Source organism: Gloeomargarita sp., assembly GCF_053491055.1.
Genome location: NZ_JBRCEP010000021.1, coordinates 1 through 51,806, shown reverse-complemented (window position 1 = coordinate 51,806; position 51,806 = coordinate 1). Strand labels below are relative to the sequence as shown.

Annotated in this window: 46 protein-coding genes, 2 tRNA genes and 1 pseudogene; 23 read left to right on the top strand and 26 right to left on the bottom strand. The window is 55.1% G+C overall.

Annotated elements, in window-relative coordinates; genetic code table 11:
* The 6 genes from cmr4 to ACWISF_RS02265 form a co-directional block, all read right to left on the bottom strand.
* Window positions 1–716: type III-B CRISPR module RAMP protein Cmr4 (gene cmr4 / locus ACWISF_RS02290; protein ID WP_448379972.1), on the bottom strand; the 716-nt coding region annotated here is incomplete at its 3' end.
* On the bottom strand, window positions 716–1,849 hold the full coding sequence (locus ACWISF_RS02285) for a type III-B CRISPR module-associated Cmr3 family protein (RefSeq protein WP_448379971.1): 1,134 nt from the start codon (window positions 1,847–1,849) through the stop codon (window positions 716–718). The genes ACWISF_RS02285 and cmr4, both read right to left, overlap by 1 nt.
* 85 nt (window positions 1,850–1,934) lie before the next feature.
* Window positions 1,935–4,931 carry a type III-B CRISPR-associated protein Cas10/Cmr2 gene (gene cas10 / locus ACWISF_RS02280; RefSeq protein WP_448379970.1) on the bottom strand — a complete coding sequence of 999 codons (2,997 nt, stop codon included), beginning with the start codon at window positions 4,929–4,931 and terminating at the stop codon, window positions 1,935–1,937.
* A 29-nt stretch (window positions 4,932–4,960) separates the two neighbouring features.
* The gene (gene csx2 / locus ACWISF_RS02275) at window positions 4,961–6,091 is read right to left on the bottom strand and encodes a TIGR02221 family CRISPR-associated protein (protein ID WP_448379969.1); all 1,131 of its coding nucleotides are present in this window, start codon (window positions 6,089–6,091) and stop codon (window positions 4,961–4,963) included.
* Window positions 6,092–6,251: 160 nt separating this feature from the next.
* A complete protein-coding gene (locus ACWISF_RS02270) occupies window positions 6,252–7,592 on the bottom strand; it encodes a TIGR03985 family CRISPR-associated protein (RefSeq protein ID WP_448379968.1) in 1,341 nt (446 codons plus the stop codon).
* The gene (locus ACWISF_RS02265; RefSeq protein ID WP_448379967.1) at window positions 7,592–8,698 is read right to left on the bottom strand and encodes a putative CRISPR-associated protein; all 1,107 of its coding nucleotides are present in this window, start codon (window positions 8,696–8,698) and stop codon (window positions 7,592–7,594) included. Before ACWISF_RS02265 ends, ACWISF_RS02270 begins: the two co-directional genes overlap by 1 nt.
* 111 nt (window positions 8,699–8,809) lie before the next feature.
* Between ACWISF_RS02265 and crn3 the strand changes: the two genes are divergently transcribed.
* From crn3 to ACWISF_RS02250, 3 genes are all read left to right on the top strand, one after another.
* Window positions 8,810–9,706, top strand: a complete 897-nt coding sequence (gene crn3 / locus ACWISF_RS02260) for a CRISPR-associated ring nuclease Crn3/Csx3 (RefSeq protein WP_448379966.1) — start codon at window positions 8,810–8,812, stop codon at window positions 9,704–9,706.
* A gap of 61 nt (window positions 9,707–9,767) precedes the next feature.
* A complete protein-coding gene (locus ACWISF_RS02255) occupies window positions 9,768–10,706 on the top strand; it encodes a LabA-like NYN domain-containing protein (protein ID WP_448379965.1) in 939 nt (312 codons plus the stop codon).
* Between the two features lie 2 nt (window positions 10,707–10,708).
* Complete coding sequence (locus ACWISF_RS02250; protein ID WP_448379964.1) at window positions 10,709–11,296, top strand: HD domain-containing protein; 588 nt, start codon at window positions 10,709–10,711, stop codon at window positions 11,294–11,296.
* A 43-nt stretch (window positions 11,297–11,339) separates the two neighbouring features.
* Here ACWISF_RS02250 and ACWISF_RS02245 read toward each other — a convergent pair whose 3' ends face one another.
* Genes ACWISF_RS02245 through ACWISF_RS02225 form a run of 5 tightly spaced genes read right to left on the bottom strand, consistent with a single transcriptional unit; the run spans window position 11,340 to window position 15,595 of the window.
* Entirely contained in the window at window positions 11,340–12,188 is an 849-nt protein-coding gene (locus tag ACWISF_RS02245; RefSeq protein WP_448379963.1) for a tetratricopeptide repeat protein, read from the bottom strand.
* 56 nt (window positions 12,189–12,244) lie between these two features.
* Entirely contained in the window at window positions 12,245–13,243 is a 999-nt protein-coding gene (gene pheS / locus ACWISF_RS02240) for a phenylalanine--tRNA ligase subunit alpha (RefSeq protein WP_448379962.1), read from the bottom strand.
* 15 nt (window positions 13,244–13,258) lie between these two features.
* Complete coding sequence (locus ACWISF_RS02235; RefSeq protein WP_448379961.1) at window positions 13,259–14,362, bottom strand: hypothetical protein; 1,104 nt, start codon at window positions 14,360–14,362, stop codon at window positions 13,259–13,261.
* A 6-nt stretch (window positions 14,363–14,368) separates the two neighbouring features.
* On the bottom strand, window positions 14,369–14,593 hold the full coding sequence (locus ACWISF_RS02230) for an indolepyruvate ferredoxin oxidoreductase subunit alpha (protein ID WP_448379960.1): 225 nt from the start codon (window positions 14,591–14,593) through the stop codon (window positions 14,369–14,371).
* Between the two features lie 60 nt (window positions 14,594–14,653).
* Window positions 14,654–15,595 (bottom strand): serine hydrolase, encoded by a 942-nt coding sequence (locus ACWISF_RS02225; RefSeq protein WP_448379959.1) that lies wholly within the window; start codon window positions 15,593–15,595, stop codon window positions 14,654–14,656.
* A 50-nt stretch (window positions 15,596–15,645) separates the two neighbouring features.
* On the opposite strand from ACWISF_RS02225, the gene ACWISF_RS02220 reads away from it, so the two are divergent.
* On the top strand, window positions 15,646–16,089 hold the full coding sequence (locus ACWISF_RS02220) for a DUF2752 domain-containing protein (RefSeq protein WP_448379958.1): 444 nt from the start codon (window positions 15,646–15,648) through the stop codon (window positions 16,087–16,089).
* Between the two features lie 56 nt (window positions 16,090–16,145).
* Window positions 16,146–17,537, top strand: a complete 1,392-nt coding sequence (gene secD / locus ACWISF_RS02215) for a protein translocase subunit SecD (protein ID WP_448379957.1) — start codon at window positions 16,146–16,148, stop codon at window positions 17,535–17,537.
* Between the two features lie 6 nt (window positions 17,538–17,543).
* On the opposite strand, the gene ACWISF_RS02210 is transcribed toward secD, so the two are convergent.
* The 4 genes from ACWISF_RS02210 to ACWISF_RS02195 are packed head-to-tail and all read right to left on the bottom strand — an operon-like array spanning window position 17,544 to window position 20,120.
* Window positions 17,544–18,098 (bottom strand): VOC family protein, encoded by a 555-nt coding sequence (locus ACWISF_RS02210; protein WP_448379956.1) that lies wholly within the window; start codon window positions 18,096–18,098, stop codon window positions 17,544–17,546.
* On the bottom strand, window positions 18,098–18,868 hold the full coding sequence (locus ACWISF_RS02205) for a helix-turn-helix domain-containing protein (RefSeq protein WP_448379955.1): 771 nt from the start codon (window positions 18,866–18,868) through the stop codon (window positions 18,098–18,100). Before ACWISF_RS02205 ends, ACWISF_RS02210 begins: the two co-directional genes overlap by 1 nt.
* 37 nt (window positions 18,869–18,905) lie before the next feature.
* Window positions 18,906–19,676 (bottom strand): pseudouridine synthase, encoded by a 771-nt coding sequence (locus ACWISF_RS02200; protein ID WP_448379954.1) that lies wholly within the window; start codon window positions 19,674–19,676, stop codon window positions 18,906–18,908.
* 3 nt (window positions 19,677–19,679) lie between these two features.
* A complete protein-coding gene (locus tag ACWISF_RS02195) occupies window positions 19,680–20,120 on the bottom strand; it encodes a peroxiredoxin (RefSeq protein ID WP_448379953.1) in 441 nt (146 codons plus the stop codon).
* Window positions 20,121–20,301: 181 nt separating this feature from the next.
* On the opposite strand from ACWISF_RS02195, the gene ACWISF_RS02190 reads away from it, so the two are divergent.
* The 4 genes and pseudogenes from ACWISF_RS02190 (at window position 20,302) to ACWISF_RS02175 (ending at window position 27,112) form a co-directional block, all read left to right on the top strand.
* On the top strand, window positions 20,302–20,784 hold the full coding sequence (locus tag ACWISF_RS02190; protein WP_448379976.1) for a tRNA (cytidine(34)-2'-O)-methyltransferase: 483 nt from the start codon (window positions 20,302–20,304) through the stop codon (window positions 20,782–20,784).
* Between the two features lie 1,243 nt (window positions 20,785–22,027).
* Window positions 22,028–22,465 (top strand): annotated as a pseudogene (locus ACWISF_RS02185) (M23 family metallopeptidase); the annotation flags it as partial.
* A 305-nt stretch (window positions 22,466–22,770) separates the two neighbouring features.
* Window positions 22,771–24,177 (top strand): folate/biopterin family MFS transporter, encoded by a 1,407-nt coding sequence (locus tag ACWISF_RS02180; protein WP_448379952.1) that lies wholly within the window; start codon window positions 22,771–22,773, stop codon window positions 24,175–24,177.
* 703 nt (window positions 24,178–24,880) lie between these two features.
* A complete protein-coding gene (locus tag ACWISF_RS02175; RefSeq protein WP_448379951.1) occupies window positions 24,881–27,112 on the top strand; it encodes a heavy metal translocating P-type ATPase in 2,232 nt (743 codons plus the stop codon).
* Here ACWISF_RS02175 and ACWISF_RS02170 read toward each other — a convergent pair.
* Window positions 27,109–27,732 carry a DUF1997 domain-containing protein gene (locus ACWISF_RS02170; protein WP_448379950.1) on the bottom strand — a complete coding sequence of 208 codons (624 nt, stop codon included), beginning with the start codon at window positions 27,730–27,732 and terminating at the stop codon, window positions 27,109–27,111. The genes ACWISF_RS02175 and ACWISF_RS02170 overlap by 4 nt on opposite strands.
* Before the next feature lie 23 nt (window positions 27,733–27,755).
* Between ACWISF_RS02170 and ACWISF_RS02165 the strand changes: the two genes are divergently transcribed.
* Window positions 27,756–28,343: a ribonuclease HII gene (locus tag ACWISF_RS02165; RefSeq protein ID WP_448379949.1), complete on the top strand. Its 588-nt coding sequence runs from the start codon at window positions 27,756–27,758 to the stop codon at window positions 28,341–28,343.
* Here ACWISF_RS02165 and ACWISF_RS02160 read toward each other — a convergent pair.
* A complete protein-coding gene (locus ACWISF_RS02160) occupies window positions 28,322–28,897 on the bottom strand; it encodes a DUF1997 domain-containing protein (protein WP_448379948.1) in 576 nt (191 codons plus the stop codon). The genes ACWISF_RS02165 and ACWISF_RS02160 overlap by 22 nt on opposite strands.
* Before the next feature lie 55 nt (window positions 28,898–28,952).
* Here ACWISF_RS02160 and pheA point away from each other — a divergent pair, with 55 nt between their 5' ends.
* The 8 genes from pheA (at window position 28,953) to ACWISF_RS02120 (ending at window position 37,477) form a co-directional block, all read left to right on the top strand.
* The gene (gene pheA / locus ACWISF_RS02155) at window positions 28,953–29,801 is read left to right on the top strand and encodes a prephenate dehydratase (RefSeq protein ID WP_448379947.1); all 849 of its coding nucleotides are present in this window, start codon (window positions 28,953–28,955) and stop codon (window positions 29,799–29,801) included.
* Window positions 29,802–29,846: 45 nt separating this feature from the next.
* Window positions 29,847–31,460 carry a mechanosensitive ion channel family protein gene (locus tag ACWISF_RS02150; RefSeq protein ID WP_448379946.1) on the top strand — a complete coding sequence of 538 codons (1,614 nt, stop codon included), beginning with the start codon at window positions 29,847–29,849 and terminating at the stop codon, window positions 31,458–31,460.
* Window positions 31,461–31,463: 3 nt separating this feature from the next.
* Window positions 31,464–32,111, top strand: coding sequence for a uracil-DNA glycosylase (locus ACWISF_RS02145; protein ID WP_448379945.1), 648 nt, complete (start codon window positions 31,464–31,466; stop codon window positions 32,109–32,111).
* 4 nt (window positions 32,112–32,115) lie between these two features.
* Window positions 32,116–32,598 carry an MEKHLA domain-containing protein gene (locus ACWISF_RS02140; protein ID WP_448379944.1) on the top strand — a complete coding sequence of 161 codons (483 nt, stop codon included), beginning with the start codon at window positions 32,116–32,118 and terminating at the stop codon, window positions 32,596–32,598.
* Window positions 32,599–32,634: 36 nt separating this feature from the next.
* Window positions 32,635–33,606: a hypothetical protein gene (locus tag ACWISF_RS02135; protein ID WP_448379943.1), complete on the top strand. Its 972-nt coding sequence runs from the start codon at window positions 32,635–32,637 to the stop codon at window positions 33,604–33,606.
* A gap of 8 nt (window positions 33,607–33,614) precedes the next feature.
* On the top strand, window positions 33,615–34,595 hold the full coding sequence (locus ACWISF_RS02130; RefSeq protein WP_448379942.1) for a hypothetical protein: 981 nt from the start codon (window positions 33,615–33,617) through the stop codon (window positions 34,593–34,595).
* A gap of 60 nt (window positions 34,596–34,655) precedes the next feature.
* Window positions 34,656–36,482, top strand: coding sequence for an NAD(P)H-quinone oxidoreductase subunit F (locus ACWISF_RS02125; RefSeq protein ID WP_448379941.1), 1,827 nt, complete (start codon window positions 34,656–34,658; stop codon window positions 36,480–36,482).
* 95 nt (window positions 36,483–36,577) lie between these two features.
* Window positions 36,578–37,477 (top strand): DNA adenine methylase, encoded by a 900-nt coding sequence (locus tag ACWISF_RS02120; protein ID WP_448379940.1) that lies wholly within the window; start codon window positions 36,578–36,580, stop codon window positions 37,475–37,477.
* A gap of 84 nt (window positions 37,478–37,561) precedes the next feature.
* On the opposite strand, the gene zwf is transcribed toward ACWISF_RS02120, so the two are convergent.
* The gene (gene zwf, locus ACWISF_RS02115; RefSeq protein WP_448379939.1) at window positions 37,562–39,094 is read right to left on the bottom strand and encodes a glucose-6-phosphate dehydrogenase; all 1,533 of its coding nucleotides are present in this window, start codon (window positions 39,092–39,094) and stop codon (window positions 37,562–37,564) included.
* A gap of 125 nt (window positions 39,095–39,219) precedes the next feature.
* Here zwf and ACWISF_RS02110 point away from each other — a divergent pair, with 125 nt between their 5' ends.
* Window positions 39,220–39,990: a hypothetical protein gene (locus tag ACWISF_RS02110; protein ID WP_448379938.1), complete on the top strand. Its 771-nt coding sequence runs from the start codon at window positions 39,220–39,222 to the stop codon at window positions 39,988–39,990.
* Here ACWISF_RS02110 and ACWISF_RS02105 read toward each other — a convergent pair.
* The 5 genes from ACWISF_RS02105 to acsF form a co-directional block, all read right to left on the bottom strand.
* A complete protein-coding gene (locus tag ACWISF_RS02105) occupies window positions 39,979–40,767 on the bottom strand; it encodes a hypothetical protein (RefSeq protein WP_448379937.1) in 789 nt (262 codons plus the stop codon). The genes ACWISF_RS02110 and ACWISF_RS02105 overlap by 12 nt on opposite strands.
* Window positions 40,748–41,956 carry a nickel pincer cofactor biosynthesis protein LarC gene (gene larC / locus ACWISF_RS02100; protein WP_448379975.1) on the bottom strand — a complete coding sequence of 403 codons (1,209 nt, stop codon included), beginning with the start codon at window positions 41,954–41,956 and terminating at the stop codon, window positions 40,748–40,750. Before larC ends, ACWISF_RS02105 begins: the two co-directional genes overlap by 20 nt.
* Window positions 41,956–42,654 carry a bifunctional demethylmenaquinone methyltransferase/2-methoxy-6-polyprenyl-1,4-benzoquinol methylase UbiE gene (gene ubiE / locus ACWISF_RS02095; protein WP_448379936.1) on the bottom strand — a complete coding sequence of 233 codons (699 nt, stop codon included), beginning with the start codon at window positions 42,652–42,654 and terminating at the stop codon, window positions 41,956–41,958. The genes larC and ubiE overlap by 1 nt, the downstream gene beginning before the upstream one ends.
* 6 nt (window positions 42,655–42,660) lie before the next feature.
* Complete coding sequence (locus ACWISF_RS02090; RefSeq protein ID WP_448379935.1) at window positions 42,661–43,383, bottom strand: PspA/IM30 family protein; 723 nt, start codon at window positions 43,381–43,383, stop codon at window positions 42,661–42,663.
* A 75-nt stretch (window positions 43,384–43,458) separates the two neighbouring features.
* A complete protein-coding gene (acsF, locus tag ACWISF_RS02085) occupies window positions 43,459–44,535 on the bottom strand; it encodes a magnesium-protoporphyrin IX monomethyl ester (oxidative) cyclase (protein WP_448379974.1) in 1,077 nt (358 codons plus the stop codon).
* A 131-nt stretch (window positions 44,536–44,666) separates the two neighbouring features.
* Here acsF and ACWISF_RS02080 point away from each other — a divergent pair, with 131 nt between their 5' ends.
* Complete coding sequence (locus tag ACWISF_RS02080) at window positions 44,667–45,188, top strand: thioredoxin domain-containing protein (protein ID WP_448379934.1); 522 nt, start codon at window positions 44,667–44,669, stop codon at window positions 45,186–45,188.
* On the opposite strand, the gene ACWISF_RS02075 is transcribed toward ACWISF_RS02080, so the two are convergent.
* On the bottom strand, window positions 45,185–45,925 hold the full coding sequence (locus ACWISF_RS02075) for an ABC transporter ATP-binding protein (protein WP_448379933.1): 741 nt from the start codon (window positions 45,923–45,925) through the stop codon (window positions 45,185–45,187). The genes ACWISF_RS02080 and ACWISF_RS02075 overlap by 4 nt on opposite strands.
* A gap of 96 nt (window positions 45,926–46,021) precedes the next feature.
* On the opposite strand from ACWISF_RS02075, the gene ACWISF_RS02070 reads away from it, so the two are divergent.
* A tRNA-Val gene (locus ACWISF_RS02070) sits at window positions 46,022–46,093 on the top strand.
* 362 nt (window positions 46,094–46,455) lie between these two features.
* Here the strand turns inward: ACWISF_RS02070 and ACWISF_RS02065 are convergent.
* Window positions 46,456–46,528 (bottom strand) — tRNA-Trp (locus ACWISF_RS02065).
* Between the two features lie 233 nt (window positions 46,529–46,761).
* On the opposite strand from ACWISF_RS02065, the gene ACWISF_RS02060 reads away from it, so the two are divergent.
* Complete coding sequence (locus ACWISF_RS02060; protein ID WP_448379932.1) at window positions 46,762–47,760, top strand: saccharopine dehydrogenase-like oxidoreductase; 999 nt, start codon at window positions 46,762–46,764, stop codon at window positions 47,758–47,760.
* Between the two features lie 5 nt (window positions 47,761–47,765).
* Here ACWISF_RS02060 and topA read toward each other — a convergent pair whose 3' ends face one another.
* Window positions 47,766–50,393, bottom strand: coding sequence for a type I DNA topoisomerase (gene topA / locus ACWISF_RS02055; protein ID WP_448379931.1), 2,628 nt, complete (start codon window positions 50,391–50,393; stop codon window positions 47,766–47,768).
* A gap of 693 nt (window positions 50,394–51,086) precedes the next feature.
* On the opposite strand from topA, the gene rimI reads away from it, so the two are divergent.
* Window positions 51,087–51,584, top strand: coding sequence for a ribosomal protein S18-alanine N-acetyltransferase (rimI, locus tag ACWISF_RS02050; protein WP_448379973.1), 498 nt, complete (start codon window positions 51,087–51,089; stop codon window positions 51,582–51,584).
* Window positions 51,585–51,806: the final 222 nt, after the last annotated feature.

The window sequence follows — 51,806 nt, the reverse complement described above, 5'->3', positions numbered from 1 at the left end:
CCAATTTGCAGAAGCTGGTTATCCTGCAGAAGCTTCCGAAATTGCTCCACTGCTTTTTGGGAACTGCCATTGGCTTGGGCTGTTACCCCCCAGGTAAAGTACATCAAGCTATCGGGGGGAATGGCCTCTTCGTAGCGAAAGCCTCCTTCTACAACTTTGTGCTCGCTGAGCTTAACTTTCACCTGCCGCCACAGGCTCATTTGAATAAGGGTGGCACAGTGCTGATCCGGCAAGACGATGACGCGGGTGATGCTGGAAGACTTGACAAAGTCTTGCCAGTTGGCCCACTTTTTCAGGCCATTTTTCAGGATGGCATCCTTGAGATAGATGGGCCGGTTTGTCTCCAAGTTGGTGCTATAGGGATCCGGCACCTGCAACTGCTGGCCACTTAGCCGCAGCCAGCGCTTGAGCAAGAGGGGGCAGCTAATCCAGACTACGCCGTGGCTGAGGGAAGCCACCGGCACCCACAAGAGGGATCCATCCCCAATCCAAATGGAGCCTTGGGTAAGCTGATCCCCTTCCCCAATTTCGTTGCCAAAGAGCTCGAACTTTAACTCTTTCTGGGCCACGCTGGCCCGCAATTTGCCGCGGATGGTGCTGGAAGGAATGTAGGGCAAGTTGGTGTGGGCTTCGCGGGCAATGCCCAAGAGGTTGCCTTCTTGGGTGGTGCCGCCGGTGTGCAATGGCGAGAGCAAGGTTAAATACACAATCTCCATCATTGAATCTCCTGAAATGGATTGGCCAACCAAAGCATTTCACTGTATCCCAGTTGCCGCCACCGATGTACTGGATTGGGCATACCATTGACTATTTCATTATCCTGCATCAAGGAAGTAGGGTATTCCAAGTAGTACACACTCCCTGGCGGTGCCGCAAATACTTGGGGTGCAGGTAAACTAAATATTTCTTGTTGTGTATTATTGAAGGCGCGCGTCCGACCATTGATTGGAATGGGTTTATCGGTAGCTACGCTGACCAATGGTCCTGGTAAAGCATTAGCATTGCCAGGATATACTAATTTCCACTCCCAAGGCCAAGCACGACACATAGAAACTCCATTAGTTTTACGAACAAATGCACCGGGGGTAACCAGATAGGCCAGGCATCTTTTTTGACTTTGAAAATTAGCTTGAGAAATCTTCTGTAATTCCTGCCACTGCCTAGCAATTTCTAAACAGGGGTTTACCAATACCTGATGTCCCTCTCCACCCAAACGTAGGTGTGTTCCTTCCGGTAAATTTAGAGGATGCCAGGTACGGGTTTGTTCATCCTGTATTTCTAGGGAAACAGCCAAACTCCATCCCCACTTGAGCCGGATAGAAATTTCTACAAAATAACCCCCCTCCTCTTTGACTTGCCGTTTTCCTACATGAAGGGTATTGTGAGGACGAACTTCTCTGTAAAAAGGTTCAAGAACCCCCTCACCTATAGATTCTTGTTCTCCCTTCAACAATTTAAGTATCTGGGTCGAAGAGAAATAGGTCGTACCTTGATCCTTGGTCGATCCGCTAGCATGATCCCGGCTGATCAAAGGTGCAGGTCGAGTCTGATCCCACTGGCATTTTCCATAGCTATCTTCCTTCGGCAACCAGGGAATCGGTACCATTGGAAAACCTTTATGAAGATGCAGGGGTTTAGGAAAATACAGTTGCTCGTCAAAGCACAAAAATGGACCCCGGATACGTAAGGTAACTCGTTCTTGTAAGTAGGTTTGAATCGCACCACTAATTACATGACCTGTAGGTGGAAAACGTCCACTCGCCCAAGCCCTCTCACCGGGAGTAAACGGCTTTGCATCCCGAAACATCAGGACATCAAGGGGTGTCAACGTGTACCACAAGCTAGCCATAAATCTCCTTGCAAATCACAGTTAGGCACAAAGGATGAAAGTAGTAGAAGAGAACATTTAATCACATGATAATTGCACAAAGCTGTCACCTCCCAAGTTTAATATAGCGGTTGCGCAAGTTAAAAGCAGCCAATTTTAACCAATTTTGAATTTGCCTGTCTCGTTGCCATGCTTGGGTATAATCCCAGAGGTGCTCCAGGAATGCACCGAGCTTTTGGCAGAAATCATCCTTTGCGTCTTTGTTGCCTTGAAATATATCCCGCCGTTCACAAAAAGTAATAACCCAACTTGAGATAGCCGCTTGTGTCGGGGCAGGATGTTGCTCCCATGTTTGTGCAGCTTGTTCAAACAGAGAACCTTCCTCCTCCTCTAAATTATATCTCTTCCAGTCAAAGTCTAAAATGTCTTTCCATTTATCAAATGTCTCAAATTTACTCGTAGCCTGTAGCTGATTACCATTGGCATAAAGTACCCGCACCTGCACGGCATCTTTTTTATTGCCCCGCTCGTCTATATGTTGCTTGGCTTGTTTTTCTGCTTCCCAAAGATTCTCTAAAGCAATCGCCAATGGTACGGATTGATGCGCAATCACAACACCAAAACTGATGGTTGCTGTTGAACCCATTGTGAATAAGGGACGCTTACTCAACCCCTTGGGCAATGTTGACTTATTCCATTGCCAGTAATTGCCCCGATTCTCGAATTCTCCCGCAGGGTCATTCTGTCCGCGAAAACACTGACGAATGTCCCACAACCACTCATCCCATTCCCATAAATTAGTGTAAGCTAAAACGTCATCCCCACCGCCATAAATCAAACGACCTGCATAACGTTGTTCCGTCAAATAAGGCACAAGTTGATTGGAAAAATCCAATAGCGCCCGGCTCAAAGCACTGTGGGTAGATGGCCCCATGCGTTTCTTTATTTCTTGATCTTTAACAAACTCACTAAATTGAGATCGAACCTCTTTAAGTTCTTGGGCATCACGCACATGACCAATTTGTTGTTCATACCCATCAGCCAGATTTTTTAGGGGTGTGGGCAAGTAGTCATAGTATCGCTTCATTTTTTTACCCTTGAGCCAATCGCCCATACCATCGCCATCTCCTGCTGCTAGCACATACCAATTTGACGGGTTGACGCCGGGATAAAACTTCTTCAAAATTTGATTAATTTCGTACTGATACTTCCTTCCATCATCCGCAACCTTATCCCTAGGAGCATCTTCTACTAACCAACCAGCATTTAACAAACGGGGGTGATACTGAAATTCTTGCTGATTTTCATCGGCCCAAGGAATTCCCCATTTATTGCACATATCCTGAATAACCTCATTGACCCAGGGATGCTGTTGTTGAATCGCTCTACAAGCACGTTCAAAATGTTCCCTCTCTCTGGGTCCATGCGTTTTAAGGTAACCGGCGACACCACCAGTTAAATCGGGATAGGACGCAGCAATTTTCTCCTCTCCACAACCAGGAAAAAGCTCTGGCAAAATTTTATGTAGAACCCGCTTTACAGTTTCAGTAGCATTGAGCTGTTCTCGGCCATCAAAAAGTCCTGCACTTCGCGCCCACAGACGCTTGCTTTCTCCCTCCGTAAGCCGTTGATTTCTCGTAGAGGGATGCACTACCGAGCCGATACCAGAGATGGTACTACGAGGACCAAAAGCTACAGGTAGCTGCCAATCACGAGCATTCTTACAGGCGGCTTGTACCTTGCGGGTTTCATCCACCACTGCTGCCCACCAAGAACCGATATTCACGCCAGGCTTATGTTGCCGACGTTCTTTAGTCTTAGGATCAATGAAACTCGCACGCAAAAATGCCAGCTCTTGATCCACAAATAATCGCTGTTTATCAGTCAAGTGATAGGTTTGATTCTGGGCCCTTACCCATTGATCCTCATCAATCGACTTTTGAGAACGTAGAATGCCTGTATCTTTCAATGAACAGTCAGGATGACCCAAGGGAACTGCCGCCCAGTAATGTTGCCATTGATGTTCTAGCCAACCTTGCCACGTTAGGTCATACTCATCTAGGTCACGCATCCAGTGTCGCTCCGTTTGTAAAAATCTAAGTACCTTTTCAGCTAAATGTAACCACTCTTCCCGTAACGTTTGCTGAGCCATCTGCATAGCGGCTTTAACTTTGTCCTTTGGCAACAATACCATGATCACATTCGGAAACCCCGCTGTTAGCAATTTTTCCGCCAATGGTTTTTCAACCCAGTCTGCAAAATCTGAGTATTTTTCTAATAACCAATAATCAATCAGAGGTTGAGCATATAAACTGGGATAAAGTAAGCAGTCCGGCCCGTATTTCAGGGCTAATTTCCAACAAATTTTAGCTGATAGGTAATGCAATAACCAAGACCCGGCCCAGAAGTCCCGCATTTTACGACTAGCTTTGATAATTTCTTGGATCGGGCTAAAGGTAAATGTAGCCAGATAGGGACGGGTTTTCTGTGGCTCCGTATATCCTGCTAAACATCCCGCCAGCGCCGAGGTAATACTTGCATGACTCCAAATGGAGGCATCCGGTAAACGAGTTTCCGCAGGCATGAGCATCAAACTATCATCATTAAACTTTCGACAGATTGCCTCTGGGAAGCATCGCCAGAACCACCAAAATACTTTTTGAAAATCGTCAGATGCTTTAATCGAATCAGGAATAACTGACTCTTCGCAGTCTCGTAAATACTCTGCTCGGTTCCCAGCTATCTGTAAGCTGTAATGCTCATCATCTTGCAATTCCCAGAAAATTGTCTCCGCTGATAATAAATGAGTGATTTCCAGTCCGGTGCCAAGCGTCAAACCCCGGTCAATAGTTTGGTAATCAATGGCAACAGGCAAATTGCCAATAGCTGAGCGGTCACTGGCAGATGCAATCAAATCCGCATCACCAATATATTTCTGATAATCAGAAGCACCATCCGATTTGGGAGAAACCCAATCCTGCATAACCTGTAATAACGGCCAAACTCCTTCCCTTGCCCGACCCGAAACATCATGTAGCGCTTTCAAGGCTGGGTCGTGTAGTAACCCCCAGATTTTAGCCTGCCAGTAGTGCTTTTGAGTCATGGCTCCTCCTCCTTCCAGTGAATTTTAGGTTAACATCTGTTGGAATTAACCACTTCCAATTCGGGCAATTGGGTTAGAGAGGGAAAAAGGGATTGTAAAGTGGGTATTAACTCATTAAGGGCAAATCTCTCTAGAACCTGACTATCAAGCGGAGATTCATTCATTTGTACGTGGGCAATATCATTGCGATAGTCACCCAAGCGGCTCCAGAAATCCACAAGAGTCTTAACGTCTGTAATATGAGTTGTAATTGTTAGATTTGACCCTGGATGATCCTTTCCAAATCTAATAGCGTTAAGTTGGTTCTCAATCTGTTCACGATGCTCACGTTTGCGATAATCTTCTCGTCCATCTAGTAAACATAAGGCAGAAACTACCCACTCACGCGCCATCAAGAGTGCATGAATTGTAAATTGCTTTTCTACGTACCATTGCAAAAGTAAAAACTGCTTGTATATTTGTTCCATGGCACTGGCGTTGGCATGAGATAGAGCAAGTGGTATATAGCTCTGACGTACCTGTTCTAACATTAGACCAAATGGCTTAGAAAACACCCCAATTTCTTGTTCGAGTTCTGGCGTAGAATGCTTTATCAATTTTGGTAAATCTTCTCGGAGCAAATGTACAGGTCTTATCAATTCAATAGAGCGAGAAACATCTTGAATCGCTCGACCAAAATTTTGTAGTTTGGTCGGTTTATGTACATCTTTTATCAATTTTTGTGAACGATAAAAATCCTGGTGTACTGTTCGTAATAAACCTCCTAGCTCGACCGCTGAACCAGTCGAGATGAATTTATCCGTTGCAGTCAGCCAGTCTATCAGTCGCACTGCTGGAGTCAAGTCAATGATTGGAGTTTCTATCTCGTTTTTCTGATACATACCATAGTATAACCCCTGGATTTCTACCTGTTTTGCTTTGCGAAGTAACAAGGCAGCTAATAATACGAATAGAGGAATTGAACGAAACGCATGGGTAATGTCAAAAATCACTTGAGAGTTGGCAGGTACCGTGTCTACTAAAGCATCAAAAATTTGCCAAGTTTCTGTCTCATTTTTGCCATCTGGTATATCCCTTTTCGTAATGCTAATAACAGGCTCAAGACTATGAAAGCGCTCTTGTAATTTCTCCCAGTGTTTCGCACAGGCTTGTTCGGTCATCAGAAAAACTACTTGATCCACGTTTTTTATACAAGCGATTGCTTCTGCCACATAGCAAGTTCTGTAACAGCTCTGATCGGAGAAGCAATAGGTTGTCTCTGTGTATTCTGTATTTCCAATTGTGGTAATTAATGTCGTCATTATCTACCTCTTTTTATTGTTATTGATAAAAGCTCAATTCCTTTTGGGCTTCAGCACGCATCTGTGCCCGTAATTTTAAGGGAGCAATTACTTCGCCATTGGGTCGCCAATCCCGCAAACGCATGATTAAATCAGTATCACCCAGCCGCACCTGAGCTTGGTAGTAGGCATCGTTAGGGGAACGCTGTTGTAAAATCTGTTGAATTTGTTGCTGGTCTGGATGATTACGAATCAATTGCGGAATTCTTTGGTAAGAAACTCTCTGAAATGTTGGGTGTCGTTCCGTTCCATCAATATAGCGACGGGCAAACTCTGGGTCAAATCGTAAAATCATCAAAGCTTTTTCTAGATAAAAGTCCGTCCCCCATGCTTCATGCCATGCCATTTGTACTTGTTCTGGTGTGGGTAGTTTCTTGCGCTTCCTTAGATTTAATAAATCCGGCATGATTCTCACATCTGACCAGTCTAGAACCTTAAACTTTTTAGAAATAATCCGGTCAAGACGGAAGTTATACCAACCGCAAGACTGATTTGGTGTTTGACCATAGGCGCTCAAGTATTTGGCTCTGCGGGCATAAAATAAACAGACCGGGTAGGTAATCATTGATTGCTGACCATGGTAGCGGGTATTGTAGATAAATTCTATAGGATTAGTCTCTGGTTGGGACCATATCTCATTCAGTTGGTACTGGAGGTCATCTACCTGGTCTTGAGTGTTCGGTGAAAAGATAAAATCTAGGTGAATAAAAGTACGTTGCTCTTGGTAGCTGTTCTCCTGTAAATTGGCAAGTAATAAGGATATGCGAGGGTCAATAAAGGCAATATCATTTAACATATTAAGGCTGTAAATTAGAGATAACGCTTCGGCATGATGCCCAGCAGGTGGTTGGGGTAAATGATCCAAGGGCAAGCGCATAAATTTGGCATTGGGGAGGGACCTGAGCCAACCACTTTCTACCAAATGAGGTAGGGTTTTGCGGAGGGTTCGATGGGAGTGATTAAAGGGTCTTTCGGCGAGATAGACTTCCCAAGTCGGTTCGGGTACGGCTAGAGCATTTCGCAGTTCATCGGCAATCGGTTCCACCCAGGAGCTTAATGGGATATGACAAATACATTCTGGGTCAGGACAGAGAATTTTTTGCCCATGACTTGGGTCTTGGCGAGGATGGGCAGGTGACAATAACCGATCTCGAATATCGGTATAGGTAAACGCTTCAGGTAAATCACTCCAACCCTCGTCATCGTCATAAAGTTTGTGCAAAAGCACCCATAGCCGTACAGAAAAGCTCAATCGCTCGGCCAAGCGATGACCTGATAACCAATCTAAAATAGAAACGCTTAAGGGTAAATCAAATTCCATCAGTGCAACCCCTTATCGAGCTTGTCAATCACAAAAGTTTCATGTTCAAAATGCCCAAAGATGCGTTTTGCATCCAAGTCACTCCAGGCATCGCATTCATGGGTTGAGGGTGGACAGGGATTTCCCTTAAGTGCTTTGAAATCTAGGAATTTGGGGTTATCATTTTGGTTTCCTTCCAAACAGCGACTTAGTTGATCCAGGCGTTCGTTAATAATCCTCTTCCGGTCTGGCGATAAGGAAGCAAATGTTTTTTGGAAGGTTTCTGAATAACGGATTTTTGGGCTCAGAGGTTCGAGCAACTGTTCACTGTAATAGTCATCTTTGCAACGGTTCCAGAGTAATCTACCCCACTCAGAAAGTCCGACTTCATCCCCAACTTGATAAAGCAATGTTTCAGGAATGGCACGACACATTTCTAAGGGCAGAGTTTCACCTTGTGCTAGACGACGAAAGATAGATAGATTTTCACGAATAATGCCCTCTGGGTCAAGTTTCACGGGCAGGCGGGGAATCCGCAACAATTCGCTGGAGTTTTGAAAAATATACACACATTCATCGGCGTAAAACATTCCCATCGCCTGGAGAAAACCATTCACACTTTTGAACCCGCCTGTGAGATTAAACACAATTTTATAATTACTTTTTCGGTACCCTGGCAAGGTGTTTTCTGCCCACTCGACCAACTCACTCATTGCCAAACGAAACTTATCTGCACTACGCACATTTAAGTCTTGTGAGACGTTGGCAATTTGGACGCAACACCCATGTTGTTCTAACCAGGATTGAATAATGCCCGCCGTCTTTTGCCCTTGATAGGTGGCAGTTGCTAATAAAAAATGTATGTCTGTTTTGGGAGGAATCTGCCCCTGATAATAACTTAAAATGCCATTTAACTCGGCACTCCATTTGCGCACTTTGGCAATATCAGCTTGCAGGATTTCTGACCGTCGCTGATCAATGTATTGTTCTAAAATTAACTTTTGTTCTGAGGTTAAGTCTTGCTCTCGACTATCTGCGGTTTCATTGAGGAGTGTTTTTATATCACCATCGGCTTGATTGGTCAGCGTGCTGGTGCCGCAGGGGGAAACCATCACCGTAGCAAACATCGTTCACCTACCTTTTGGGTTATATCATCATAACCAGAGTAGCCAGGGTTGGAACTTTATCCTTCCAGAAAACTTTATGATTCCCCCTAGATTAGATATTTGGTAATGATGATGTCTTTGCCTACGGTGTGTTTCCACTGGCGCCCGGAGGTGACCCAAACGGGTTTGGCGTGTCAGGTGGTGGAGATTGAGTTGTTACGACCGGATCGGCTGATGTTTCCGCAGGATTTGCCTGCGTTGCGTCTGCCGTCTGAGTTGGACCCCCAAAAAGGGGTGATTCTCACGGGACGTGCCCCCATCTGGTTGTACGGTTGGCTGGTTCATGCCTGCCATTATACGCGCTGGGTGGCCTGTTATGACCCGCGTCTGGGGGCAGTGGTTGTCAGTACACACCACCCGGAGGTGCGGCTAGGGGAGGTACTGCATCTCCAATCTCAAGGAAAACGGGCGCGGCTGGCGGCAGCGGTGATGGTCGTGGGTCCCCCCCACAGCGGCAAAAGTCTCCTGAGTTATGTCCTGTTTCAAGCCCTGTTGCCTACTTGTCCGGATGTGTACCTGCAACGGGCGCACTGGGATGGGGAGGGCAATTGGTTCCTGGAAATCCCGGACAACCGGCAAGGTCAGGTGCTCAAACAACAGCATCGGGGGGCACAAACACAGGAGTTTTTCCCGTTTCAGGCCCAGGCAATCCTCAATCTGCGGCGGCAAAAACAGTTGGTGATTGTGGATGTGGGGGGTAAGGTTGACCCGGCTAAACAACCGATTCTGGAAGCCTGCACCCACTACCTGGTAGTAAGTCGGGAACCGCACGCTGTTCCCATGTGGCATGAATTCTGTGCAGAACGGGGCAATTTACAACTGCTGGGCATTGTCCATACTTACCCGGGCAAAGGTCAACAGGTGCGCCAGGAACTTCCCTATCTAGAGATGGCATTGGGTATGCCCCCTGATTCGGCACCGCCCCTTTTGGTTAACCTGTTCCGTAACCTCGCTCTGCCTACGAATTAGAAGGGTGTATTTCCAATTAGAGGTACAAGAAGATTGTCCTTTAGGTAAGGAGCAAATACAAATGAATCTAGTAGCAAAGGCGGGGTTATGGAGCGGTGGGCTTCTGTTAACCCTGTGGACAAGACAGGTGGTGTTTGGGCTATTGCCGGCGGTAGTTCTCTGGCAGCAGCGGCAATGGCAACAAATTCACCATATTCTTGAGCAAGAAATTGCTCAAAGATCGGGAAGCAATCAGCATTTGATGACACAATTGGCTGACCAAATTCACGGGCTACAAACCCAAGTGAATGATTTAACTGCCAATGGTCACAGCTCTGCGGCAATTCGGCAATATACTGTCCCAATCATTCAACAAATTCACCTGCTGCAGCAGCGGTTGCGCCACATGGAAGTGGGAACCATGCCCCAAGTGCAACAGTTAAATGACCGAGTGATGCAATTGCAAACTCAGGTGGATATGTTGGCGCAGGGGATGATTCCTCGCCAAGGGGTGGGCGTATTCATTGACGGAGCCAATCTCCACGCCAGCGCCCGGCAGATGGGGGTGGAGTTGGATTACGCACAACTGATTCCCCGCCTATTGCCCAAGGATATGCCCGCCCAGGCAATTCATTTCTACAGCGGTTATGACCCGAACAATCTGCAACAACGGCGTTTGCATCGGGATTTACGCCACATGGGCGTGCAACTGCATCTGAAAGCGGTGACGCAATTTGCCAACGGCGCCACCAAGGCCAATTTGGATGGGCAGATGATTGTGGATTTATTAACCAATCCCTTTGCCCATGTGATTCTGATGAGTGGGGATGGGGACTTTGTGCCTGCTTTGGATTATTTGCACCGACAAGGGGTGCAGGTCACGGTGGCGGCCTTTGGCAAGAATACCAATCAAGAATTGCAGCAAAAATTCCCCTTTCGGGATTTGGCCAGATATTGCACAACTGCTGGTAAAGTAATTTCCTTACCGGCCAAACAAACGTGCTCATTGATGAGGGGGTGAGAATGCTCGGTACTCGTTTTGCCCAAGCCTTGGTTTACGCCCATGAATTGCATCAAAACCAGGTGCGAAAAGGTACTTCTATTCCCTACATCAGCCATCTGATGGCGGTGAGTGCGCTGGCTCTTGAACATGGGGCGAATGAAGACCAGGCGATTGCCGCTCTTTTGCACGACAGTTTAGAAGATGCGCCTCAATACAGTGGTCGCTCCCGGCAGGTGATTGAACGGGAAATTGCCGCCCAATTTGGGACGCACGTATTACACATGATCCTAAACTGCACCGATACGCATGGTGAGGGGCAAAAAGCAGATTGGTGGCAAAGAAAAAAAGCTTATCTCCAACATTTAGAGGCGGTTGATGAGGCGGTTTTGCTCATCGCCAATGCAGATAAATTGCACAATGCCCAATGTATTTGGCGGGATTATCAGCAGTTGGGAGAAGCACTTTGGGCACGCTTTACGGCTGGCAAAGAAGGTACGTTGTGGTATTACCAAAATTTGGCCGAGCTTTTTAACCGTCGTCGCCCGTCCCCCTTGGCGAGGGATTTGCAAACAGTCGTGAATTGGTTGACTGATGCTGCAACGCCGTAAGTGCAATCAATAGGAACATTCTGGGCCGATACCAACGGTAAAACTAATCCGTCAAAAACTGCTTGAGACTGGGTTCTGCCAGCAGAGGCTTGGTGGCAGCAATCAATTTGGCGCCCCACAAATTCTCGATCAAAAAGGAGATTTTCGCATAACGACGGTCAATTCTCAGCGCCTCTTCCGCCATCTGTATAGCCTTTTTCTTTTGCCCCTGCATATAGTGTAAAACGGCCAGCGCCAGCATGGGTTCGGCGGCTTTGGGGTCAATTTTCAAAGAGGCTTGCCAATGACGGCGGGCTGACTCCCGATCCCCCATCTCAAAATTCACTAGACCGATATTGTTAATCGCCGGCCAGAATTTTTTATCCTGAGCAATGGCTTTTTGATACTGGGCAATCGCCTGGGGATATTGATTGAGTTTCAAATAGGTGTTGCCTAGGTTGAATAGCCCTTCCACGTTATCTGGTTTGATGGCTAGACCCGCCTGCAGATAGCGCAAGGCCTGGGAATAGTTATCCTGCCGCAACGCCAGCGAACCCAAAGTGAACAAAATAGCAGGGTTATCTGGGGCAATTCTGTAGGCTTCCTGGAGCGCGGTCGTGGCCATTTTTAGATTGTCTTGGCGGAGATATAACTGCGCCAGAATCACCCAGGGTTCAAAGCGATTGGGAGCCAGTTGGGTGGCCAGCCGGGCATTGGCAATCGCCCGTTTCCCATCTAAAACCTGCACTTCACTCAACACCCCGACTTCCCGCGCCAAGTCCACCCCTTGCGCTTCCAACTGCTCAGGACGCAATTCCAGTACGTAGGGCACCATCGCCTGCCCCGGCCCGCTCCCAAGGCAAAGACTTAGCCCCAACACCCAACCCCAGAGGGATTTACCTGTTTGCTCCATCGTCAACCGCCCTTTGCGTTTACCAGTCCTGACTCCCCTCAATTGTAATGCCTATCTCAAAACTGGGTCAGGAACCGCAAATCGCTCGTGTAAAACCGGCGAATGTCATCAATTTCGTGAAAGATCATGGCCAACCGCTCAATCCCCAACCCGGCGGCAAAACCGGTGTACTGCTCCGGGTCGTACCCCACCGTGCGCAGGACATTGGGATGCACCATGCCACAACCGAGCACCTCCAACCACCGCCCCCGCCACTGCAAATCCACCTCCGCCGAAGGCTCGGTAAACGGAAAATAACTCGCCCGAAACCGCACGGGGATATCCCCAAACAAGGCACGCACAAAGGCAATCAGCGTCCCCTTCAAATCGGTAAACCGCAAACCCCGCTCAACCGCCAGAATTTCTACCTGATGGAACATGGCCGAATGGGTGGCATCCACCGCATCCCGCCGATAGACCCGCCCCGGCACCACAATCCGCACAGGTGGCTGATGGACTTCCATGTACCGAATTTGTACTGTTGATGTATGGGTGCGCAACAACCGGCCATCGGGCAAATAATAGGTGTCTTGCATATCCCGCGCCGGGTGGTCGGGCAGGAAATTCAAAGCGGCAAAGTTGTAATAATCGGTTTCCACCTCCGGCCCCTGCACCACCTGGTAGCCCAAACCGACAAAAACCGCCAGCACCCGCTGGATCATGGCTTGTAGGGGATGGGCACGACCAGGGGCATAGCCCCACCCCGGCATGGTCACATCCAAAGTCTCCGCCTGCAAACGGGCCTGGAGTTGGGCTGCTTGGACGGCGGTGACCCGTTGCGTCAAAGCTTCCTGCAGCCGGTCTTTTACCTGGTTGGCCAAAGCGCCTATTTGCGGACGTTCCGCCGGTGGCAGTTGGCCCATGCCCCGCAAAATCTGGGACAGTTCCCCCTTTTTGCCCAGATAGTTCACCCGCAGTTGCTCCAAAGCCGCCAAAGACGTGGCTGCCCCAATCGCCGCCAGTCCCTGCGCTTCCAACCGCTGTAACGCCTGCGCCAAATCCGCCAACGCTGCCATCAGCCCTGCTTCCCCCTATTCAGCCTGTCGCCGCAGTAGTTGGACGCAACCATATCGCCAATAGTTCTGGTAACGATACAAGCCCCAGGTTAGCAAAGGTGTCAGCAAACAGGATACCCCAAAAAGGACCACCACCAGGGATAAATCCACCCGCAGAAATTCCCCGGCAATACGTACCCAATCATGATCCAATACCTCGCCTTTGCCTAGCGCATACAAGGCGCGCATCTGGGGGTCAAACAACAACTGCCGCACAAAATTCAGGTCGTAAAACCACATAAAAAATCCCAAAACTCCATAGAGCGTCTGCTCGCCCGGTTGTTGGCAACCCCAGCCGGTCATAGAGCGGTACAAAAAAATACCGATGAACAACAACTCGCAGCCATGCCCCATCGCCAAAAAAAATAATTGATTGACCCTGGTAAAGTACATCCCTGTATAAAGCAACGCACCACTAATAATCACCATCACGGTCAAATGATTGCGGCGGAAATAATACAGCAACCCGCCCAAGCCGCTGTAAATGAGTACGGGGATCAACGCCCACCGTTCTTGTAACTGCAAGGTGATGCCCCCGCCATGAATGAAATCGAAAGCCGGAAAGGAAGGATAACCCATCAGCCACCCCGCCAGCGTATGCCCCAATTCGTGAATGATGATCACCAGGTAGCTCAAAACAAACCGGGATAGGGACGGCCAGCACAGCCCCAAGCCAACGATAGCCCCAATCCACAGGCTGTTTTTTGCACGGGCATCAAGGGTACACAGCGGAATTTCCAGGGGAGCAGAAGACCTTTTCGGTCGGCGATTCGACATAGGAATACGCTGCAATGTATCCCCTAGCAAAAAATCGGTTTCCCAGGTGTTTGTTCCAGTGTGAACACACAGTTGGATGGGGGTTGCGCGGGGCAGTTTATAGCGGCACAATTCCTGGTCAATTTGCTTGACCAAAAGGTGAAAGGGCGGCAACGGGTTCCCTTGGATGGCAATGCGGTAATGATCGCCTGGGCGCGTAACGGTGACGTGCACCTCGTGCTCAGGCCATAGCCGCTCAATCACAGTGGCAATGGCGGCGGTTTCTCCCTGTTGTACCCGTTGCCAAAGCGGAGCAGGGGACATGGTGGGTCAGGGGGTTTTTTGCAATTCCGGGCGTTCTTCCGGCACAATGGCGCCCTCGACGGGGCAGACTTGCAAACAGATGCCACAGTCAATGCAAATGCTGAAATCAATCCAGTACCAATCTGTGCCTTTGGCGTTTTTGCCAGGGCCAGGGTGAATGCAGGCCACAGGACAGGCGGCGACACAATCGGCCACCCCTTCGCATACATCGGTCACAATGGTATGAGCCATAGCGCCACGTTGCCAGATAGATGCACCGGCGTCCCTTTCCAGGGTAGCATGGGCAAGAGGTTATGCCAGGGGTTGCTGCTGTAGGCGCTCGTAAACCCACCGGCTTAGGTCCGGCAACAGGGCTGCATTCCGGCTGTGGCGTTCCCCGACGGTAAAGACCACCAGGAGATAGGCTTGGTCATCCCCCCATTCCACGTAGGCGCAGTCGTGGCGGACTTGGCTGGTGTGACCGGCCTTGGACCACAGGCGCACCTCCGGCGGCAATCCTTCCCCCAAAAAACCCTGGATTTGGTTGTTGGGGTCGTTTTGGTAGTCGGCAGGCGCCAGGGAACGGCGGCACAAATCCAACATCTGCTGGGAACGGCGGGGGGAGACGGCAATGCCGCCCAAGATGCTGTGGAATAGACGGGCAGTAGCCAGCGGGTTGAGGCGGTTGCGGTTTTCCCCTTGGGGGCCTAAAAAAGCGCGCTCCCGACCGTAGGGGCCATCACACCAGGTTTTTTGGTTGATGTTGATGCCGCTGAATTCCGGCCATTGCCAGGACTGGAAATAACGGTTGACCAAATTGCGCTGGTATTGCCAGGTGCTAAACGGGCCGGGGGCCAAATCGGGGCCGCTGGTGGTGCCGGTAAGGACATCGACGATGTAGCTGGTGGCATCGTTGCTGGAATGGCGAATCATATCGTGCAGGGCGCGGTCGAGTTCCGGTTCCGGGCGAATCATGCCCTGCTCTAGCCATTCGTGGGCAGCCACCAGGTAAAACAATTTCACGATGCTGGCAGGATAAACGTTGACTTCGCCCCGGTGACTCCAGCCCCAGGGCCGCTGTTGCCAGAAGGTTTGTGGGTCTAGGGCGCCACCGGTATTTACCCGCACACCGCCGCCATAGACCAGCCACACGATGCCAATGTCGGTTGGGTCACACTGGTGGCGGCTCTGGAGTTCCTCAAGCAGGGTTTCTCCCCACCGGCTTAGGGTGGGATGGGGTTGGTAAAACGGCATGGGGCGTACAATAAACAGGAATCCCTGAAGGTTTATCTTCTCATCCCAGGATGCGCCGTGCCACCTTTAGCCCTGCGGAACGGCGCCAACGGTGGGGGTTGCTCGCCCTGATGGTTGCTCCCCTCCTTGGTGCTGTCTTGTACAACCAGGGGTGGCCCCTTCCGAGGTTGCACTGCTGGTTTTACCAGGTCACGGGCGTTCCCTGTCCGAGCTGCGGGCTGACCCGTTCCTTTATGGCGATGGCGCGGGGGGACCTGCGGCGGGCGGTGCAATTCCATGCCTTTGGGCCGCTGCTGTACGTGGCTTTTCTCCTGTGGGGCCTGCACCTGGTGGCCGAATTGCTCACCAATCGGCCCTGGCCGTTGCCCTACCGGCGCTGGTGGGCGCAGGGGCGTTGGCAGTGGGGAATGGTGGGCCTGTTTTTGGGGTATTACCTGGTGCGGCTGGTGGTGTGGTACCAGCGGGGCGAATTGCCGGGCCGGGTGGTCTGGTGAGGCCAAGGGGAACCTATCATAGAAAAATTCAAGGGGAACTTCGCGGCAAGCCATTTATGGTCGGTCGGCAACGGTGGGTGATGCTTTTGGTCATCGGGTTGGTGTTGGTGGCCGTCTTGGTCATCACCCGTATCCCGGTGCGGTTGGGGCTGGATTTGCAGGGGGGGGCGCAGTTGACGCTCCAGGTGAAAACCACCCCCCAGGTGAAACACATTACCCCCGCCGTCCTCGAGGCGGTGCAACGGGTGGTCGAAGGCCGGATCAATGGGTTGGGGGTTTCGGAGGCGGTGGTGCAGACGGTGGGCAATGACCAGTTGCTGGTGCAACTCCCTGGCGTCAATGACCCGCAGCAGGCAGAGCGGGTGTTGGGGGGAACGGCACAGTTGGAATTTCGCCGCCAAAAGCCGGGCACGGACGTCCAACAAATCCAACGACTGTACCTGGTGCGCGAACAACTGTTGGCGCTGCGCAAACAACCCAACAGCGGGGCCGACCCCCAACAGCTCCAGAAGGATTTACAGCAAACCGAGGCCGCCCTGGCCGCTTTTTATGAACCGACGGGCTTGACCGGCAAAAATCTCAAGGATGCGGTGGCCCAGCCCTTGCCGGCGGGCAATCAGTGGCAGGTGGCGATCCGCTTTGACGCCGAAGGGGGGAAAAAATTTGCCGAATTGACCCAATCCATCGCCGGTACCGGGCGCACGCTGGGCATTTTTTTGGATAACACCTTGATTAGTTTTCCCACCGTGGGTGCGGAATTTGCGGCGGCGGGGATCACAGGGGGCGCGGCGGTGATCACGGGCAATTTTACCGCCGAATCGGCCAACGATTTGGCGGTGCAGTTGCGGGGGGGGGCGCTGCCTGTGCCGGTGGAAATTGTGGAAAACCGCACGGTCGGGGCCACCTTGGGGCAAGACAGCATCCAGCGGAGTTACTGGGCATTTGCAGGGGGGATGGTACTGGTTTTGGCCTTTATGGTGTTTTACTATCGGTTGCCGGGGTTGATTGCCGATTTATCGTTGCTGATTTATGCCCTGTTGACCTACGCGGCGTTTGTGCTGTTGGGGGTGACGTTGACCTTGCCGGGCATTGCCGGTTTTATTCTCAGTATCGGTATGGCGGTAGATGCCAACATTCTCATCTTTGAGCGCACCCGCGAGGAATTGCAAGCGGGCAAAAGCCTGTATCGCGCCGTGGAGGCCGGATTTTATCGGGCGTTTAGCAGTATTTTGGATGGGAATGTCACCACCTTGATTGCCTGTGCGGCGCTGTTTTGGTTGGGAACGGGTTTGGTGAAAGGGTTTGCCCTGACGTTGGGGTTGGGGGTGGCCGTCAGTATGTTCACGGCGCTGACCTGTAGCCGCACGTTTCTACTCTTGGCGCTGACGATTCCGGCGCTGCGACGGGTGGAATTTTACGTCCCCAAATCGGTGCTCGCCAAAGGATAACGCTGCCTAGGGCCGCAACCGCCGGCGGCCAGGCCGCTGTTTGCGCACGACCTCGACCAATTCCAGGGTGTGGCCATCCCTACCCCGCAACCAATACCGCAGGGGATGCTCCTGGAGAATTTCGCCCGGCAGAGCACGCATCTGCGCCCGCAGCCACAACCAATCCAGACAATCCCGGTCGAAACCCACCAGCCGTACCTGCCCTTGCGCCCCCGGCCGCGCGCCCCCAATTAGGTGCAACTGGGTATTTTTCCGCAATTGATACCAAAAACCGGCTGGCGGTGTTCCCCCCGGTCGCTGGGGAGAAATCAAGGGGTCGGTCAGCCCCAGGGCCTGTTCGTAGTGGTGGTAGTAATGGAGGGGCACTTCCGCGCGCGGCAATCCCAAATCCACTTCGCACAGGGCACGGGCGGCTTCCAGGTCGGAAGTCATCAGCGTATAAACTTTGGGGGCACTCCGCAAAAACAGCCACAAGGCGGTGGCATACCCCACCAACAGTAGAACCATCACCCCCTGGGGCGACACCAGACCCTCAGGCAACCATTCCCAAGCCAAAACCATTACGGGGAGGGCGACGGCAACGTGGGATGCTCCCGGGTGAGGGTGACTTCCTTGACTTCCCCCGGTGCGCCGAGGGGTTGGGGGGGACCGTCATTGACCCGTACCTGCACTTTGCCGGCATTGCCAGCGGCCAAGACCAGGGTTTTCTTCGCCGTCCAAGTTTCCTTGGCACCGGGATTCAACATCCCCTCAAACACCACCTGCCCGTCGGCCACCACCTGCAACCAGGACTGGCCGGTCAAGGTCACCTGCACCCGCAATTCCGATGGTGCGGCCGGGCGGGCCTGAGGAGATGGCGAAACGGCTACCGGCGCAGAAGGAGTGGCCGGAGTCGGGGTAACGGCAGTGGGAGTGGGTTGCGGCGACGGGGAATTGGACTTGCCCAACACATAAGAAAGCACGGCAATCGCCCCCAAAATTAGGGCAAAGTAGGTGATGTACAAGTGGAAGGGGCGCAACGGACTCCCCGTCTGGGCCGGCAGGGTGGGGGGCTGGGTGACCGGCGGGGCTAAATCCAATTCCCGTAAATCCAGCGCCTCGCTCAGTTGCAACACATTGGCGTATTGCCGCAAAAAACCCTGCACATAGATTGGCTCCGGCAATTCCCGCACCTGGCCTTCCTCAATGGCACGCAACAGCCGGGTTTGAATCCGGGTGCGGGCAGCAATGTCTTCCAAGCTCAGGTGCTTTTCCTCCCGTACCTGCCGCAGGTATTGGCCGATTTCTCGCAAACGCGCCACCTGGGTGGCACTGTAGGTACTTGTGGACATTGCCCTCAAACCATCACGACATGGCTGTATCGCTCTTTTATTTATTGTGATTTACTGTGAATCTTTTTGTCTCCGCCGGGGTGCCGTGATGCAGTCGGCGGACGACCATCTGACAAAACCGGCGTTCTTGGGGGGTAAGCGGGCGCAAATGGCCGACGGGTAAATCCCCCAGTTGGATGGCGCCAATGGCCTGCCGATGCAGCCGCAATACCGGATAACCCAATTGGGCGGCCACGCGACGAATTTGCCGGTTGCGTCCCTCCCGCAACTGGATTTCCAAGAGCGTTTTTTGGGGCGTGGCCTGGAGCACCCGCACCCGCGCAGGTAAGGTGCGCTGCCCGTCAAGGGGCACCCCCTGCCGCCACTGGGCCAGCACCTCGGCAGGCGGCTGTCCCTGTACCCACACCCGGTAGGTCTTCCACACCGCATGGCGGGGATGGGTCAACGCCAGCGTCAGTTCTCCATCGTTGGTCAAAAGCAAGGCCCCGCTACTGTCGCAATCCAGGCGACCGACGGGATAAAGCGGAGGCCAGTCAGGGGGCAAAAAATCCCGCACCGTCCGTCGGCCTTGGGGGTCGGCACAGGTACTCACCACACCAAGGGGTTTGTGGAATAGGTAATACCGCAACGGCGGGGCTGGGGGTAAGGGTCGCCCGCCAATGGTGATGTGGTCCACCTGGGGGTCACATTTTTGCCCCACCTGGGCTGGCCGACCGTTAACCCACACCTGCCCCGCCCGGATGAGTGCCTCTGCCTGCCGCCGGGCCGCTACCCCCCGGTGCGCCAAAATTTTCTGCAACCGCTCCATCCCCTAGGCCAACCCCAAATCCATCAGGATGTCCTGGGCATGGGTTTCGGCTTTGACATTGGTGTACACCCGCTCGATCGTGCCTTCCGGGCTGATCACATAGGTGATCCGGCGGCTGTAGCCCCCCCCATCCACGTCGTAGGCCTTGGTAATGGCCCCGTCCGTGTCCACCAGCAGCGGAAAGGGCAATTGGTACTTTTGGGCAAACGCCTGATGGCTGGCCTGGTCGTCGCGACTCACCCCCAAAACCACGATGCCCTTTTCCTGGTAGGTGGCATAGCGGTCCCGAAACCCACAGGCTTCCTTAGTACAGCCCGGCGTATCGTCCTTGGGATAAAAATACAAGACCACCCGCTTACCGGCAAAATCCGCCAGGGACACCGGGCGGCCCTGGGTATCAATCGTCTGGAAGGCCGGGGCAACCGTGCCAGGAGTCAGAGCCATCACACACCTCACAACATCCGCCATCGCTATTGTAGCCGCTGGCTCCCTGCTTGCCTGGGCAAAGGCCGCAACAACCGCGCTGGCATCGGGGTTGGCGGTTCTGGGCACCCCAGGGCTAATGATTACGATTCTTAATTCCAAGCCCAACATTAAAATAACTTTAAAGATGCTAATCACTGGCATGTACGACTTTTGTCCTAGCGATTTTCCGCTCCATGTCGTGCTGGTGCAGCCGCAAATCCCCCCCAACACCGGCAATATCGCCCGCACCTGTGCTGCAACCCGAACACCATTACATCTGATTGGCCCCCTGGGATTTGAACTGAGCGACCGCTATTTGAAACGGGCGGGCCTGGATTACTGGCCCTATGTGATCTGGCGCGTTTACACCGATTGGTCCGAGTTTATCTGCACTCATACTCAGTCCCTGGGCCGCTGGTTGGCCTTCAGTCCGCGCGGGCAGGTCTGCCTGTGGGACTTTGCCTTTCAACCGGGAGATTGGCTGTTTTTTGGCAGCGAAACCACGGGGCTGCCGGAGGTTTGCCTCCAGGCCTGTCATGCACAATTATTTATCCCCATGGTGGAAGCTAGGGTGCGGAGTCTGAACCTGTCCGTGAGTGTGGCCGTTGCCCTGTTTGAAGCCCGGCGACAATTAGCACAATAGGGGACATTGAGTGTGTTTTCGGGAATACATATAAGTTTTAATTAATTATTTTTTCCGGTGAGGACGGTAGGATCGCCCTTTGCAGTCATAACGATTTATCATCAGGGCTTTACCCCGGCTGGGGGGGCGCGGCTAAATACTGGACTAGAGCAGCTTGGATATGGTTCCGGGTCTGCGATGCGTGGTTGAGGGGTGATGCGGGTGTTGGGTAATCACCGGCACGCAGCAAGCCCTAGACAGGTTCGCTCCTTGTGTTTTCCTCACACCCGTTGACAGGAGGTGGCTCGTGCAACAGCATGATTTCGCCAGTTTGGTTTGGCAACCCGTACAGGTTTCGCAACGGTTCACGGCTACGGTTTCGGGCGGTTCCCCCCGTCTCGCGGCTAGGCCCACGGTGATGACGGGGCTGGCGGCAGTAGGGGCTTTGGCGAGTGTGGGTTCGGGGATGGCGATGGCCACCACCCCAGCGGCAGAGGTGGGGGCTACCCCGGCGGAAACGGTGGTGGCTGAGATGGCCGACGGCCTGGTGGTGGAACACCGGGTGCAGGCGGGGGAAACCCTGTGGCAGTTGGCCCATCTGTACCAGGTGACGGTAGAAGCTATTGCCCAGGCCAATGGGTTGCGCCCGGATGCGGTGTTGGCGGTGGGGCAGGTGTTGAAAATTCCCCCGCGTTCGCCGGAGGCCGCCCCCAAGCGGGTGGAAAATTTGTTGGCGCGGGTGCGGCAACAGGCCTTGCTCCGGGAAGGTCGTTTACCGGCGGATGCGATGGCCATGATGGCGCCGCCGACGTTGGTTGCGCATGGGGCACAGGAGGTACTGCCGTCGACGCCGACGACAACCTATCGGGTGCAACCGGGGGACACCTTGACGGGGATTGCCCGCCGGTTTGGGGTGTCGTTGGGTGAATTGGTGCGTCTGAATCGGTTGGCCGACCCGGATTTCCTGGCGGTGGGGCAAATCCTCCAGGTGCCAGGAGCCAGCGATAGCCCCGTGCGTAACTTGGCGCCACGTCCTGTTCCCCAGGTGTTGACACGGTTGACCGCGCCGCGGTTGCCTGCGGTGAAACCGCCCCAGGTGAATCCCCTGCTGGGGACGGACGCCCTGGGGGAATTGCGGCCTGCGCCCCAGGTGAACACGGACCAACTGCGACGCCAGACCAGCGTGCAGGATTTGGCGGCGATTTTGCCCCAGGTGTTTCCGCCGGTTTTGGGCGAGGGCGCTTATGGCGCCATGCAGGCGTTAAGTTTGCCGCCGCTGGGGGACGCAGAGACCTTTTTGCCCAAGGACCCCACCTTCTTCAAGGGCTACATCTGGCCGGCGCGCGGGGTGCTGACCTCTGGGTTTGGCCCCCGCTGGGGACGGATGCACCAGGGGATTGACATTGCTGGGCCTGTGGGAACGCCGGTGGTGGCCGCAGCAGCAGGGACAGTGATTTTTGCCGGTTGGAATTCCGGTGGCTACGGCAACCTGGTAAAAATCTGGCATGACAACGGCAGTATCACCTACTACGCCCACAACAGCCGCATCCTGGTGCGGGAAAACCAACAGGTGGAACAGGGGCAACTGATTGCGGAAATGGGCAGCACCGGCTTTAGCACGGGGCCGCACGTCCATTTTGAAATCCGTAAACGGGGCCAGGGGCCGGTCAATCCGCTGGCGTTCCTGCCAGCACGGCGTTAAGCGTCACTGCACCGCAGGATTGCTTGGTAGCCCCCCTACTTTAATACGGGAAAGTAAGCAGAACCTTAAGGAACCGTGTAGGGGCGTCTTGACAACGCCTTTGCGCGTCCGTTTGTGGACTAAGCATCCCCCGGCTTTAGGCGGTGGGAGTGTCACGTAGCGGCATGGCTCCTGCCGGGGCGGCTAGGTTGGGCAAGGTAGGGGCTATCCCCACCTGGCAAAGGGCGCTAAAATGCTTACAATCTGAAGCATTCGTAATATAAATTTACCCTTGTTGACGATTGCTCTGCGCCACGGGAGGTGCCATGTCCACAACGCTTGTTTCCCCTTGGCAGACCTGGCTCCAGCGCCGGGTGTTGTTGGGTTGGGAGCCGACCCCGGAATTGCTGAGTATTTTGCTGGTGTATTTTGTCCAGGGGGTGATCGGCCTGGCCCGCCTGGCGGTGAGTTTTTTCCTCAAGGATGAATTGGGGTTGTCGCCGGCGATGGTGGCGGCGTTGACCGGGATTGCGGCGCTGCCTTGGATGGTCAAACCGCTCTTTGGGTTTATGGCCGATGGCCTGCCCCTGTGGGGCTACCGCCGACGTTCCTATCTGCTCCTGTCGGGAGTGTTGGGGGCGGCGGCTTGGGGCTGGCTGGCGCTTGGCGTGCACCGTCCCTGGCAGGCGGTGGTGGCGATGACGCTGGCTTCTTTGGCGACGGCGATGGGGGATGTGATTGCGGATTCGTTGGTGGTGGAGCGGGTGCGGGGGGCGACGCAAAGCCAGACGGGTTCGCTGCAATCCCTGTGTTGGGGAACCAGCGCGGTGGGCGGGCTGGTGACGGCCTATTTCAGCGGGGCATTGCTGGAGCATTTGGGTACGCGGGCGGTGTTTGGGATTACGGCGCTCTTTCCGGTGCTGGTGAGTCTGGGGGCGTTGGGGGTGCACGAGCAGCCAGTGCGGAACCGGCGGGGGGTCACGGCAGGTCTGGTGTCCCAGGTGCGGCAGGTGTGGCAGGCGATGAACCAGCGGGCGATTTTACTGCCGACGGTCTTTTTGTTTCTCTGGCAGGCGACGCCTACGGCGGATACGGCATTTTTCTTTTTTGTGACGAATGAATTGCAATTTCCGCCGGAATTTTTGGGGCGGGTGCGGCTGGTAACCAGTGTGGCGGCCTTGGTGGGGGTGTGGGTGTTTCAGCGGTATTTGCGGGAGGTGCCGATCCGCCGCATGTTGTTGTGGACGACGGTGCTCTCTAGTGGCTTGGGTTTGACCAGTTTGCTGTTGGTGACCCACACCAATCGCCTGTTGGGGATTCCCGACCGCTGGTTTAGCCTCGGAGACAGTGCGATTTTGACGGTGATGGGGGAATTGGCGTTTATGCCGGTGTTGGTGTTGGCGGCGCGTCTGTGTCCGCCGGGGATTGAGGCCACTTTGTTTGCCCTGCTGATGTCGGTGCTGAATCTGGCGGGGGGGGTGGCGCACGAATTGGGGGCGTTGTTGACCCATCTGCTGGGCATTACCGAAACCCAGTTTGACCGGCTGTGGCTGTTGATTACCCTGACCAATCTGAGTAACCTGTTGCCGTTGCCGCTGCTCCATTGGTTGCCGGAACATACGGCCAGCAGTACGCCGGGGATGAATTTGCCGCCTGCGGTCGTTCCCGATGCCGTTGTGTTGGGGGATTTAGCACCAGGATTACATTTCGAGGCGGTGGAGGTGGAATCTTAATTTCTGTCTGGGCTGCAAGTCACAAGACGATTTCTTTTTTGCGCGGTGGGCTGAGATTCTCAGTGAGTGATTGCGTTTATCAATTTTAGGACTTTGCGGGTTTGGGCCAAAATCTGCATCAGCAAATGCCACACGTTGAGGTACCGGTCATCACTGTATCCCCTTCCAAGAAAGGGTTTACAGGTAAAGGTGAAGGTCGCAAACGTGTTGGAAATGACTATAGCTAAGCATGCAAAGGTTGACATGACATAGGCCGCTGGGCGTAGCCCCACAATGGCGTAGCCGTGAATCTTAAGGCGACAACCTTAACCTACCTAGCTATATATAACAAAAGGTTTTCTCATTGAGCACTTTGCCTGACTCGAATTTAGGAACTTTTGTGGCAGAATTCAACACGACTGCTCTTCTATAGCTAAGCATACAAAGGTTGACATGATATGGGTCGCTGGGCGTAACCCCACAATGGCGTAGCCGTGAATCTTAAGGCAACAACCTTAACCTACCTAGCTATATAACAAAAATTTTCTCATCCATCATTTTATTGCCTGACTTAATTCATAAACTTTTGTTGAAGAGTTCAACACTGCTGGTTTGCGATACATTTATCACTCAAGAAATTTTTTGTTTTAATCTCATAACATCAATTTGATTTTGTATCATATCTGTAGCGCAATATGCTTTCCCCGTCACCATGACTGTCACAATGAGGGTTCCAGAGACGCAGCACATTGTCCTTGATGTCCAGGGGATGAAGTGCGGCGGTTGTGTGCGGGCCATCGAAAAACATCTGCAGTCCTATCCGGGGGTGCTGGCGGTGACAGTCAATTTGGCGACCCGGCAAGCGCAGGTTCTGGCAGATGCGACTCAGGTCATCCCGGAAAAACTGGCGCAATTTCTCACCCAAAAGGGGTTTCCCAGTCAACCCCATCGTCTGTGGGACAGCCCTGGGTGGTCTGCCCAGCGGTCGGGCTGGCAGTTGGCGCTGGCGGTGGGATTGTTGCTGATGGCAGGGCTGGGGCATGTCCCAGGGGGGCATCACCATTGGCCGTGGTTGCATCACCCGCTGACAGAATGGCTCCTGGCAACGGTGACCCTGTTGGCGCCGGGGTGGGAAATGTTGCGATCTGGGTGGCAAAGTTGGCGCAGTGGAGCGCCGACCATGTACACGCTGGTGGGGTTGGGCGTTTTGGTGGCCTACCTTGGCAGTACGGCGGCGTGGCTGTGGCCCCCGTTGGGGTGGGACCGGTTTTTTTTCGAGGTGGTGATGGTGGTTGCCCTGATGCGGGTGGGGCAGACGTTGGAATTGCGGGCGCGGGCATGGGCGGGACGGGCGTTACAGGGGTTGGTGGCGCTGCAACCGCCGATGGCACGCTGGCTTTCGCCCCAGGGGGTGTGGGAAATGGTGCCGCTGGTTCAGGTGCAGGTGGGGCAGCAGGTGCGGGTAGAAGCGGGGGAAACGTTCCCGGTAGATGGGGTCGTCCAGGAGGGGACAACGCTGGTGGACCAGGCGACCTTGACGGGGGAATCCCTGCCGGTGACCCGCAAACCCGGTGATCCCGTCTATAGCGGTACGGTGAATGTGGGCGATGCGGTGACGGTGACGGTGACGGCAACCGGGGGGGCGACCCGTTTGGGCCAGATTATTCAGCTTGTCCTGACGGCCCAAGCCCGCAAGGCAGCGGTACAGGGGATTGCCGACCGGGTGGCGGGATGGTTTACCTATGTGGTGATGGGGGTGGCGGGGCTGACCCTGCTGTTTTGGGGTGTTGCAGCGCCTTTGTGGTGGCCGGATATCGCCCATCCCTGGCTGGTGGCGGTGCATCGGGTGACGGCGGTGCTGGTGGTGGCCTGCCCCTGTGCCCTGGGGTTGGCAACGCCGATGGCGATTTGGGTGGGCTTGACGCGCGGGGCGCAGCGGGGGCTGCTGATCCGAGGCGGGGACATCCTCGAGCAGGTGGCGGGAATCAACTGCCTGGTGTTTGACAAAACGGGGACGTTGACCCAAGGCCAGCCGCGGGTGGAGCAGGTGAAATTGCTGACGCCCCATCCGTTGGTGACCAGCGAGGCAGAACTCTGGCAGTTGGCCGCCCAGTTGGAATGGGGCAGTCCCCATCCCTTGGCGGTGGGGATTCGGCAGGGGGCGCCTGCGGTGAACCGCACCTGGCAGATTACCGACATTCAATCTGTGCCGGGGGTGGGTGTGACGGCAACGGTGGAGGGGTATCCGGTGGTGTTGGGGCGTTGGCCGCAGGACCAGGCATTGCCTCTGGAATTGACGCCCGGGCAAACGTTGGTGGCGTTGCAGGTGGCCGGTGAAGGGGTGGGGGCCCTGCTGTTGCGGGACCCGGTGCGCCCGGAGGCTGCCGAGGTGGTGCAGGCGTTGCAGGAACAGGGGGTGCAGGTGCGGGTACTCAGCGGGGACCGCCCGGAGGTGGTGCATTATCTGGCGCAAACCCTGGGGTTACGGTCGGATCAGGTTAAAGGGGGACTCTTCCCGGCGGATAAGGTGCAATGGGTGAACCGGTGGCAACAGCAAGGTTGGCAGGTGGCCGTAGTGGGCGATGGCAGTAACGATGCGCCGGCGTTGATGGCAGCGCAGGTGGGGATTGCCATGGCGCAAGGAACGCAGGTGGCCTTAGAAAGTGCGGGCATTGTTTTAATCCACAACGACCTGCGGGATGTGCTGGCGGCTTTGCGCTTGAGCCAGCGCACTTTGGCAAAGATTTACCAAAACCTGGCTTGGGCCTTTTTCTACAATCTGGTCGCCATTCCCCTGGCGGCGGGGGTGTTTCTCCCCTGGGGTTGGGCCTTGACCCCTACCTGGGCGGCGGCGTTGATGGCAGGCAGTTCCCTGGGTGTGATTCTCAATTCCTTAACGCTGCGTCCGCCTGCACCCTATCCCCAAGGCCTTGACAAACCAACCCGTTCCTGTTAACGGCGTTGTTGGTTGGGGTGGTGACGCCACCAGCGGAATTGCCGCATGGGCTTGGGCAGGGGCAGTCCCTGACTGCAGTGAAAATCTTCTTGCACCCGGCGGGTCAAGCGGCGGGAGACTTGCCGAACCACCTGACACAGCACGCGATCTCCCGTGCGTCGGATCAACGGTTCCGGCAGTACCTTGATAAAGCGGGGAAAGCGCACGGCCACTCCCAAATCCAAATGCCATTCCACCCGGGTCATCACGGTCAAATGGGGTAATTCGGCAGCCAAGTCGGCAGGTAGGGGGACTTCCACCAAGGTCAAACTGGCCTGGAAATCCACCTCGTACTCCTCTGGGGTAAATCCGGGCACGGGCACGGTACGGATGCGGTAGGTGCGTCCTTCCGCCGGGAGCAAATCCAAGCCAATGCGGGGTTCCAATTCATAACCGAGCGCGCCAAACCGCCCCAATACCAGGGCATAGCCGGTTTCCCCAATCGGTTCCACCTGCATCGGCTGGGCGCAGCGGCGAAACCAGTGCTGGTGGCGATCCAAGTAGTCCGCCACCTGTTGCGCCGGGGCGTACATGGGCATACAGTCGCTAAAGCTGCTTTGGAAGGGGGTAAACTCAGCCATAGACGCGATGCCGGGCTGTGCCCATGCTAACCCACCGGGAATTGGGTGTGGATGAAGTGGGACGGGGTGCGCTTTGTGGCCCCGTTGTCAGCGCCGCCGTTGTCCTGGATGCGGCGGGGAAAGCGCAATTGCAGCGCTGGGGCCTGCGCGACAGCAAACAGTTGACCCCCCGGCAACGGCAAGCCTGGGTGCCCCGCATCCAAGCGGTCGCCCTGGGGTGGCAGATTGCCTGGGCCGAACCCTGGGAAATCGATACTTATAATATTCGGCAGGCCACCTTGCTGGCCATGCGCCGCGCCATTCTTGCCCTGCCCATTCCCCCCGATCTCTGTCTGGTGGACGGCAACCAGGCCATTCCCGACCTACCCTACCCCCAAAAAACGGTGATTGACGGGGATGCCAGGGAAATCAGCATTGCCGCGGCCAGTGTCTTGGCCAAGGTGTGGCGGGATGAATATGTAAGGCAACTGGCGCCGACCTACCCCGTTTACGATCTGGCCCGCAACAAAGGGTATGGCACACGCACCCATCGCCTGGCCCTACAACGCTACGGACCCAGCAGCATCCATCGCCTGTCCTTTCGGCCCTGTCAGGTTTCCCAAACCAAATGACCCTGGGGGTTGGCCTCCCCCTGGGTGGTGCTGGCGACCCATTGCTGGTAATCGGTGATCAACTGGCGGGTCAATTGCTGTTTGATGAGCCCCAACACACTGCTCAGCAGGCTATCCCCGGCAGCTTCCACAATCATCTTCGGCATCAGGTTCAACGGCGGGGGCACGTCCACCTCCACTTGCAAGTTGGCTTGTCCCACCAAAGACGAGGCACGGGACGAACGCACCGCCTGTAACGTACCGGTTAAATTCAGACGAAACCGCCGGTCAATGTAGGGCACCCCCCGAATTTCGCAGCCGACCGACTGCACCCGCACCACGTTTGACGGTTCGGTCCACACCCGCATATCCACCACCGGCTGAATGGTAAAGGAAAAAAACGTGCGGGGGCGCATCTTCAGCCGATACACCTGGTCGGACAAAACTTCTATCTGCTGGGGGTCGGCAATCGCGTACACCAATCGCCGGGGTTGGCGCAGGTAGTGTTCAATAGGAATAGGCTGGCGCGGCACGGGCACGGTCACGGATTCCTGAGCCGCAAAGTGCACCAACATGGAACACCTAGACTGACGTTGTAAATTATCTTAACACTGAGGCGTCCCCCTCCATATGTTTGCTGATCCCCGGATTGCCTACCTTGGTCCGGCAGGCACCCACAGCGAAACCGTGGCCCACCAGTTTGGCGCCCGCTGGGAGCAGCCCCGTTGGTTGCCCACCAGTACCATCGCCCAGGTCTTGCACAGTGTGGCGCAAGGGGAGGCGGACTACGGGGTCGTGCCGGTGGAAAATTCCTTGGAAGGGAGTGTGACGGTCACGTTGGATTTGCTGTGGCGGTTGCCGGATTTGTACATTCAACAGGGGTTAATTTTGCCCATTGCCCATGTGCTGATTAGCCGTTGCCCGGACCTTAGGCAGATTCAACGGGTGTATTCCCATCCCCAAGCCCTGGGGCAATGCCAGTACTGGCTGGAGGACCACCTACCCCATGTGCCCTGGTTGCCCACCCGTTCGACGAGCGAAGCCGTGCAGTACGTGCAGCAGGAGCCACAGGCGGCGGCAATTGCTTCACCGCGGGCGGCCCAGTTGGCGGGTTTACCCATTCTGGCAAGGGATTTGGCGGCGGAAAATCTCACCCGGTTTTGGGTCATTGGCAGCCAGCCCCAAGCGCAGGGGAGCCACACCACCCTGGCGTTTAGTGTGCCAGAGAATAAGCCGGGCGCCTTGGTGCGGGCGTTGGCCCATTTTGCCCAGGCGGGGATCAACCTGAGCCGTATTGAATCCCGGCCCACCCGCCGTTGCTTGGGGGAGTACTTTTTTTCGGTGGATTTGGAGGGCGCCCAGAGCCAGCCCCAAATTGCCCAAGCGTTGGCGGCCCTCGCCCGGGAAACCAGTTGTTTGCGTAACTACGGAAGTTATGCGATTGCCCCGGTGGCGATACCGGCGGCTCCTGGAGAGTAAGTTACACTGGAACTAATTGGGGCAGCAATGGCAAGCGGGAAGGCTATGCGTCGCTGGTGGAGTGGGTTGATTGCCCTAGTTGTCTTGTGGTGGTTGCTAAGCAGTCTGCCTGGCTTGGCCCAACCGCGTCCGATTCCCCAATGGCTCTCGCGCAAGGCGGCGGCAGTGGTGGTGGATGGCCGTCCTTTGTTTGATGTGCGGGATTCGGGCAACCTGACAGGGGTGGAACGGGCGGATACGGTCAACCAGTTGTTGGCCGAGGAAATTCAAAGGCGGCAGGCCGACCCCCAGCGGGTCTCGATGGTGACGATTGTGCCTGACCCCATCACCGGCCAAATGACCCTGCGGTTGAATGACCAGCATCTGTTGACGGTCACCAGCGCGGACGTGCGGGGGGAACGCAGCCCCCAGGTGCAGGCGGAATTGTGGAAGCGGGAAATTGACCGGGCCTTGACCGTGGCGCTGCAGGAGCGCACCCCCAGCTACCGTTCCCAGGCGTTGGTCTTTGCGGCGGTTACCCTGGTCATGGCCTTACTGGGGCATCTGGGGTTGGGGGGGCTGCGGCGGTGGTCGGTGCGGGCGTTGACGCGCATGGTGCATACGACGGCGCCCCACTTGGAGGGCACCTTGCGTCTGGTGACCCAGATGGCCTGTGTGGGGATGCAAACTGGCCTCTGGCTGGCGGTATTCCTATACACCACCGATTTATTTCCCCTGATTCGGAGCATCCGCTATTTCCTGTTCCGGGCGTTGGTGGTGGGGTTGACCACACCGATTGTCAGCTTGGGAAACCGGGGCTATTCCCTGTTGGATGTGTTGGTGTTGGTGACTTTGTTTGTGGTGCTGTGGGTTGGCTCAGGGGCGGTCGCAGGGGTGCTTAAATCCCGGGTGTTGCAAATTGCTGGGGCGGATCAGCGGGTGCGGGAGCTGGTGGCGGTCTTTACCCGCTATGCCCTGGTGTTGCTGGGTTCGATTGTCCTGTTGCAAATCTGGGGTTTGGACGTGAGTTCCCTGACGCTGCTGGCGAGTGTGCTGGGGGTAGGGATCGGGTTTGGGTTGCAAAATACGGCCAATAATTTTGTCAGCGGTTTAATCATCACCCTGGAGCGCCCGATTCAGGTGGGGGATTTTATCAATGTGGGGGATTTGCAGGGGACGGTAGAGCGTATCGGCACCCGCACGACGGAAATTCGCACCTTGGACCGGGTGTCGATTATCGTGCCCAATTCCCGGTTTGTCGATAACCAGGTGATCAACTGGAGTTTGGGCAATCCCGTGTCTCGGTTGCATCTGCCGGTGGGGGTGGCCTATGGTTCGCCGGTGGAAACGGTGCGGACGGCCTTGCTGGAGGCGGCGCGGCGTCACCCTGATGTGTTGGCCAATCCGGCGCCCCAGGTGTGGCTGGTGAATTTCGGCGAGAGCGCCATGATGTTCGACCTGCTGGTGTGGATTTGTGAACCCCGCGAGCAGTATCGGATCAAAAGCGACCTGTACTACCGAGTGGTCGAGAGTTTGGCGAAATATAATATCAAAATTCCCTTCCCCCAACGGGATGTGCATGTGCCCGCGTTGGAGCAGGTGGTGCAACAGTGGGCGAAAACCGCCGGTTCGCCTGCCAAGGGGCAAAAGGAATGGAATAACCCCGCAGAACTGGGTTGAGCGATGGCCGAGCAGATGAATTTATTTCAATTGGCGGCTCCCTCTGCCCCCGAATCTCCACCTGCCGGGGCTTATGCCACCCTGGCGGAACTCACGGCGGCCTGTCAAAGCTGTCACAAGTGTGGGTTAGCGGCCACCCGTACCCATGTGGTCGTCAGTCGGGGCAATCCCCAGGCGCCCCTGATGGTGATTGGCGAGGGGCCAGGGCAGCAGGAGGACGAAACCGGCTTGCCGTTTGTGGGGCGGGCGGGGCAATTGCTGGACAAAATCCTCGCTTCTGTCCATTTGGACGCGGAGCGGGATGTGTACATCTGCAATGTGGTCAAATGTCGTCCGCCGGGCAACCGCAACCCGGAACCGGAGGAGGTGGCCGCCTGCAAACCCTACCTTTTGGAGCAAATCCGTTTGGTGAACCCCAAAATCATTCTCCTGGCCGGGGCGGTGGCGGTGCAGGCGATTTTGGGCGAGAAACGGGGCATTACCAAAATTCGCGGGCAATGGTTTACCTGGCAGGGGTACGCCTGTATGCCCGTGCTGCATCCTGCTTATTTGCTGCGGAACCCATCGCGGGAGGTGGGTAGCCCCAAATGGCTAATGTGGCAGGACATTCAGGCTGTGCGCGCCAAATTGGATGCCTTGACCCAAGGGTGAAGGGATGTACCCCTGGCAGCAGGCGTGGATAGAAGCACACAGCGCCCTTTTGTGTGCCAGTTTCGCGCATTGGACAGGGCAAACCTTGGTCCCTGAAATGGGCCAATTTACTTCATTGGCAGCGGCTTTATTTTACAGCCCAAGGGTAGTTTTATCCCATGACACGCAACCTGATCCCCGGTTTAACTATGCCAATCAAAGGGCTTTGGATTTATGGGAAACCACTTGGGATCAATTCATTGGTCTGCCATCGCGCTACTCGGCAGAACCTGATAGGCAACCCGAACGCCAGCATTTTTTGCAGCAGGTGAAGCAAAAGGGTTGGGCAAACAACTACCAGGGCATCCGCATCACCCGTCGTGGTCGTAAATTTTTCATTCGCGATGCCATTTTATGGAATGTGGTAGATGCCCAAGGGAACCTACACGGACAGGCGGCCATGTTTACCGCATGGGATTGGTTAGATGCGCCAGCACCTGGTTTATAATCGGGTTCCAAGAATCGCCCTAAAGGAAACCCATCCTTGCCAGCACCGTTGACGATCAAAATCCTCAAATTGCTGCGGCGGCTGTATGGGCTGTTGCCCTTACCTTCTCCGGCGCCAATCCAAGTGGATTATTCGGGTCAGGCAGGCAGCGATTGCATCAAAAAAAACCTAGAATCGGCTGCCCCTTGTCTCATTTGTCGTTTTGGCAATGTGGAGTTAAATGCGACATTGCGCGCCTATCATCGCCGCCGGGCTGCTGAGTATTGGGGAGAAAAATCCTGGCGTTATATTCAAGGAAAAATCCTACATTTTTGGTGGGATGCCAGCGCCCAGGAAGCCATGCGAATTGATGCGGGATTTTTCCCGGCAACGCCTGAGTATTTGGAACGTTTTGCCGAACGGATGCTCCAGGATATGCAGCTTATCGATGTTCTGGCTTTTTGGGAAGGGAAACAGGATGGTTATGTACGGCAGATTCGGCATTTATTGACCCAGGCCAAATTCATCAGTTTTCAGGATTTGGAACCCTATTATCACCAACACCCCTGGTCAGAAGTCTTAGCCGGTAAAACTGTATTGGTTGTGCATCCTTTTGTGGAGACGATTCAAAAGCAATACCAAAAGCGGGAGTTACTCTTTCAAAACCCCAAAGTTTTGCCGGAATTTACCCTCAAAGCTTTCAAATCGGTGCAGTCCATTGCCGGGAATGAATGTGGGTTTCCCGATTGGTTTGCTGCCTTGGCGTGGATGTGTGATGAAATTGCTCGGATTGAATTTGATATTGCGATTATCGGGGCAGGGGCCTATGGATTGCCCTTGGCGGCCCATGTCAAACGCCTAGGGAAAAAGGCCGTCCATTTGGGCGGCCCTACCCAGATTCTCTTTGGCATCAAGGGTGGACGTTGGGACCAAATGCCCTTTTTTCAGCAGCTATACAATGAGCATTGGGTGCGACCATCGCCGCAGGAAATTCCCCCCAAAATTGACCGTGTAAAAGCCTATTGGTAGCAATTGCCATGGTACATCCTGCGGTGATTTCTATGCTGAATACCAGCCGTCGTCTTTATGGGTGGGGAAAACGCTTGATTCGGCGGCACAATCCACAACCTTTACCCGCTGTGGACTATGCTGGGCAAGCAGCGAGCGATGTGATTTATACCCGAATTACTTGTCCAGAACCCTGTATGATTGCCCGGTTGGGTGGCGTGGAACTGGCAGCGTTAATGTACCACCGCAGCATCCACCAAAAATCCCGGTTTTTTCTGCACAAAAGTTTGGCTTATATCCAGGGTAAACAACGCCCGTTTTGGTGGGATGAGCATATCCAAAAAAAGATGCGCTATAATGCAGGATTTTTCCCGGCTGAACCGAAGTATTTAGAGCGTTTTTGTGAGCAGATGTTGCGGGATATTCAGGAAATTGATATTCTGGGTTCGTGGTTGCCGGAAGAGCAATTTTTGCGAGAGCAAATGCCCCAAGTCATTACGGTGAGACTACAGGATTTGGAACCCTATTATCACCAACACCCCTGGTCAGAAGTCTTAGCCGGTAAAACTGTATTAGTTGTGCATCCTTTTGCGGAGACGATTCAAAAGCAATACCAAAAGCGGGAGTTACTCTTTCAAAACCCCAAAGTTTTGCCGGAATTTACCCTCAAAACTTTCAAATCGGTGCAGTCCATTGCCGGGAATGAATGTGGGTTTCCCGATTGGTTTGCTGCTTTGGCGTGGATGTGTGATGAAATTGCTCGGATTGAATTTGATATTGCGATTATCGGGGCAGGGGCCTATGGATTGCCCTTGGCGGCCCATGTCAAACGCCTAGGCAAAAAGGCCGTCCATTTGGGGGGAGCAACCCAAATTTTATTTGGCATTCGGGGCAAGCGTTGGGATGATAACCCCTTTTTTCAGCAATTCTTTAATGACCATTGGGTGCGTCCTAATCCCTTAGAAGTTCCTAGCAATTTTCAGGCGGTTGAGGGGGGTTGTTATTGGTAACCTAGTCAGAACTGCGACATCATGGCAGAATAAAAAATCGCTGTAACCTGGGAACACCTGATGAATCAAGGGATTTTGGCTACGGCTTGGTTGATTCCCTTCTATGGCTTGCTGGGAGCGATAGGGACGTTGCCCTGGTCGTTGGGGTTGATTCGGCGCACGGGGTCACGGCCAGCCGCTTATTTGAATATTTTGGCGTCTGCTTTGGCTTTTGTGCATGGGACGTGGGCATTGGTGCTGTGGGGTACGCGCCCGCCCCAGGAATTGATGTTTCATTGGTTGCAGGTGGCAGATTTAGATTTAACGTTTGCGTTGAACTTATCCCCCCAAAGTTTGCTGGCGTTAGAAACTGTGACCACCCTCACCTTACTGGCGCAAATTTTCGCTTTGGGATATATGGAAAAGGATTGGTCATTGGCGCGCTTTTATGGATTGATGGGATTTTTTGAAGCGGCGCTGGGAGGGATTGCCCTGAGTGATTCCCTATTTTTGAGCTATATGTTACTGGAAATACTCACCCTATCTACCTATTTGTTGGTGGGTTTTTGGTACGCCCAACCGCTTGTAGTTACGGCAGCGCGGGACGCATTTTTAACCAAGCGAATTGGGGATGTTTTGTTTCTCATGGGGGTGGTGTCTCTTTCTGCGTTGGGAGCGGGTTTGACGTTTACAGAAATCAAGCAATGGGCGGCAACGGCAACCCTATCGCCGTCGGTTTGGGGGTGGTTGGGTTTGGCCTTGATTGCTGGTCCAACGGGGAAATGCGCCCAGTTCCCTTTGCATTTGTGGTTGGATGAGGCGATGGAAGCCCCTAGCCCAGCTTCCATTTTGCGGAATTCAATTGTGGTGTCGGCGGGTGCGTATGTGTTAATTAAACTGGAGCCGGTGTTGGCCCGTTCGCCCTTGGCTTTGGATACTTTGGTCATTTTGGGGACGGTGACGGCGGTGGGCACGTCGTTGATGGCAATTGCCCAGATTGATATTAAACGTGCCCTTTCCCATTCCACAAGCGCTTATTTGGGATTGGTATTTGTCGCTGTCGGTTTGCACGAGCAGGAAGTGGCTTTATTGTTGCTGTTTGCCCATGCGATGGCAAAAGCGCTTTTATTTATGAGTGCTGGCGGCATTATTTTGACCACTTCCAGTCAAGATATTACGGAAATGGGGGGAATATGGCGGCGCTTGCCGGTAACCACTACCAGTTTTGTCCTGGGTGCTTTGGGGCTGATCGGTCTATTTCCGTTGGGAATGTTTTGGGTGTTTTGCCGCTGGTTTGCGACCATGCCCGGCTGGGTTTTGGCCCTGGTGTTAACGGTGAATTTTCTGAGTGCTTTGAACCTTACGCGCGTGTTTCGCTTGGTTTTTTTGGGGAGTATCCAGCCCAAAACCCGCCGCACGCCGGAGGTGGCTTGGCCGATGGCCGTACCGATGGTGGCCATGATTATTCTTACGCTGTTAATACCTGTGTTATTGAAGAATTGGCAGCCGGCGGTGGTCTGGGGTAAGTGGCAGCGGGGGGAGGTTTTGCTGATGATCGCCAGCGGGGGGTTGGGGTGTATGGTAGGGGCTACGGTGACGCTCCAACGGCGGGGCTCACGTTCGACGCAGCCGTTGTGGCGGTTTGGTCAGGATTTTTTGGCCTATGATTTCTACATCGAGCGGGTGTACCAGGCGACGGTGGTGCAGTGGGTGCGGCAGATGTCTCGCCTGACGGCCTGGCTGGACCGCTATGTGGTGGATGGTTTGGTGAATTTGGTGGGGGTCTCAACCCTTTTGAGTGGGCAAGTGCTGAAATATAGCGTTAGTGGTCGGTCGCAACTCTATGTGTTGACGGTTGTGCTCGGCGTTTTGATGGTCGGATTACTGTTTCTCAATGTCTGGAAATAGGTGGTTTTGCGCGTTGCACCGCCACCAACTCAATCCGCTTTCGGTTCAGGTTATGCCATAATTAACCACATCACTATTGATTGTTTTGTTATGCAATGATGACGCCGTTAGCAACTCAGTTGGTGCTGGAATTTAATACATCTATGGGTCTGGAGTCACCACCACAGCCATTTTTGAAGTGGGCGGGGGGAAAATCTCAGCTTTTACCACAATTGTTGCCCTTATTTCCCAAAAGTTTTAACAATTACCATGAACCTTTTTTAGGCGGCGCAGCAGTGTATTGGTATTTATTTCATCTCAAAGACCAAGGCAGGATTTCATTTCAGGGGGCCAGGTTATCAGATATTAACGAAGAATTGATTAATTGCTATATTCATGTCCGCAGTAATTTAGCGGCTTTGCTGGATGAATTAAATCGGTTAAAAGCAAGCCACAGTCGAGAAAATTATTATAAAATTCGGGAATTGGACCCGCTCAATTTGAGTCCGGTTCAGCGGGCCGCTCGATTTATTTACCTCAATAAAACTTGTTATAATGGCTTATACCGCGTCAATCGCTCTGGCAAGTTTAATGTGCCCATCGGTAGCTATCAGGACCCTAAGGTTTTTTCTGCTGAACAGTTGCAGAGGAATCACGACGCTCTCCAGGGTGCAGATGTTATATGTGCCAGCTTCCAAACTGTGTTAAATTGGGCAGAACCCGGGGATTTCATTTACTTTGATCCACCCTATGTTCCTCTCTCAAAAACGGCAAGTTTTACCGGCTACACAAAATACCCATTCGGACAAGAGCAACAAAGAGAATTGGCAGAGGTGTTTCATATATTAAATGACCGTGGATGCAAATTGATGTTGAGCAATTCCTGGTCAGAATCGGTGATAAATCTTTATCGAAATTTCCATTGCATTGAATTAAAGGCATCCCGTGCCATCAATTCTAACGCTGAACGCCGTGGTAAAATTAGTGAGTTGTTAGTGGTTAATTATTGGCCGTAATTTATAGAGCAATTCCCTGCGCTCCCAGAACAGAAATTGGCACGACTCCCGTAACCCTTTTGGGATTCCTGTGAGAAAAAATCCTTAAGGCCGCCGCCAATGCCGTCCTAACTCGGTTAACATTTGCTCGGCTTCCAGCGGCCCCCAAGTGCCTGCCTCGTACTGGGGAATCATGCGGCCATCGGGGGGGGCATCCCAGAGATTCAATGCCGGGGTGACGACCCGCCAAGCCTCCTCGACCTCATCGGCGCGGGTGAACAGGGTCTGATCCCCCAACAGACAATCCAGCAATAGGCGCTCGTAGGCTTCGGAACTGGCCATGCCAAAGGTTTTGCCGTACTGAAAATCCATATCCACCGACCGCGCCCGCAATTCTGGCCCCGGCATTTTCGCCTCAAACCGCAGGGAAATGCCTTCATCCGGCTGAATTCGCAACACGAGGACATTGGGATTGGCCTGCTGCGCCACCGAGGGAAAAATGCTCAAGGGCGGCTCCCGGAATTGGATGGCAATCTCCGTCACTTTTTTGGGCATCCGTTTCCCCGTCCGCAGGAAAAAGGGCACCCCCTGCCACCGCCAATTGTCCACCTGCAGGTGCATGGCCACATAGGTCGGCGTGACCGATTGCGGGTTCACCTTGGGTTCCTGTAAATAACCCACCACCGGTTTGCCCCGCATCCACCCGGCACTGTACTGTGCTCGTACTGCGGCTTTGTTCAGATTGAACCCTTGGTAGGCCAAGCGGGTGGCCTGCAATACTTTCACCTTTTCGTTGCGGATGCTGTCGGCATTCAGGGAACTAGGAGGTTCCATGGTGGTCAGACATAACAATTGCATGACATGATTTTGCACCATGTCCCGCAGGGCGCCAGCAGTTTCGTAATACCCTGCCCGGTCTTCCACACCAACCGTTTCCGCAACGGTAATCTGTACGTGGTCCACAAATTGCCGGTTCCATAGGGGTTCAAAAATGGCGTTGGCAAACCGAAAAACCAGGAGATTTTGGACCGTTTCTTTCCCCAGGTAATGGTCAATCCGATAGACCTGTTCCTCCTGACAGACTTCCCGTAAAACCCGGTTGAGGGCCTGGGCGGTGGCCAGGTTGCGGCCAAAGGGTTTTTCGATGACCAGCCGGTGGGTGCGGGGGTTGCGCAAAAGACCGGCATGGCCCAACTGGCGGATTGCCTCTGGGAAAAAGTTGGGGGATACGGCCAGGTAGTAGACGTGATTGCCGCGGGTGGGGCGTTGCGTGGCCAATTCTTGGATGAACTGCGCCAAACCCTGGTAACTGGCGGGGTTGTCCATATCGCCGGCGTAGTAAAAGAGGCCTTGGGCAAATTCGTCCCACAGGGCGGGAACCTCAATGCCGCCGCCGAATTGCTCCACCCCTGCGCGCATCTGTTCGCGGAAGTAATCGTGGCTCCAGGGACGGCGGGCAAAGCCGATGATCGTGGTTTCCGGTGCCAGGCGGCGTTGCAGCCGCAATTTGTACAAAGCAGGCACCAATTTCCGTTGGGTCAAATCCCCAGAGGCGCCAAAAATAACAATGGTAAAGGGTTCCGGCAGGCGTTCTTGCTGCAACCCGACCCGCAGTGGATTTTCCCGCAGTGACACCATGCTGTTGCCCTCGCTGCTGGTTCTAGGGTAAAGCAGCGGCGGACAAGGACGCGGCAGATTACAGAAAATCTCAAGGTGGGGACAGGTATGCCACAATGGGCGATGGGGTGTTCGGGTTCCGGTTGATGGTGACCAAAACGCTGCTGCCGTCAGGATGGGGTCAGCGGCTGACGGACCCTTTGGGATGGTGTTTTCTGGCTTCCCTCCTGGTTCATGGGGGGCTGTGGTATTGGCTACGGGGGGTGAGGATAGACCTGCTGCCGGAAGCGTCGTTGCCCCCCCCGATTGAGGTGCTGTGGCTGGAACAGCCGCCTGCCACCTCGGTTCGCCCCAGCCTACCGCCTCCTTTGGGGCAACCCCTGCCGGTGGCAAATTTGCCGCCAGTTGCCAACCTGCCGTCTGTGCCTCCCCCACCGGATTTTCGCCGGCTGCCGTTAACCCCACGCCCCAGCCCGCCTGTTGCCCCGGCAACTCCGAGGCCCCAGCCGTCGCCCATTGCCCTGCCGTCACCCGTAGATACAGGGGTCACATCCCAAGAAACCTTTGACCCGACCGACACCACCACCAGCGATGGTTTGGCCAATCTCAGCCGGTGGATTGCCCGCCTGCAACCGGAACTCACCCGTTCGCCCCAATTGGTGCGGCTGACGGCGCCGCTACCTGCCCACGGTTGTCCTTGGGCGCAAGCAGGGTCTGCCGTTTTTGGGGTGGTGGTGAACCCCCAGGGGCAGATCGAGGGGACGCCCGAACTCCTGCGTTCTTCCGGTTATGCCACCCTCAACCGCCAAGCCCGCCAACTGGTCACCGCGCACGGGTTTAGCGACTACGCCGGCGAAACCCTGCAAGCGGTGATGGTTGAGGTGAGCTGGGACAACCCTTGCCCGTCAGCCCCGTAACCACTTCTGCACTTCCCTGGGCAAAATGATCACCCGCCGCCCATTGGGCAATCGCTCAATGCGGCCTCCGGCTGCGAGAATCTTTTGGACGGCAAGCCGCTGGATGCGCGGCGTCGTGGCATAGCCCAAAATGGTCAACCAACCAATCACCTTGGCAGCGCGGCTATCTGGTTTTTCCCGCAGCGAGGCCACCAAACTCTCTGCCCGCTTCACAACCAATTCGCTTTCGGGACTGCGCCAGGCTTTTGCCCAGTTGGCTGCGGTTTGAAACGAGGTGATTGCCCGCTGGCCGTCTCCTAAAAACAACAGTTCATCCGTGCCCCGATACAGCCAGGGGAAATAGGAACCGGGCACCGCCGGGGTCAGATGGGTCATGGCTTGCGCCGCAATCTTTAGGCTCCGCTCCGGCTGGCCCGCATACAGAGAACCCGTGGTGGACAACAGCAAATAGGCGCGGATAAACCGGGGGTCCCGCCCCAAAATCACTACAAAAAAATCCGGGATCAATTCATACCCCAGGGCTTGGCGGGCCTCGTCATCGCCAAAGTAAATATTGAACTGAATCAGCCAAAAATTGGCGAGCATATTGTCAAAACCAAACCCCGGCATCTCCCGCCAGAGCCGCAGTTGCGTCTGGGTCATGGCCTGCTGTTGTTGCCACAGGGGCAGGTTGTTTTGCTGCTGGGTCGTCAGCCAAGCTTGCCGCTGCATCTGCAACCCCACCGCCCCGGCAAACGCCATCAAACCAATCGCCAGATTAACCAGGGTTTTGACCATGCGCCTGCCCGTAATCCTGCCAAAAGCGCTGAAGCACCTGCTGATGCACCTGCTTCCAGGGTAACCCAGCGGCACGGGCAATGCGCGCGCAATCCTCGTACTCCGGTTGCACATTGACGAGCTGCCCCCCCTGTTCGGCCACCTTGACCGCCACCGGCCCCCAATCCGTCGGCACCGTGACCACCCGCCGGGGCAAAATCCGCCGTTCCTGCACCGACCGCCGCACCCCCAGGGTCGTGGTTTCCCGCAGGAGAATCGCCTCACACCGCTCGGCCAGTTCCGGGGAACACACCACCTGCACCAACACGCCGCTGCGCCCCTTTTTCATCAGAATTGGTTGCAGCCACACATCCAGCGCGCCCTGCGCCCGCAATTCTTCACAGGCATAAGCCAACCCCTGGGGCGACATATCATCCACCTGGGTCGCCAACACCACCACCGATTCGCGCAGCGGTTCTGCCCAGGGACGACCCACCCACAGCCGTAAGACGTTCGCCAAAGGCAATTCCGCCTGCCCTGCCCCCCACCCCACCCGCTCAAGGCGCATCGCCGGGGGATGACCAAACCCTTTTGCCAAGGTGGTGACAATCGCCGCACCGGTGGGCGTCACCAACTCCCTATCGATCCCATTGGCGTAAATCGGCACCTGCTTTTGTTGGCACAACTGCAATACGGCCGGTGTGGGAACTGCCATTAAACCATGGGCAGTCGCGACCGTTCCGCTGCCTACAGGTAAAGGAGAACAGTAGATTTGAGTGATGTTTAAGTAATGCAGGCCGATACAGGTGCCGACAATATCCACAATCGCGTCTACTGCACCCACTTCGTGAAAGGCCACCTGTTCGGGGGGAATGCCATGGACTGCGCCTTCTGCCTGCGCCAACTGGGCAAAAATGGCTTGACTCCAGGCCTGGACTTGGGGGGGCAAGGTTGCCTGCGCCAATAGGGTACGAATGTCTCCCCAATGCCGATGGTGGGGTTGGTCGCCCTGGGGGTGCACCCGCACCTGGGTTGCCCGTTGGCCTTGCCGCTGCACCGACTGCACCGTCAGTTCAAACTGCAACGCCCCTGGCAACCCCCGCAATTGCCGTTCGAGTTCCGCCACCGGCACACCCGCATCCACCAAAGCTCCCAAACACATATCCCCGGCCACACCGGTAGGGCAATCAAAATAGGCCAGGCGTTCCATCAAGGGCGTTGCAGCACCAATACCCCCATTAAACCATGGGCAATCGGGTAATGACAGGCCACCAAACCACAGGCCTGCGCCCAAGCCACCTGCTGGTCCCCGCCGGGAAAGGTTTGCAAACTCGCCCAAAGATACTCATACTCCGCCCCTAACCCCAACTGCGCCGCCACCGGCACCACCACCTGTTGCACATACCACTGCTGCCAGGCTTGCCACCAAGGGTCGGCTGGACGGTGAAAATCCAGAATTCCAGCCCGCCCCCCCGGACGCAGCACCCGCCGGATTTCTTGCAGACACCGTTGCCGGTCCGCCACATTCCTTAGCCCATAACCCATCGTCACCACATCCACACTGGCATCCGCCCAGGGCAACTGCAACACATCGCCTGCGCACCAACGAATCGGCAAATGGGCATAACGCCGCTGTGCCACCGCCAACATCTCCTCGGCAAAATCCACCCCCCACACCTGCCCAGTCGGCCCTACCCGCGCCGCCAACAGAGCAGTCAAATCCCCCGTCCCACAGCACAAATCCACCGCCACCTCCCCCGGCTGCGGGTTGACCCAGCCGACCACCATCCGTTTCCAAATGCGGTGCTGCCCCCAACTCAGCCAGTCGTTGAGGGCATCGTACTGGGAAGCAATTCGGTTAAATAGCGCACGAATGCGGTCAGGCTGCTGCAGCGGGGCGTCCCCCATGCCCCCTTAGCTTAATTCACCTTGGCGCAACGACTCTGGCAAGGGTTGCGCGCTCGGCGGTTGGGGTGGCAACATCCCCATTTGCGCCTTCAACGCCAGCAATTCCGCATCCAGATCGCTTTGTCCCTCCAGCAACTTAAATTGCTCTTCTAACCGATCCCCCGCCAGTTCCGTCGTCGCCTGCGCCTTCGCTTCCTGGGTAAGCACCTTGTCTTCCATCCGTTCAAAGGCTGCCATGGCACTGCTGGTGCCCACCTTCCCCAGCGCTTTGTTCACCTGCTCGGTGGCCTTCGCCGCCCGCAGCCGCGCCTTGAGCATATCTTTCTTGGTCTTTGCCTCGGCAATTTTCCCTTCCAGAGCCGTCATCTGCCGCCGCAAATTTTCCAACTGCACCGACTGCTGGTCCAACTGCGTCTTCAGGGAGGCCGCCGTATCCGCATAGGACTTGCGCCGGGCCAGGGCTTGCTTGGCCAGCTCCTCATCCCCCTTTTGCAAGGCCAACTGCGCCTTACGGTACCATTCCTCCGCAAGGGTCAAACTCTGGTTGTATTGCTGTTCCACCCGCTTGTGGGTCGCCATCGCCTGGGCCACCGCCTGCCGCAGTTGCACCTGGTCCTCCTGCATATCCAGCAGCGCCTGGTCCAAAATCTTTTCCGGGTCCTCGGCAGCCGCAATCGCCGCATTCAAATTGGCCCGGAACAGGCGACTTAGGCGGTCAAACAAGCCCATTGGTTTCTCCCCCACTGACCGATTGCCCCTATTATACAGCGTCGCCTGCTGCCCCACCAAGCCAGACGCCCACTGCTAATAAACAGTACCCCGCTGGGCTTCCATATCCACCGGGCGCATCAGGTACAACCGCACCAAATACCACACAATCGCCAACGCATGGGGCAGTTGCCGCAACCGCTTCCACCACAGCGGCCCCGCACCCTCCCCAATCCGCACAATCTGCAAATGGTGGGCCGCGCAGGCATCCATCAGGGCTTCAAATTGCGGATGATCCACATTCAAAATCACCGGAAACACCCGCCCTGCCGTCCAATTCGTCTTGCGGATCACCTCCAAATCATAACTGCGGGCATCCAAGCCAATCGCCGCATAAAATTTTGCCCGCTGCTGGTCATTCAAATACATCGTGGCAAACACAGATAACAGGAAGAACCGACACCATAACCGCGCCCGCCAATCATTCAAAAATTGGGGATTAGCCCGCAAAATCGCATCAAAAAAGTCCCCATGCCGGTTCTCATCCTGACACCAATTTTCAAAAAACTTGAAGATGGGATAAATCCGGTGCTCGGGATGCTTTTCCAAGTGGCGATAGATGGTAATGTACCGCCAATAGCCGATTTTCTCAGAAAGATAGGTGGCATAGAAGATGAATTTGGGTGCAAAAAAGGTGTAGCTGCGATGGCTGGTCAAAAACCCCAAATCCAAACTCAAGCCAAAATCGGCCATCGCCTTATTCAAAAACCCGGCATGCCGCGCTTCATCCCGCGACATCAAGGCAAAACATTCTGCCAAAACCGGATTTTTATCTTTCAGTTTCCGTGACAGTTCCTTATAGAGCAAAAACCCGGAAAACTCCGCCGTACAAGACCGCTCCAAAAATTCAATAAACAGGCGGCGCGTCTCCCCATCAATATGATCCCACGACCGGTTAAACTCCTCATCCCGCACAAAGTGATGGCGGTTGTAATCCGCACGGAATTCCTGCAAAATTGCCCGCAATTCCTCCTCGTTGGCCCGAATGTCCATCGCCGCCATCGCGGCAAAATCGGTGGTGTAAAAGCGAGGCGTTAAGATGGTTTCTTTCGCCGGGGCTTTGATGCCGGGGCGCAACTCTGGGAACGTCGTTTCCTGCGGCGTGGCGACCATAGGCGTTGCGATCAACCTGTGAACCTCATCTTTTGCCCAGTATGCTACGGCCTCCAGCGGCTGACCAGCGGCTGTTACATTTCTTGATAAACTGGAACTAAGCATCAAGCGACTCGATGCGGGGGAAGGCCATGCAGCGTTGGGTTTTGGTGGCGGCGGCGGTGGTTCTGGCGGTGGCCTTGTTTTTGGGGGTACGCAGCCAGCAGCAGGTGGTTTCGTTGGCGGCTTTGGCTGCCCAGTCGGTGCCTCTGGAGGAAGCGTTGGCGAATGACCGCCCGACCATGATTGAGTTTTACGCCGATTGGTGCCAGACCTGTCAACAGATGGCCAAGGATTTGCAAAACTTAAAATCTGCCTACGGGGAGCAGGTCAATTTTGTGTTGCTGAATGTGGACAATCCCCGGTGGATTCCCGAATTGTTGCAGTATGAGGTCGATGGGGTGCCCCGGTTTATTTTTCTGGACCGGGAGAATCGTTTGGTGGGGGATGCGGTAGGGCTACAGCCGCGCACGGTGCTGGATGCTAATGTGGTGGCGTTGGTGCAACACCAGCCCTTGCCGTTTGTGCGGGCAGGGCACAGTTCGCCGGTGACGCCCAAGTTCCACCCGCAACCCCAGGTGGAACCCCTGACCCACGGCACGCCGGTTTCTTAGGTATTGGCTTCGAGGGGGGCCTTGATGCCCAGATAGAGTTCCCCAATACGGGGGTCATGGAGCAGTTCGTGCCCGGGGCCGCTGTAGCATTCACGGCCATTTTCCAACACGTAGCCCCGGTGGGAAATTTTCAGGGCTTGCCGGGCATTTTGTTCAACCAATAAAACCGTGATGCCCAGGCGGTTGATTTGTTGAATATGGCGCATGACTTCTCCCACCAGTTTCGGAGACAGTGCTGCTGAGGGTTCATCCAACAGCAGTAACTCTGGTTGTGCCATCAAGGCCCGTGCCATGGCCAATAACTGCCGCTCGCCGCCGGAGAGGGTGCCTGCCCGTTGGTGATAGCGTTCGCGTAGAACGGGAAACAGTTCGGCCAATTCCTGCACCCGTTGCTGATAGGTTTTGTGGGAACTATTGCCAGCACCAATACTGAGATTTTCAGCTACGGTTAGTGAAGGGAATACATTTGCCAATTGCGGTACATAGCTCATTTTGAGTGCCACCAAGCGATGGGTGGGAATCCCCAGGGTTTCTTGCCCCCGAAATGTAATCCTTCCCCGGCGGTGGGGCAACAAATTAAAAATGGCTTTGAGTAAGGTGGATTTGCCCGCACCGTTGGGGCCAATCAGCGTCACCAATTCCCCTGGCTGGATAGCGATACTTACCCCCTGCAAAATGTCCAAGCCCGGCACATACCCGGCGTACACCTGCTCGACGACCAGTAGGGGTTGGCTCATGCCCGCAATCCTCGCATCCAGTTCCTATCCTACTCGATGGTTCTGATCCAATGGGCGCGATGGGTTCCCAGAGTTGATATGGTAAAAAGGGGGAGGGGGTGGTTAGCTCAGCGGTAGAGCGCCTGCCTTACAAGCAGGATGACACTGGTTCGATTCCGGTACCACCCATGCAAACAAGCCGAATACATTGACGCCACAATCCCTACTTTGCCTGTTGGTACCCCAAGTCTAGGGATGGCATTGCCCTATTTGACGGGAATTGGAGAACGGGTTAATCAATCAAACAGAGTCTAAAGGTTCTGAAGGCGGGTGTGATGCTCGTCAATCCACGCTACAGTGACCAAACCTGCCATAAGTGCCTGCCCATTCATCCCAAGCCAAAGCGGTCTTATCAGGTAGGCCATCCGTGGTTGGCTTGCCAGCGAGCCTTAGGCTTGAAGCCCCCAACTTGAGGCGTTATGCGATTCTCTCAGTGCAGCCAAGTCGTGAGAATGGTTATATGAACGAGGATTTTGGCCTATTTGTGGGTACGCGCCCTGGAGGACTCGAACCCCCGACATCCGGTTTTGGAGACCGACGTTCTACCAACTGAACTAAGGACGCTTGCTCACACATCTCTATTATCATATCACTGCGGCTGAGGGGGATATTCGGTTTTTCCCAAGGTGGCCGCCTGCCCTCACCCCCCATTGGTAGCCACCGGGTTGGTTGCCGGTCTGCTAATTCAGGCTGATTGTTTTTTTGGCCGACATCGGGGCAAGAACCGCCAACCACCTGCACGCTGGTCGCTGGTGCCGTTACAATAGGGGCTTAACGTTGGCAGGATTGGTGCGGCAATGACTCCAGAACCTCATTCACCCCTAACGCTGGGTATTTTGGGCTATGGCGGGTTGGGGCAGGCGATGGCCCGCTTGGTGGCGCGGCGGCAGCAGGTACGCTGGGTGGCAGTGGCGGACCGCAAAGGGTATGCCCTGCGTCCTGACGGTTTGGACCCGCTGGTGTGTCAACGGGTGTACCAGGAACGGGGGTCGGTGGGGTATCTGGAACCGGGGGGGGTGGTCACGGAAACCAGCCTGGCGGAATTGATGGCGCAGCCGGGGGTGAAGGCCTATTTCCTGGCGCTGCCGAATCTGCCCAATACCTTTATCGCCGACCTGGTGCAGCAATTTCTGGCGCAGGGGTGGCGGGGGGTGTTGGTGGATGCCCTCAAACGCACCAGCGCGGTGGAACAACTGCTGGCCTTGCGGGCGGCTCTGGCGGCAGGGGGAATCACCTACATCACAGGGTGTGGGGCAACGCCTGGGTTGCTCACGGCGGCAGCGGCGCTGGCAGCGCACAGTTTTGAGGAAATTCTCCAGGTGAAGATCACCTTTGGGGTGGGGATTGCCAATTGGGAAGCCTACCGGGCGACGATTCGAGAAGATATTGCCCATTTGCCCGGTTATGACGTGGCCAAAGCCCAGGCGATGACCGATGCGGAAATTGCCGCGCTCTTGGAGCGCACCGACGGTAAGTTGTTCCTGGAAAATATGGAACACGCCGACGATGTGATTCTGGAATGGGCCGGGATTTGTCCCAGGGAACGGGTAACGGTAGGCGGAGTGGTGGATACCCGCAATCCCCGCAAACCCCTGAGTACGAATGTGCAAATCACAGGGCGCACGTTTGAGGGCCGCGTGTCCACCCACACCTTGACCCTGGGGGATGAAACCAGCATGGCAGCCAATGTCTGTGGCCCGGCCTTGGGCTATCTCCAGGCGGGTTGGCACCTGCATCAACAGGGCCACTATGGGCTGTTTACCTGCGCGGATGTGATGCCCCGCTGGGTGCGATAGACGGCTTAGCTTTTTTTGCGGCGGCTGGTGGTTTTTTTGCGGGCGGTTTGGCTTCGGGCAGCCAACCATGCCACCGCCTGTTCGAGGGTCACGGTTTCGGGGGTCACGCCTTCGGGTAGGGGGGCATTCACCTTGCCGTGTTTGACGTAGTAACCGTAGGGGCCTTGACACAGGTGCACTGGCTCCTGGTCTTCAGGATGGTTGCCCAATTCCCGCAAGGCGGTACTGCGGCTGCGGCCACGGGTACTTTTGGGTTGGGCTAGCAGTTCCAAGGCCCGCTCCAGGGTCAGGGTCAACACGTCGTCTTCCGGCTTGAGGGAACGAAATTCTTGCCCGGCTTTCCCCCGGTCGTGCACCACGTAGGGGCCAAACCGTCCCAGTCCCACCTTCACCTGACCACCGTCGGGGTGGGTTCCCAGGGTGCGGGGCAAGGCCAACAGCCCCACCGCCATTTCCAAAGTGACCTGCTCCGGGGTAATGCCCTTGGGCAGGGAGGCCCGCTTGGGTTTTTTGTTGGTGGCAGTGGCTTCGCCCAACTGCACGTAGGGGCCGTAGGCGCCGGTGAGGACAAAAATCGGTTCGCCGGTTTCAGGATGCACCCCCAATTTGATAGGGCCAGCGGTTTTCTGGCGCAGCAGTTCTTCGAGCACCTGGGGGGTGAGTTCCCCAGGGGTCAAGTCCTTGGGTAGGGAGACCGTGACCACCTCGCCATTTTGGGGAATTTCTACGTAGGGGCCGTAGCGGGTGCTGAGGTGGACCTTGGCCTCCCCTAACCCCTCCAGTTCCAGGGTGCGGGCAGCAGTGGGGTCAATGGCTGCCGCCTGGGCTTTCACCTGGTTGGCTAAGCCCTGTTCCCCCAAATAAAACTCCTGCAGGTAGGGCAACCAGTCCACCGAGCCTGCGGCGATGTGGTCTAGGGTTTCCTCCATCTGGGCGGTAAATCCCGTATCCACCAGGTGGGGGAAATTTTGCTCCAGGAGGGCGGTGACCGCAAACGCCGTAAATGTGGGCACCAGGGCATTGCCTTCCAGTTGGGCATACCCCCTGTCTTGGATGGTGCCGATGATGGTGGCATAGGTGCTGGGACGCCCAATTCCCTCGCTTTCGAGGGTTTTGACCAGGGAGGCTTCTGTATAGCGCTCAGGCGGCTGGGTTTCGTGGCGCAGGGCTTCCAGGTGGAGGCATTCGAGCGTGTCCCCCACCGCCAAGGGAGGTAGAGGGATTTCCTGGTCCTCTAGGGCCGCCTGCGGGTCGTCCGAACCTTCCACATAGGCGCGGAAAAAGCCGGGGAAATCAATGCGTTTGCCAGTGGTGCGAAATTCTGCTTCCCCCGCCTGCAGGATGACCGTCAGGTGGGTCAACCGGGCTTCCGCCATCTGGGTGGCGATGGTGCGTTTCCAGATCAGGTCGTACAGGGCCAATTCCCGCCCGGTTAAACCCGTTTCTTGCGGGGTGCGAAAGGTACTGCCTGCCGGCCGGATGGCTTCGTGGGCTTCCTGGGCGCCCTTGCTCTGGGTGGCATATTGGCGGGGACGGGGGCTGAGGTAGTCAGAACCGTACATTTGCGCAACGCAGGCGCGGGCCGCATCGATTGCCTGTTGGGACAGATGCACCGAGTCCGTCCGCATATAGGTAATGTAGCCCTGTTCGTACAAATTCTGGGCAATCCGCATGGTTTCCCGCGTCGAAAGCCGCAATTTCCGGTTGGCTTCCTGCTGCAGGGTAGAGGTGGTAAAGGGGGGAGCGGGTTTGCGTTGGACTTGCCGGGCTTCCAGGTTCTGCACCCGCCAAGTTTCCCCTTGCAGTTGTTGGCACAGGGCTACCGCTTCCGCCTGGGTGAGCCGCCGTACCTGCCGACCCGGTATCAGTTCACCCGTCTGGGGGTCAAAATCCTGACCCGTTGCCAGTTTCACCCCTCCTAGCGCCACCAACCGCGCCTCAAAGGGGAGGTGGTGCGCCAGCAATTGCGCCTTCAGGTCCCAGTATTCTGCTGCCCGGAAGGCCAGCCGTTGCCGTTCCCGCTCCACCAGCAGCCGCACCGCCACCGACTGCACCCGGCCCGCCGACAGCCCCGGCCCGACTTTTTGCCACAGCAGCGGCGAGAGGGTATAACCCACCAACCGGTCGAGAATGCGGCGGGTTTCCTGCGCCCGTACCAACCCCTCGTCCAACTGGCGGCAGTTTTGCAGGGCCGCTTGGATGGCCTCCTGGGTGATTTCGTGGAATACCATCCGTTTCACGGGCACCTGGGGTTGCAACAGTTGGGTCAAATGCCAGCTAATGCTTTCTCCTTCCCGGTCCTCGTCCGTCGCCAGAATCAGTTCTTTGGCCTCTTTCAAAGCCGCCTTGAGGTGATTGACCACCTTTTTTTTGTCAGCGGGCACGATATACAGCGGTTCAAACCCCTGGTGCACATTCACCCCCAGGGTAGCCCAGTCCAGGGACTTAAATTCCGGGGGAATATCACTGGCCGATTGGGGCAAATCCCGCACATGGCCCATCGAGGCTTCCACGCGGTAGTTGTCCGGCAAGTACTGGCGAATGGTGCGCGCTTTCGTGGGGGATTCCACGATCACCAGAGTCGGTTGGCTATCGGCGGACGCCGCAGCCGCATCACGAGAGGAACGAGGCATAGCGCAAAAATTCACCTAGCATGAGATGCAGAGAGCCTATCCCTTAAGGACAGGTTGATGAGGGGTTCTTCTTCTTGGGATAACAAAGTTGGGGGGGAGGCGACAAGTCACACGACGGGTCAGGTGGGGTCACGGCCAAACTGCCCATGAGTGTTGCTTACCCCCACCGGCATCAGTTCGAGATTTTGAACCCTTTCCTGGGGCGTCGGGCAGGGATAGAGTTTTGGGTTTGTGCCGCCCAATTCTGGCAAGCCACAAGCGCCTGTTCTCAGAGAAGAAATTTGCGTTTAGTAAACATTACGGTACGCACCGGAGAATAAATCTCTAAATCTCTCAGTCAGAAGTGTTGCATCTTAAGATTTTGCAGGTTTGTGCCAAAATGCACATCTAACGACACAAAGCATTGTTATAGCTAGGTAGGTTAAGGTTGTCGCCTGAAGATTCATGGCTACGCCATTGTGGGGCTATGCTCAGCGACCCATATCATGTCAACCTTTGCATGCTTAGCTATATTTCGGAACTGAATTCTCATTTATAAAAAAATTTCTCATGAAGCATTTTGCCTGATGCGAATTAATGAACTTTTGTTACAGAGTTCCACATTATTGTCTTTGTATCTCGCCAACAAACTGATAAAAATTTTGGGGCGGCATATCCTTTATGGTAGGAATAGTTCTCGGTTCTGCGTCTTTGATGTTACGTCTGTTAACTGTTGGCGATCTCGCTGCCGTTGTGGCCCTGGATCAAGCCGCTTTGGGGGGTTGGTGGTCGGCGCAGCAGTACGCTGAAGAACTGGCCAAGGCCAGCACCCTATTTGTGGGTTTCTCCCAAGCGTCACACCTGCTGAGCATGGCCGCCGCCTGGCTCATTTGTGATGAAGCGCATATCGTGGTTTTGGCAGTTCATCCCCAACACCGACGCCAAGGATTAGGGCGGCGAACCCTCCATTATTTACTGCACCAATTGCCCCCCAGCATTCGTCATGCCACTTTGGAAGTGCGCGCCCAAAACACAATTGCCCTGCATCTCTATCAATCCCTGGGATTTCAAATTTTGGGACGCCGTCGCCACTACTATCAACAGCCGGATGATGACGCGTTGATCCTCTGGCTACGGGATGTGCAGGCCCAGACCCCACCATGGTCGGAGCGCAATTCCTGCGCCGGTGACTCTCATCCCAAAGCAGTGTAAAGATGTTCAATGCTTTGCCCCATCAGACATAGACGGCAAAGATGCCTTTACGATCCTTCTCTATAGCCGAAAATGGCTGGATATAGTCATTTTTATTGAAAATGCAACATTTTATGAGAGGAGGGTGTAAGATGGGGAGGAAGGTGAGAATCAAGGAGGAGAATCAGAATGTGTTACAGTCTGGATTTACGGAAGAAGGTGATAAGTTTCATTGAGAACGGG

Excerpts from the sequence above, each read along its gene's own strand:
- ACWISF_RS02285 (WP_448379971.1), bottom strand. The coding sequence starts at position 1,849 with ATGGCTAGCTTGTGGTACACGTTGACACCCCTTGATGTCCTGATGTTT.
- cas10 (WP_448379970.1), bottom strand. The coding sequence starts at position 4,931 with ATGACTCAAAAGCACTACTGGCAGGCTAAAATCTGGGGGTTACTACAC.
- csx2 (WP_448379969.1), bottom strand. The coding sequence starts at position 6,091 with ATGACCGAACAAGCCTGTGCGAAACACTGGGAGAAATTACAAGAGCGC.
- ACWISF_RS02270 (WP_448379968.1), bottom strand. The coding sequence starts at position 7,592 with ATGGAATTTGATTTACCCTTAAGCGTTTCTATTTTAGATTGGTTATCA.
- ACWISF_RS02265 (WP_448379967.1), bottom strand. The coding sequence starts at position 8,698 with ATGTTTGCTACGGTGATGGTTTCCCCCTGCGGCACCAGCACGCTGACC.
- crn3 (WP_448379966.1), top strand. The coding sequence starts at position 8,810 with ATGTCTTTGCCTACGGTGTGTTTCCACTGGCGCCCGGAGGTGACCCAA.
- ACWISF_RS02255 (WP_448379965.1), top strand. The coding sequence starts at position 9,768 with ATGAATCTAGTAGCAAAGGCGGGGTTATGGAGCGGTGGGCTTCTGTTA.
- ACWISF_RS02250 (WP_448379964.1), top strand. The coding sequence starts at position 10,709 with ATGCTCGGTACTCGTTTTGCCCAAGCCTTGGTTTACGCCCATGAATTG.
- ACWISF_RS02245 (WP_448379963.1), bottom strand. The coding sequence starts at position 12,188 with ATGGAGCAAACAGGTAAATCCCTCTGGGGTTGGGTGTTGGGGCTAAGT.
- pheS (WP_448379962.1), bottom strand. The coding sequence starts at position 13,243 with ATGGCAGCGTTGGCGGATTTGGCGCAGGCGTTACAGCGGTTGGAAGCG.
- ACWISF_RS02235 (WP_448379961.1), bottom strand. The coding sequence starts at position 14,362 with ATGTCCCCTGCTCCGCTTTGGCAACGGGTACAACAGGGAGAAACCGCC.
- ACWISF_RS02230 (WP_448379960.1), bottom strand. The coding sequence starts at position 14,593 with ATGGCTCATACCATTGTGACCGATGTATGCGAAGGGGTGGCCGATTGT.
- ACWISF_RS02225 (WP_448379959.1), bottom strand. The coding sequence starts at position 15,595 with ATGCCGTTTTACCAACCCCATCCCACCCTAAGCCGGTGGGGAGAAACC.
- ACWISF_RS02220 (WP_448379958.1), top strand. The coding sequence starts at position 15,646 with ATGCGCCGTGCCACCTTTAGCCCTGCGGAACGGCGCCAACGGTGGGGG.
- secD (WP_448379957.1), top strand. The coding sequence starts at position 16,146 with ATGGTCGGTCGGCAACGGTGGGTGATGCTTTTGGTCATCGGGTTGGTG.
- ACWISF_RS02210 (WP_448379956.1), bottom strand. The coding sequence starts at position 18,098 with ATGGTTTTGGCTTGGGAATGGTTGCCTGAGGGTCTGGTGTCGCCCCAG.
- ACWISF_RS02205 (WP_448379955.1), bottom strand. The coding sequence starts at position 18,868 with ATGTCCACAAGTACCTACAGTGCCACCCAGGTGGCGCGTTTGCGAGAA.
- ACWISF_RS02200 (WP_448379954.1), bottom strand. The coding sequence starts at position 19,676 with ATGGAGCGGTTGCAGAAAATTTTGGCGCACCGGGGGGTAGCGGCCCGG.
- ACWISF_RS02195 (WP_448379953.1), bottom strand. The coding sequence starts at position 20,120 with ATGGCTCTGACTCCTGGCACGGTTGCCCCGGCCTTCCAGACGATTGAT.
- ACWISF_RS02190 (WP_448379976.1), top strand. The coding sequence starts at position 20,302 with ATGTACGACTTTTGTCCTAGCGATTTTCCGCTCCATGTCGTGCTGGTG.
- ACWISF_RS02180 (WP_448379952.1), top strand. The coding sequence starts at position 22,771 with ATGTCCACAACGCTTGTTTCCCCTTGGCAGACCTGGCTCCAGCGCCGG.
- ACWISF_RS02175 (WP_448379951.1), top strand. The coding sequence starts at position 24,881 with ATGAGGGTTCCAGAGACGCAGCACATTGTCCTTGATGTCCAGGGGATG.
- ACWISF_RS02170 (WP_448379950.1), bottom strand. The coding sequence starts at position 27,732 with ATGGCTGAGTTTACCCCCTTCCAAAGCAGCTTTAGCGACTGTATGCCC.
- ACWISF_RS02165 (WP_448379949.1), top strand. The coding sequence starts at position 27,756 with ATGCTAACCCACCGGGAATTGGGTGTGGATGAAGTGGGACGGGGTGCG.
- ACWISF_RS02160 (WP_448379948.1), bottom strand. The coding sequence starts at position 28,897 with ATGTTGGTGCACTTTGCGGCTCAGGAATCCGTGACCGTGCCCGTGCCG.
- pheA (WP_448379947.1), top strand. The coding sequence starts at position 28,953 with ATGTTTGCTGATCCCCGGATTGCCTACCTTGGTCCGGCAGGCACCCAC.
- ACWISF_RS02150 (WP_448379946.1), top strand. The coding sequence starts at position 29,847 with ATGCGTCGCTGGTGGAGTGGGTTGATTGCCCTAGTTGTCTTGTGGTGG.
- ACWISF_RS02145 (WP_448379945.1), top strand. The coding sequence starts at position 31,464 with ATGGCCGAGCAGATGAATTTATTTCAATTGGCGGCTCCCTCTGCCCCC.
- ACWISF_RS02140 (WP_448379944.1), top strand. The coding sequence starts at position 32,116 with ATGTACCCCTGGCAGCAGGCGTGGATAGAAGCACACAGCGCCCTTTTG.
- ACWISF_RS02130 (WP_448379942.1), top strand. The coding sequence starts at position 33,615 with ATGGTACATCCTGCGGTGATTTCTATGCTGAATACCAGCCGTCGTCTT.
- ACWISF_RS02125 (WP_448379941.1), top strand. The coding sequence starts at position 34,656 with ATGAATCAAGGGATTTTGGCTACGGCTTGGTTGATTCCCTTCTATGGC.
- ACWISF_RS02120 (WP_448379940.1), top strand. The coding sequence starts at position 36,578 with ATGATGACGCCGTTAGCAACTCAGTTGGTGCTGGAATTTAATACATCT.
- zwf (WP_448379939.1), bottom strand. The coding sequence starts at position 39,094 with ATGGTGTCACTGCGGGAAAATCCACTGCGGGTCGGGTTGCAGCAAGAA.
- ACWISF_RS02110 (WP_448379938.1), top strand. The coding sequence starts at position 39,220 with ATGGTGACCAAAACGCTGCTGCCGTCAGGATGGGGTCAGCGGCTGACG.
- ACWISF_RS02105 (WP_448379937.1), bottom strand. The coding sequence starts at position 40,767 with ATGGTCAAAACCCTGGTTAATCTGGCGATTGGTTTGATGGCGTTTGCC.
- larC (WP_448379975.1), bottom strand. The coding sequence starts at position 41,956 with ATGGAACGCCTGGCCTATTTTGATTGCCCTACCGGTGTGGCCGGGGAT.
- ubiE (WP_448379936.1), bottom strand. The coding sequence starts at position 42,654 with ATGGGGGACGCCCCGCTGCAGCAGCCTGACCGCATTCGTGCGCTATTT.
- ACWISF_RS02090 (WP_448379935.1), bottom strand. The coding sequence starts at position 43,383 with ATGGGCTTGTTTGACCGCCTAAGTCGCCTGTTCCGGGCCAATTTGAAT.
- acsF (WP_448379974.1), bottom strand. The coding sequence starts at position 44,535 with ATGGTCGCCACGCCGCAGGAAACGACGTTCCCAGAGTTGCGCCCCGGC.
- ACWISF_RS02080 (WP_448379934.1), top strand. The coding sequence starts at position 44,667 with ATGCAGCGTTGGGTTTTGGTGGCGGCGGCGGTGGTTCTGGCGGTGGCC.
- ACWISF_RS02075 (WP_448379933.1), bottom strand. The coding sequence starts at position 45,925 with ATGAGCCAACCCCTACTGGTCGTCGAGCAGGTGTACGCCGGGTATGTG.
- ACWISF_RS02060 (WP_448379932.1), top strand. The coding sequence starts at position 46,762 with ATGACTCCAGAACCTCATTCACCCCTAACGCTGGGTATTTTGGGCTAT.
- topA (WP_448379931.1), bottom strand. The coding sequence starts at position 50,393 with ATGCCTCGTTCCTCTCGTGATGCGGCTGCGGCGTCCGCCGATAGCCAA.
- rimI (WP_448379973.1), top strand. The coding sequence starts at position 51,087 with ATGTTACGTCTGTTAACTGTTGGCGATCTCGCTGCCGTTGTGGCCCTG.